The following is a 55,855-nucleotide window of genomic DNA, read 5'->3' as shown; positions in this document are numbered from 1 at the left end:
TTTATACCAGCGTTAATTTATATCAATATTTAGCAACTGTACCCGGAATAAATAAACCAGCTTATCCTGGCGGGATAGCTATTATCTAAATATATAAATTACTAAAAGCGAGATAATGATGAAAACTGTAAAAATACTGCCATTAACCATGGCGGTCGTCGCCGCGCTGTGCCCAGTTTCCGTATTTGCACAAGAGTTTACTCAGGAACAGATCGACGCCATTGTCGCCAAAGCCGTCGATAAAGCCCTGGCCGAACGCCAGGCGAAAATCGATGCCGCCGCCGATAAAAAAGTGGACGTCATTACCAACCCGCAGACCACCGCAGCCACGCCGGATATGGCGATCCCCTTCGGCCTGAAGTTCAGCGGCTACGCCCGCTACGGCGCGCAGTTCCAGACCGGCGATCAGAAGTTTGTCGGCGTGGATGGTTCCTATAACGGCGCCTCCGCGATCGGTCGTTTAGGCAACGAAGGCAACGGCGGCGAATTTCAGATAACCAAAGCCTTTAAGAGCAGTAAAGGCGCGATCTGGGATATCAACGTCATGTTTGACCACTGGAGCGACGAAGTTAACCTGAAAAAAGCCTACGTCGGCGTTACCAACGTGCTGGAGTCTAACCCCAACGCCTATATCTGGGCCGGCCGCGACTTCCATCAGCGCCCGCAACAGGGGATTAACGACTACTTCTGGATGAACCACGACGGCCAGGGCGCCGGGGTGAAAAACTTTGACATCGGCGGCGTACAGTTTGACGTGGCGGCGGTGTCGCAGGTGGAATCCTGTAGCCCGGAAGTGATGGCCGACGAAGCGAACCCGTCGCGCATCACCTGTACCGGCGGCTCCGGAACCGGCGATGATGGCCACTATGCGCTGACCACTAAAACCCACAATCTTAAAGCCGGGCCGATCGACGTTGAGGTTTACGCCAACTACGGTTTCGATTCGAAAGCGGTAGACAGCGACGAGCGTCTCGAAGCCTGGCAGGGCGGGCTGGTGCTGAGCCACACCAACGACAGCGGCGTCAATAAAGTGATTCTGCGCTACTCCGACAACTCGGATAACAGCGTCTATAACAAGACCGACGATCTCACCGCTATCTATGCCAGCTTTGAAGGGCTGCATAAATTCACCCAGCAGGCGCAGATCGAATATCTGCTGGCCTTCCACGACTATGACAACGGTACAGACAATACCGACAATCGTAAAAACTACGGTGCCATTGTCCGTCCAATGTACTTCTGGAACGATGTCCACTCCACCTGGCTGGAAGCGGGCTATCAGCGCGTCGATTACGACCAGGGCGGCGATAACCACGGCTGGAAGCTGACGCTGTCGCAGAATATCGCCATCGGTATGGGGCCGGAGTTCCGCCCGATGCTGCGCTTCTACGTAACCGGCGGTCAGGTAGATAACAAGCGCACCGCAAAGGTCAACGGCACCAAAGACGAACAGCTGGATTCGCTGAACGTTGGCGGCATGTTTGAAGCGTGGTTCTAAGCTTGTGAAGCCGTCCCGGATGGCGGCTGTCGCCTTATCCGGGCTACCGTACCGCAGACAACGGTGAACCTGTAGCCCGGCTAAGCGCAGCGCGAGCCGGGAAGAAGCCGTATCGATATATTTATCCCGGCGTATTCCCCGGGTGGCGGCGTAACGCCTTACCCGGGCTTCCCTACCGAGCAACGGTGAATCCGTCGCCCGATGTGATGATTACCTCTGGCTCATCCGGCGGGCAATGCGCTCAAGCTTAATCATCAGCAGCAGCGTGATGCCCACCAGCACGATGGTCAGCGCCGAACCATCGGCAATATTGCCGCGATCGGTGAGGCTGAAAATCGTCACCGGCAGCGTCGTCCAGCCCGGCGGATAGATCATCACCGTCGCGCCCAGCTCTCCCATCGACAGCGACAGGCTCAGCGCCAGCGCGGAGATCATCCACGGAGCCATGAGCGGCAGCGTGACAAGGCGCAAGCAATACCACGGCGATGCCCCGAGGCTGGAGGCGACGCTTTCAATATCGGCGGAAATCCGCGTCAGACCGGTGGAGACGTTGCTGAAGGTAAACGCAGAAATCAGCACGAAGTGCGCCGCCAGCACGATCCAGAAAGTACCGTTCATTTGTAGCGGCCCCTGGCTGAAAGCCACCAGAATGCCTAAACCCACCGATACCGAAGGAATGGCGCTCGGTAAATAGAACGCCAGCCCAAGATATTTTTGCAGCTTCGCACCGTGCTGGCGCAGAGCCAGCGCAGCCCACGTGCCGCACAGCAGAGCGAACAGGCTGGCGCAAAATCCAACCATCAGGCTGGAAAAGAGCGCATCCCACGCAGCCCCGCGAAAGGCGTTCACAAAGTGCCCAAGGGTAAAACCGGACGGCAGCAGGCCGTTCCACTGCTGGCTCAGGCTGGACATCAGAATCACCGCCAGCGGCAGGAAGAAGAATCCGGCAAACAGCGTTGCCGCCAGCGCGCCCGCCGCCGCGCGGCCTTTACGCGACCAAATCAACATCGTTAGCTCCTCACGCCGGTACGCGCGGCGGCCAGGCGATAGATTATAAACAGTCCCAGCGACAGCAGAATATTTATCAGGGCAATCATGCAGGCCTGGCTGTAATCCGATTCGAGAATAGCCTTGCTGTACACCATCATCGGCAGCGTATTCACGCCTTTGGCGCCGATAAACAGTACGATGCCGAACTCGTTAGTCGTCAGCAGCAGGCACAGGCTACCGCCCGCCATCAGCGCCGGCAGCGCCGCCGGGAAAATCACCTGGCCGATAACCCGCAGCGGATGCGCGCCGAGAATACTCGCCGCCTCTAGCTGGCTTTTATCAATCTGCCGCAACCCGGCCATCAGCGGACGCATCACCAGAGGCGTGAAAACGGTGATTTCCGCCAGAATCACGCCCTGAATGGAATAAAGAAAATCGATCGGCGGCAGTTCGAAAGACAATAGCGACATTAGCGCGCCGTTCAGCAAACCCGCAGAGCCGTAGATAAAAGTAAACGCCAGGGTAATGAGAAAGGTCGGCAGGGCAATAAAGGTATCAATCACCCGGCTGATCAACTGGCTGCCGGGAAAGGGAATAAACACCAGAATCAGCGCCAGGACGCTGCCGAGCAGCAGGCAGCCCAGGGTGGCGAAGACCGCGATTTGCATCGTATTGAGCAACGCGTTGATAAAGCGCCGGGATCCCACGACCTGCCAGAAGGTTTCAAGGCTCAGGTGACCGCTGGCATCACGTAGCGCCTGTTCGCCGATCAGCAGCAGCGGGTAGAAAAACAGGGTCGCCAGCACCATCAGCGGCGGCAGAAGCCACAGTAAGGGCCGCAGCTGAACAGAGCGACGCGGGAGCGTTAGGATCTGCGACATTATGACACCTCAATCAGGACCGCATCGTTGGGTTCAAAATAGAGCGCCAGCCTGTCGCCGGCCCGCGGCAGCGGATCCACGTGGGTCATCACAATGCGCACCGCCTCCCCGGCCACTTCGCATAGCAGGTGGGTCAAATCGCCCTGCCAGTGCACCGACTGCAGGGTAGCGTTAAGCCGGTTGCTGGTGGCCGTTCGCGGCGCGAGGCTCATATGCTGCGGACGAATACACAGCAGCTTATTATTGCCGTGCTGACCGCCGCGGCTGAAAGCGGTAATCAATCCACCGCCGCAGCTGACGCTGACCAGGCCAGGCCCTGCGGTATCTTTCAGCGCCGTCGCCTGCAGGATATTGGCGCGTCCGAGAAACTCGGCGGTGAAACGATTAGGCGGATAGTGGTAAAGCTGATGGGTTTCGCCATGGGCAATGAGCGAGCCGTCTTTCATGATGCCAATCTTGTCCGCCAGGGTCAGGGCTTCGGTCTGATCGTGGGTAACGTAGAGAATTGTGAGTTCCGGCAGTTCGCGATGCAGGCGGGCAATTTCCTCCACCATGTTGTGACGGATTTGCGCATCCAGCGCCGAGAGCGGCTCATCAAGCAGCAAGACCCGCGGACGTACGGCGATGGCGCGGGCAATCGCGACGCGCTGCTGCTGGCCGCCGGATAGCTGGTGCGGATAGCGGCTGGCGTAATCCGCCATGCCGACGATTTTCAGGGCGTCTTTGACGCGTGCAGCTATCTCCGTTTTCGGCTGCTTCTGCGCCCGCAGGCCGAAGGCGACGTTATCTTCTACCTTCATATGCGGAAACAGGGCGTAGTTTTGCACCACCATGCCAAGGCCGCGTTGATACGGCGGCAGGTGGGTGACATCCGTATCGCCCAGCAAAATCCGCCCGCCCGCCGGCTGTACAAATCCGGCTATCGCCCGCAGCACCGTGGTTTTTCCGGATCCGGATGGACCGATCAGCGCCAGCACTTCACCCGGTTCAATAGTTAAGGTCAGCGGCTTCAGCACCACGTTGCCGTGATAAGAAACGCGCAGCGAGTCGAGAGTGATCCCGGACGTTCCCGTCGACGACGGGGGATGAGCGACGGTTGTTTTCATTAACATCACGCTTACTCGCTGTCGGTGACTTGATGCCAGCGGGCAATATCCGCCGACAGTGAAGCCGCAACCTCGTCCCAGTTGGGTTCCCAGCTTTTCACGCCGTTAAGCGCCGCTTTCGCCGCTTTAAAGTTAGCGTCTTCCGGCGTCACGTCGCTGCGCGCCGGCAGCCCCCAGGAGAGCGCGCTAACGCTGGCCTGAGCGGGCTTATCGAGCAGGAAGTTAATCAGCTTTTTACCGTTTTCACCGTTCGGGCCGTTTTGCACCAGACCAATGGTATAGGGCAGCGCCAGCGCGCTGCGTTCGCCTTTAGCGTCTGCGGGCCAGAAGATTTGCACATGCGGATTACGCGCCATCTGCGACAGGTTCATTTGCAGATCGCCGTTAGCGACGTACAGCTCACCTTTATTGACCAGCGCGGTCAGCTTACCGGTAGAAGCCGATGGTCCGACGTTGTTGGTCTGGAGTTTACCCAGATAATCGAACCCCGCATCTTTGCTGCCCAGGCTGTGGAACGCCTGCAGCATGACCGCCGTACCGTCGCCCGCCTGTCCCGGCGTCGAGTACTGCAGCTTGTTCCTGAAACGGCTATCGAGCAGATCCTGCCAGCTGGCCGGCGCGGTTTTCAGCAGCCTGCTGTTATAGATAAAGGTCAGATAGTTGTTCACCAGCGGCGAGTAGCGGTCGTGGACGCCGGGGATCTGGTCGCTGCCCTGCGGCTTAAATTCGGCCAGTAATTGTTCTTTGGCGGCGCGCTGGATAAACGGCGGCACCGTCACCAGCACGTCCGCCTGCGGATTGGTGCGCTCTTTTGCCAGCCGTTCGACAATCGCTCCAGAGCCGCCTTCAACGTACTGCACTTTTATGCCCGTTGCCTTTGTAAAAGCGGCAAACTGGTTCTGATACCAGCTGTTGTCGCCGTCGTGCAGGCCGTCGGCGGAATAAACGGTGACAACGTCAGCGGACCACACCGGGGCGCTGGCGAGTACGGTAACGGTTAACAGAGCAAGTCGGGAGAGTTTCATCGTATCAGCCTCTTCGGATGGTGATCTTTATGGTCTATACCAGATTGACGTTCACGCTACCGGGGCTTTATGACAAAACGATGAATGAAGTGTGGCAAAAGGATTAAACGGAGGGAGATATACCGCTCCCGGAGGCGGCGCTTGACGCGCCTGTCCGGGCTACCCGTCCGCAGACGGCGGTGAACCCGTAGCCCGGTCAGCGCAGCGCCACCGGGACGCTCGGCTCTGAAACATTCAATACCGAGTCCTATCCCGGAGGCGGCGCTTGACGCGCCTGTCCGGGCCACCCGTCCGCAGACGGCGGTGAACCCGTAGCCCGGGTAAGGCGCCAGCCGCAACCCGGGGAAAATGCTCGGACAGGACCCATAAAATCAATGGGTATCGACTTCGATGCGCAGGCTGTCGTGACGCCAGTACTCGATATCGTAATCGAGAATTCGCCCGTGTTGATCGTAGTTGAGCCGGCGCAGCAGCAGCGCCGGACGCCCTTCCATCACCCCCAGAGCCTCGGCGGCCTGGGGCGGCATCGAGGTGGGCCAGAACGACAGATGCATACTGGTATATATCAGGTCATAGCGGGTCTGATAAATCTCGGTCAGGCTGCCGTTTAAATCGTGGCGCAGCAGCTCGGGAACCCTGGCGGGCAGACAGTGGTTTTCACAGTAGCAAATCGCCCGCCCGTCGGCATAACGCAGACGGGTGAGCAGGTAAACCTGATCGAATGGCTGCAGCGCCAGTGGCGCCATAACGTCCAGCGGAACGGCGGTTAAACGCCCGTCCAGCAGCACCGTTTTCGGCTCCCGCCCCTGCTCCAGGCACAGCTTATGGAAGTTAGTATTTTGCGTCGGATCCAGCCAAAGCCGCTCCGGCGTGACAAACCAGCCGCGGCGGTCGGCGCGATAAATCACGCCGCTGGCCTCAAGCTGCGCCAGGCTCTCGCGCACCGTAATACGCGTGGTATTGAACAGCGCGCACAGCTCGCGCTCGGAAGGCAGTTTATCGCCGCTCTTCAACGCGCCGTTTTGAATACGCGCCTGTAGCTGCGCCTTGATCAGCAGATACTGTGGCGTCTCGCCAGAGGGTGATTTCATGTTCGCTCGCTGCCAAATTTGATGCGCTCATTATACATAACCAGATGAATTTTTTGTTGCAGCGCCACTTTCCCTTTGACCTTTTCCGCAGACGATCGCCATTATAAAAAGTATCTGGTATAGACCAAATGGTGAAATAGATGAATTCACGCAATTATCTGCTGCTGACCCCCGGCCCACTGACCACTTCCCGTACGGTAAAAGAGGCGATGCTGTTCGACAGCTGTACCTGGGACGATGACTACAATCTCGGCGTGGTTCAGGCCATCCGCCAACGGCTGGTGGAACTGGCGACGCCCGCCGACGGCTACACTTCAGTACTGCTGCAAGGCAGCGGTAGCTACGCGGTTGAGGCAGTGCTCGGCAGCGCGATCGGCGTGCAGGACAAGATTTTGATTATCAGCAATGGCGCCTACGGCGCGCGCATAATCGAGATGGCGAAACTGTTGAACATTGCGCACCACCCTTACGACTGCGGTGAAGTCGCGCGACCGGACGCTGCAGCGATCGAACGGATCCTGCAAACCGACCCGGCGATCACCCATATCGCTATGGTCCATTGCGAAACGACAACCGGTATGCTCAACCCGATCGAAGCGGTGGCGGCGCTGGCAAAACGGTACGACAAACGCTACATCGTCGATGCCATGAGCAGCTTCGGCGGCATTCCCATGGACGTCGCCGCGCTGAACATTGACTATCTGATCAGCTCCGCCAACAAATGCATACAGGGGGTGCCGGGCTTCGCCTTCGTCATTGCCCGGGAAGCGGAACTGGCAAACTGCCAGGGCCGCTCGCGCTCGCTGTCGCTGGATCTCTACGCCCAGTGGCGCTGCATGGAGGATAACCACGGCAAGTGGCGCTTTACTTCACCGACCCATACCGTGCTGGCCTTTGCCCAGGCGTTAAAAGAACTGGCGGAGGAAGGCGGCGTGAGCGCGCGTCACCAGCGATACTGCGCTAACCAGCAGCGTCTGGTGGCCGGAATGCGCGCATTAGGCTTTCAGCCGCTGCTCAACGATAGCCTGCACTCGCCGATCATCACCGCGTTTTACTCTCCGGATGCGCCGCAGTATCGCTTTAAGGATTTCTATCAGCGGCTTAAAGAGCAGGGTTTCGTGATCTACCCGGGCAAGGTGTCGCAAAGCGACTGCTTCCGTATCGGCAACATTGGCGAAGTGTACGACGCCGACATCACCGCCCTGCTGGCGGCCATTAAAAACGCCATGTACTGGCAACGCTAAGGAACCATCATGAACCGTATTAACGCCGTTATTCTTGATTGGGCAGGCACCACCGTCGACTTTGGCTCCTTCGCGCCGACGCAGATTTTCGTTGAGGCCTTCCGTCAGGCTTTTGCCGTGGAGATTACACTCGAAGAAGCCAGGGTGCCGATGGGTCTCGGCAAATGGCAGCATATTGCAGCGCTGGGGAAACTGCCCGCCGTGGACGCCCGCTGGCAGGCGAAGTTTGGCCGCGCGATGAACGCTGCCGATATCGACGCGATCTATGCCGCGTTTATGCCGCTGCAGATTGCCAAAGTCGTCGATTTTTCTGCGCCAATCGCCGGGGTTGTCGACACCATTGCCGCGCTGCGCGCCGAAGGTATAAAAATTGGCTCCTGTTCCGGCTATCCGCGTCCGGTGATGGAAAAGCTGGCGCCGGCCGCCGCCGCGCAGGGCTATGCGCCTGACCACTGGGTAGCGACGGACGACCTCGCCGTCGGGGGACGGCCGGGACCATGGATGGCGTTGCAGAACGTCATTGTCCTCGGCATCGACTCGGTAGCCCACTGCGTCAAGGTTGATGATTCCGCTCCCGGCATTACCGAAGGATTAACCGCCGGGATGTGGAGCGTGGGTCTGGCGGTTTCCGGTAACGAATTCGGCGCCAGCTGGGAGGAATATCAGCAGATGAGCGCCGAAGAGATCGCCGCCCGCCGCGAGCACGCCGCCGGGAAGCTGTCCGCCGCCGGGGCGCATTACGTCGTGGATACGCTGGCGGATTTACCGGGCGTCATTGCCGACATCAACCGTCGCCTGGCGCAGGGCGAACGCCCGTAGATTTATTGACGGTTCGCCTGACTGCGGCCGATTACACCCGTACTTTCGTCGCCACCAGTACACCGGTGAGCAGCATTAATGTACCGGAGAGGACCAGCGGCGAGAGCAGACCAAGGTGGTCCAGCGCCACGCCGCCCACCGCTGCGCCGCAGGTATTGGCCAGTTGGATCACCGCCACCTGAATCGACCCGGCTTTTTCCGCCTGATCGGACAGGGAGCGGGTGATCCACGTTGACCAGCCAACCGGCACCAGCGCGAAGGCAAAACCCCAGATAACGGCCACCGCCGACGCCACGATTTTACTCTCCCCCCACAGCACCAGCACCGCCGCGCTGATGGCCAGCACCACCGGAGCGATCGCCAGCGCCGCTTTCACCGATCGTTTGAGCAGCATCGAAGAGAGCGAGGTGCCGACGAAGCTGGCGATGCCGAAGCTCAACAGCACCAGCGTCAGGCCGTCAACGTCAAAGCCCGCCAGCGTCATATACACCGGGCGAATATAGGTAAAGAAGGCGAACTGGCCGGCGAAGGCCATAAAGATGGCGCACATCCCGGCCATTACGCCGGGGCGCTTTAACAGGCCAAACATATTTTGCTGCGCCGAGGTCGACTCGCCAGGCAAAGAAGGCAGCGCCTTCAACACCCAAATCGTACAGACCACGCCCATCACCGCGGCGGCGTTAAAGACGTTACGCCAGCCGATAATCCCGCCGAGGAAGCTGCCGAGCGGCGCGGCGATCACCAGCGCTATCGATACCGCGCCGAAAATGACCGACAGCGCTTTGGGCACCACGCGCATCGGCACCAGTCGCATGGTGAGCGACGCCGACATCGCCCAAAAACCGCCCAGCGCCAGCCCAAGGCAGGCGCGCCCCACCAGAAGCAAGGAGAAACTGTTGGCAAAGGAGACCAGCAGACAAGAGACGGTCAGCAGGACGGAAAACAGAATCACCACGTAGCGACGATCGGTACTGCGGATGATCGAGGTGATAAACAGGCTGGCAAACATCGCCACAAACGCGGTGGTGGTGACCGACTGCCCGGCAACGCCTTCTGAGATGCCCAAATCCTGCGCCATCGGCGTAAGCAGGCTTACCGGCAGGAACTCAACGGTAATCAGGCAGGCAACGCAGAAGGCCACCGCAAAAACCGCCGACCAGTTGGGTCGCGCCGCCTGATTAGCCTGCGGCGCAGAAGCATTCGAAGGAGTCATAAGTTACCTGCATGGTTGAATACGGAGGAGCCGCGCAGTGTAACATTTAAAATGTGACGAATTTAACGTTTTGACAACTTTTCAGGCTTTGCAAAGTACCTGCGTAGCTGCTCGCATAACCGGAAAATCACGTTTTTAGGTATTCCGTAACAGTAAGAGGAAGAAATAACATAGCACTTGGTGCTATATTTATGGTTACAGGATGTCAGCCAATGCGTATTTTTAAAACAAAATGGTTTACCAGGGAAGCCCGGGCTCATGCGATTGATGACGACGAACTTTGCAAAGCGATTGAAGCCACTCTCCAGGGAAAAGTAGATAACCTTGGTGGCGGCGTTTACAAAAAACGCCTCAATAAAAATCGCGATCGCGCAATCATCCTGGCAAAGGGTGCTGAGCATTGGTTTTACACATTTTTATACGCCAAACAGGATATCGCCAATATCGATAACCGAGAACTCGCGGCGTTCCGTGAGTTAGCCAGGCATTATTCCCTTCTCAGCGAGGAGAAAATGGCGGCATTGGTTAAGAGAAAAGAATTGGTGGAGATTTGTCATGACTGCAAAAACTAAATTCAAAAGCCCCGCCTTTGAAGCTATCCATAGCGCTGCCGCAGGTTTATACAGTGTTGATGCGATCGCGCAGGAGACGATGCGCAGCTTTGATGAAACATGCATCAGCCGCGTAAGCGATTTCCAACCTGGTGAAATTAAAGCTCTACGTGACCAACTCAACGTCAGTCAGCCGGTTTTTGCCCGCTATCTGAACACCAGCGTGTCCACGGTCCAAAAATGGGAAAGCGGGGCAAAACGCCCCGGTGGGCTGGCATTGAAATTACTCAATATCGTGCAAAAACATGGGTTAGAAGTGCTGGCATGATGCCACTTTGAGGTGATGACTTTTGCATAGTTGGTCTCGTCAGGAGGAGTTTTAACGAAGCCAACAGTGCACAGGGAAGCGCTATCAGTGTAGCCAGTGGACCCCATCTTCGGGTAAAAACAGCGTGTTATAGCGCTCCTGTAAAGCGTGCAGCTCGCTCACTTCCGGCTCCAGCTCGCGAAGGAAACCTTGCGCGAGGCGAATTTGCGCTTCGGTAATTGGCGCCGCGAGGCGGGCCTTTTTCATCAACCGATACCAGTAATGCAGGTTCTGCTCGCTGCCGTCGACGATAGCAGTCTGCCAAATCAGCAGCACCTGAGCGGCATTTTGCAAATGCGCTTCATTCGGCCGTTCCAGGTAGCGCAGATACTCGTTACCGGCCGTTTTTCCCAGCTGATCGATCATCGATTCCAGCGGTACCGGCGTAATGCCTAACCGTTCGCTCAGACGGCGAATCGCACGGCGTGAATCAGAGGTAAGCACCCGAAATCCCACAACAAATACCACTATCAGCGTGGCCAGTCCTAACCAGATCATGCATCCTCTCATTCAATCGCAGCACCACTATCATAATGGGAAATTGCCCGCTGTCGACTGTCGGTGGTACCAGAATGTGACTTATCGCGACCTCGTCTCGCTATCATCAAACCGCCCGGCAAGAGGTATAAAAAAGCCCGGCGCAAAGGCCGGGCAACGTGACTCACACCCAATGACTCAGGCAGTCTGCAAAGTTTGTGTCTTTTTCTGACGGCGGATTTTACGTTCTTCAAACACCGCAACGATGGCCATCAGGCAGATGCAGCCAATTGCCGCCGCATCCAGCGCCGCAAAGGTCCCCGCCCAGCCGGTGAGGCCAAAAATCGGCGTTCCGTCGGCGATCATCCCGAGGCCGAGCTTGGCGAAGCTATCGCCGATCAGATAGGCAAAGGTGCCCTTGATCCCGTCGGCTGCGCCAATCGCTTTTTTCGGCACAAAGCCTACTGCGGCAACGCCGATCAGCAGCTGCGGGCCAAAAACCAGGAAACCCAGCGCAAACAGCGATGCGAGATAAACGTACTGGTTACTGGCGTGCTGATAAACCCCAAGGGTGGCGATAATCAGCGCCAGCGCAATGCAGGCTACCAGCGCCCGACGACCGTTTGCCAGATCCGACAGCCAGCCCCATAGCAGCGTGCCGACCAGCGCGCCTACTTCAAAAAGGGTAAAGCCCTGAATCGCCACTTCTTTGGAGAGCTTCAGCTCCTGGAAAGCGTAAACGGTGGACCACTGGTCAATGCCGATGCGCACCACGTACAGAAAGATGTTGGAGAAACACAGCAGCCAGATGACTTTATTCTTCAGCACGTACTCGACAAAGATCTGCCATTTGGTCATGGCGTTCTCTTCCGTCTCTTTATCCTCTTCGCTGATCTCTTCGCCAAACAGCTCTTCGGCGTTACCGAGACCGTAAGATTCCGGGGAGTCGCTGCCGAAGCGCAGGCCGATAAAACCGACGATTAGCGCAATAATCGACGGGAAGATAAACATCCCGATCACGTGGCCGTCGAACAGGTAGTTCGCGCCAAACAGCGCCACGCCCGCGGCGCCGGCGCCACCGAGGTTGTGAGAGATATTCCAGAAGCCGAGGAAGGTGCCGCGTTTACGGCGGGGCGTCCACTTGGTAATGGTCGAATAGCTGCACGACCCGCCGGTGCTCTGGAAAAAGCCGCTCAGGGCGTAGAAGGCGATCATCAGGAACAGGCTGGTCGACCCCGCGCCCATGCTGGCGCTGAAGCCGAGCATACAAATGGCCGAGAGGATCAGCATAAACGGCAGGAACTGCTTGGTGTTCTTACCGTCTGCGTAGTAAGAAACCAGCGTTTTACCCACGCCGTAGGTGATAGAGAACCCGAGGCCGATCATCCCCAGCTGCGTCATGCTCAACCCGTAGGTGGAGATCATGTCGTTCTGCGCGATATTAAAGTTTTTGCGGATCAGGTACATGGTCAGATAGCCGATGAAAACCACCAGATACGACTGCATGAACGGTTTGAACCACATTTTGCGCCGCGCTTCGAGCGGCAGGTCCAGGGTAGGCTTGCGCACCTGGTTTAAGAAGGCCAGCATGATTGGGTGACTCCTGAGCTGATTTACTACCTGCGAATAGCAGGCATTGTAAAAATCAGCCGGAAGACCCGCCTGAGACAGCGTCCAGGCGAAACCGGGAAAATTTCTTAGTTTTACGCCATTCGGCGGAGAAAGGTGAGGCAGATCACGCTTCTCTCGGCGCCTGGGCATTTAGAAACGGCAGCAGCAGCAGAGCGGAGATGCCGGCAGCAATGGCGATGACCACGAAAAAACCGCTCCAGTGCCAGATCTCCATGACCTGCGCCAGCGGCCAGCCGGAGAGCGACGCGCCAAGATAGGCAAACAGCCCGACAAAGCCGGTTGCCGCCCCCGCCGCCTCTTTGTGCGAGCACTCCGCCGCCGCCATGCCAATCAGCATCTGCGGGCCAAAAACGAAAAAGCCGGCGGTAAAGAAACAGGCCGCCTGCATCACGTAGCTGGCGAACGGCATCAGCCACAGGCCGCCGACCGACAGCAAAATCCCGGCGGCGAAAATCAGGTTCATCGGCCCGCGATTGCCGTTAAACAGCTTATCCGAGCCCCAGCCCGCCACCAGCGCGCCGATAAAACCGCCTACCTCGAACATGGTGACCGCAGAATTCGCCGTGACCAGATCGACGCCGAGCGTTTCCGACATATAGAGATTGCCCCAGTCGTTAATCGCTGCGCGCACTACATATACCAGCACGTAGCACAGCGAGAGCAGCCAGATATAGGGATTCAACAGCACGTATTTGGTGAGGATCTCTTTGCGGGTCAGCCCTACCCCTTCCTGCTGCTGGGCAATCTCCAGTTCATCGTGACGCCAGTCGCCTACTGCGGGCAGCCCTACCGCCTGCGGCCGGTCGCGCAGCCGCCAGCAGAGAAACAGCCCGGCGAGGATCGCCAGCATGCCGGCAATCATCATTCCCGTTCGCCAGCCGTAGTGCAGCGCCGCCGCGCCAACCACCATCGGGATCAGCGCCCCGCCGACGTTATGCGCCGTGTTCCACAACGCCCACCAGCCGCCGCGTTCGGTACGCGAATACCAGGCCGTCAGCAGACGCGCGCACACCGGCGACCCCCAGCCCTGGAAGAAGGCGTTCAGGGCCCACAGCAGCGCGAAGGCCCACAGCGAAGTGGAAAAGCCAAACAGGATATTCACTACGCCGGTGGCGACCAGACCAATCCCCATAAAATAGCGAGCATCAGAGCGGTCGCTGACGATACCGGAGAAAAACTTCGATAGCCCGTAGGTGATGTAGAACAGCGTTGCCAGCAGACCGATATCGCTACGCGTCAGTACGTTGCTGGCGAGGATTTCCGGCACGGCGGCATTAAAGCTTTTACGCGTAAAATAAAACAGCGCATAGCCCAGCCAGATGGTCAGCAAAATATGTCGACGCCAGTAGCGGTAGCGCTCGTCCAGCGCCTGTTTATCGGTAATCGGCGGAGCATCGGGCGGAGATTTCAAAAAGGCAAACATCGTCGTTCCTCAGGCGTAGCGCAGCGGCAGGCTGACGCAAACGCGGGTGCCGTGGGTGCAGGAGATGGTTAAGGTGCCGCCCAGCGCGCTGACGCGTTCGCGCATGCCGGTGAGGCCAAAGCCCTGCTGACCGGAGCCCGGCGGCAGGCCGCAGCCGTCATCCTCCAGCACCAGCATCAGCCGCTGCTCCTGCTGCCAGCCATGCAGCGTGACGGCGCTGGCGCTGGCGTGTTTGACAATATTATTCAGCCCCTCCTGACAAACGCGGAACAGGGTGACTCGCTGGTTTTCACTCAGCAGCGACTCATCAATACGCCACTCCAGATGACTGACCATACCGCGATCCTCCAGCTCCATTTCGCGCATCAGCGAGCGAACCGCCTGCTCAAGCGTCAGATCGTCCAGCTGGCGCGGGCGCAGGCGGCCCAGCAGGCGGCGCACCGAATCATAGACGCCGAGCGAAAGCTGTTCAATCAGCTGCCCGCTCTGCCTGACGCTGGCGCTGTTCGGCGCCAGACGCTGGACGATTCCCGCCTGGGTGCGGATGGCGGTAATGGTCTGGCCGATATCATCGTGCAGCTCGCGGGCGACCTCGCGACGTACGCTCTCTTCGGTTTCCAGCAGGCGTTCCGCCAGCCGCTGATTACGCACCAGCTCGTTTTGCAGCGACTGGTTCAGCTCGCGCAGCCGCTGAATGCCGGCGCCCAGCAACAGGCCCGTCAGGCTTTGCGCCAGCAGCGAAAGCAATAAATCCACCGGGTGTTCGTGCCAGGTCTGGCTGGCGATCAGCGCGATAGCGTTCATCAGGGTCGCGATCAGCGCGCCCTGCCAGCCGTAATGCCAGGCCAGAGCGATAATCGGCAGCGCCAGGCAGAAGGGCGTAAATCGTGAGAGCTCGGCGGGTAGCCCCAGCTGAAGCCAGAGGCTGACGCTGAACAGCAGCAGGTACCAGATAAGATGCCGCCCGCGCCAGTTCACCGGCTGCGAGACCAGCGATGGCCCCAGCGGCCGCCAGACGGTGCTGGTGAGATAGTGCCAAATCACCAGGCAAGTGGGGGCCAGCGTCAGGCCGCCGGTCAGGGTCAGCAGCAGCGCGTTCAGCCCCTCTTTACCCTCCAGCAGCCACGGCAGCGACTGAAGCAGCGCAGCGGCGATCAGCGCGCCCCCCTGGCGCAGCAGGGTGAGCCAGTCGCGCTGCTGACGATAGCGCGAGATCAGCGCCACCGGCAGCAGGGTTAACAGGCTTCCGGTCATCAATATTATCGGGTGCGCCAGCGCAACTTCCTGCGCCAGCCAGAGGATCAGCAGCCACTCCGCGCCCAGCAGAACCGGCCAGTAGCCGCGCGGGCACTGCAGCATCAGGCCAAGACGCAGCCCGAAGGGAAACAGCAGCACCGCAAGATCGGCACGCTCTACCAGGTGCAGGCTGATGCTCCACAGGCAAAACCACGCGGCGGAAAAGATAAAGCAACAGCCGATAACCGAGAGCAGCCGGGAGAGAAAGGCGTTCATTGCCAGCTATCGAACATGCGGCGCGCCAGCTCAACGTCGTTGCTGACGCCCAGCTTTTCCAGCAGATTGGCACGATGAACGTGCACGGTTTTTGGCGACAGGCCCAGCTCGGCGGCAATCTCCTTTACCGCCATCCCCTGCGCCAGCTTTTCCGCCACTTCGCGTTCGCGTTTGGTCAGCGGGTCCCGTCGTCCGGCCGCCAGCTTCATGGCGATATCCGGCGTCAGATAGCAGCCGCCGGCCGCCACGGTGCGGACGGCAGCGATCAGCTCATCCGGGCTGCAGCGCTTGGAGAGAAAACCGCGCGCGCCGGCGTTCAGCGCCTGCTCCACCAGCGCCGGACTGTCGTGCACCGACAGCATTACGATCGCCATTCCTTTCGGTAGCTGGCTTAACAGCTCAAGCCCGGAGATATCCGGCATCGAGATATCGCAGATGCAGACCTGCACGCCGCGGCCGGGCAGCCCCGCCAGCGCTTCGCGCCCTGAACCGAATTCTGCGACGACCTGAAAATCGGCTTCCAGCCCCAGCAGTTGGGCAAAGCCGGAGCGGACGATAAGATGATCGTCAATAAGGGCGATTGTGGTCATGGCGATTCCTGGGAGGATAAAAAACGCGCTTACCTTAACGGTATAAACGTCATCCTTCAAGCTGCCTCTGTCCCCCAGTCGCTTACCTGAGTAAGCGCCCGGGGATGCTCATACTTGCTGCCCTGATGCGGCTTGAGTGATTTTGTCTATCGCGCGCCGCGGTTCAAGCCGCGAGCGATTATTCGAAGAACACCGCAATTTTGCTGAACATGGAGGGATCGGACTGATTGCGTACCACTTTCTCAACGTCTTCCAGCTTTTCAATCTGACTAATCATCTGCCCGAGGCGCTGATCGTCGTTGACCAGTAGCCAGATGCGGCTCTGGTTGCTGTCCTGAATTGGCAGACAAAGAATGCCTTCCACGTTAAATGCGCGGCGGGCAAACAGGCCGCAAACGTGGGTCATCACGCCGGGATGGTTGCGCACGGTGAGCTGTAGAATAACGTTTTCATGAGTCGCTTGTTGCATGGCTTATTCCCCCACCATTTCAGTATTGGCCGCACCCGGCGGTACCATCGGATACACTTTTTCTTCAGCATCGATACGCACGTGGATCAGCGCCGGACCCGGGCGGTCGATAATCGCCTGCAGCGCCGCCTGCGGGTCGGCTTCGTTATTTAAATCACAGGTTTGCAGACCAAAACCGGCGGCAATCTGCATAAAGTTGACCATGCCAGGATAGGTTGCGGCGAATACGCCCTGCTTATAGAACAGGCTCTGCTGCTGATAAACCAGCCCCAGCGCTTCGTTATTCATGAGGATAATTTTCACGTCCAGCTGATTTTCCGCCGCGGTAGCCATTTCCTGAATGTTCATCATCAGGCTGCCGTCTCCGGAGAAGCAGATGACCTTGCGCTGCGGGTTAGCCAGCGCCGCGCCTACCGCGGCAGGCAGACCAAAGCCCATGGTGCCGAGGCCGCCGGAGGTCAGCCACTGGCGCGGACGGTTCAGCGGATACGCCTGCGCGACCCACATCTGGTGCTGGCCGACGTCGGTGGTCACGATTGCCTCATCGTCAACGCAGGCGGCAACGGCGTTAATCAGGCCATAGTGGGTAAGCGGGTCTTGCTCCTGCGGAATGGTGCAGGGGAACTCCCGCTGCAGATCGGCCACCAGCTGCAGCCATTCGCTGCGCGGCTGCGCCTCGACCTGCGGGATCAGCTGCGCCAGCACTTCGCCAACATCGCCCTGAATCGCCACGTGCGGCTGTTTGATTTTACCCAGCTCAGAGCGGTCGATATCAACGTGGATAATTTTCGCATTCGGGCAGAACTGCTCGGTTTTACCAATCGCCCGGTCATCAAAACGCGCCCCTAAAACAACCAATAAATCAGCCTCTTGCAAAATAAAATTGGTGCTGCGCGCGCCGTGCATCCCCAGCATGCCCAGCGACAGCGGATGCGCTTTCGGCAGCATCCCCAGCGCCATCAGGGTCTGGGTGGTCGGCAGGTTGGCTTTTTCCGCCAGTTGGCGAATGTGCTCAGGCGCGTTGATCACCCCACCGCCCAGATAGAGCACCGGACGCTGCGCGGCGTTAATCATCGCCGCCGCTTCACGCACGCTGGCGCTATCGAACATCGGAGCCGCCGTACGGGCGCCGGGTTCCGGCAGGGCATCGAGCTCAATGGTCGCGGCCTGAACATCCTTAGGAATATCTATCCACACCGGCCCTGGTCGCCCGGACTGCGCGATGCGAAACGCGTCGCTCATCACCTGCGGCAGTTCAGCGATGTTGCGTACCAGATAGTTATGTTTCGTGATGGGGATAGAGATACCGTAGGTGTCAACTTCCTGGAAGGCATCGGTGCCGATCATTGAAGCCGGAACCTGGCCGGTAATGCACACCAGCGGAATCGAATCCAGACGGGCATCGGCGATAGCGGTGATCAGGTTAGTGGCTCCCGGGCCGCTACAGGCCATACACACCGCCGGTTTGCCCTCGGTGCGCGCCATGCCCTGGGCGATAAATCCCGCGCCCTGCTCGTGACGCGCCAGAATATGGCGGATCTGAGTGCTTTGACTTAACGCATCGTAAATCGGAAGGATGGAGCCGCCCGGAATGCCGCTGACCGTAGTGATCCCCTGACGCTCCAGTAAATGAACGACTAACTGTGCGCCAGTGAAGCGCATTTTTTGTGATGTTGTGCCCGAACTTGCCATGCTCCAGTCCTTTTATTCTGGGCCGACTTACCGGGGGGCATGAAACGAAAAACCCCGCTCGGTTTGCGCCGGCGGGGTTTGGAATTCGTGTTGTTCCGGACCCTACGGCGCGTTGCCGACGACGACCACCACAGACACGACGACCACCGCGGCAGGCGCGGTTAGTAGTAGGGTCGAAGTCAGCGTGGTAGCGTTCATTAGGGACCTGTTGTCTCAAAAAAGGGAATGAATTTATACAAACACAGCTTTTGTCATTTCACAATGGATTTATTTTCAACCAGGAAAAACTGCGCGGAAGATCACATTAATTTGCGGCGGGATAAAAACAAAAAACCCCGCCGCGGCGAGGTTTTCTGCTCGGTGTTTTACGGTTGGTGGCCGCAAGCACACTGTATTACGTCAACGAAAAAAGTATACGCGATCGGGGAAGAAGGCGCAATTTTCACGACGGTTTTTGCTGATTTAGAGTATGGATCGCGTATGCAAATTTGTCCAAAAAATACTGTTCATACATACAGTATTCATTCTATACTGAGGGGGTACGCAGGGTGAATCTGGGGCCGCACTTTTACCGGCGCAAAAAAAGTCCTGGCTGAAACGGGTGGTGCCGTCAGCGCCTTAACCCCAGAAGAGCACACTGTGTTACGTCAACAAATACCCCGAATCATTTAGCCCGCAACCCACTGGTCGCGCCTGAATGATGACGGGTATACCCTGGCTGGCAACAGGCGGCGGAAAGGTACGCCAGCCGGTTGTGCTCCTGAACCAGAGGAGACGCGTATGGGCGGAGTGGATATCGTTGTTCTGATCCTGAAACTCATGGTTGCCGTGTTGCAACTACTTGATGCAGTCCTGAAACAGTTCCGCTGATTCAGGTTCAAGTCGCACCTGAGAGGGGCGGGAAACCGCCCCTCTACAGGCTAACCTGACGGAGAAAATTATGGCCCCCTTGTTGATTGCCGCCATCACCCCGGACGAACCCGGTTTTTCGGCACTACGCGCCGAAAGCCTGCCGCAAAACCTGACTATGCTGGGCCGCCTGGCGGAGAACTGGCAGAGCGAGATAAACCGCTTTAACGCGCCGGGAGAAAAGCTGCTGGGCGCTTTTGCATTTGGGCAGCTGGTCGGGGTTTGCGGGCTCAATGTCGACCCTTTTAGCCAGCAGCCGCGAGCCGGCCGCATCCGCCATTTATATATCGGCGAGCGCCACCGTCGGCAGGGGATCGGGCATCAGCTGCTGGTCTCGGTTATTACCCACTCCGGCGCCAGCTTTGATTTTCTCAACACCCATGCGCCGTCAACGGCCTGGTCGTTTTATGAAAATCTGGGATTTCGCCCGGTCTATGATGAACCGCGGGTCACCCATCGCCTGTTTTGTTCGCTCTAGCTGTCTCTGGTTGCCAAAGCGCGCCCATGTTACAGTCCAGTGACGATTTATCCCCCAGCGCCAGGCTGCAATGACCATTACCGTATTCTGTATATTGCTGTTCGCCGCCCTGCTTCACGCAAGCTGGAACGCTATCGTTAAAGCCAGCGGCGATAAAATGTACGCGGCGATTGGCGTTAGCGGCTCTGCCTCGCTCATCGCCCTCGTTTTGCTCCCTTTTGCCCCCCAGCCGACGCTGGCCAGCGTGCCGTTTCTTGCTGTCTCCTGCGCGCTACAGGTGGTGTATACGGTGCTGGTGGCGAAAACCTATCAGGTCTCGGATATGAGCCAGACCTATCCGCTGATGCGCGGAACCGCGCCGCTGCTGGTGGCGATAATCAGCGTTATCTTCCTTGGCGACCACCTCTCTCCGCTGGCGTGGCTGGGCATCGGCGTCATCTGCCTGGCGATACTGGCGATGGCGTTTAACGGCCGATCCCGTTCAAGCACCGGTATCCTATTAGCGCTGATCAACGCCTGCTTTATTGCCGGTTATACGCTGGTAGACGGAACCGGGGTGCGGCTTTCAGAAACCGCACTGGGCTATACGCTATGGACCTTTTTTATGAATGGCTTCTGTCTGCTGGGCTGGGCGATGATTGCCCGACGCCCGCAGGCCAGCCGCTATCTGCGCCAGCACTGGAAGAAAGGCCTGGTCGGCGGCGTTGGCACTATGGGTTCTTATGGCCTGGCGCTGTGGGCAATGACCCAGGCGCCGCTGGCGGTGGTCGCCGCCCTGCGCGAAACCTCAATTCTTTTTGGCGCGGTTATCGCGTTTATCCTGTTGAAAGAAAAGATGGTTCCATTACGCATCGTGGCTGCCTGCGGCATTGCCGCCGGGGCGATTCTGCTGCGGCTGTCGTAAACCACACATGGCAACATTAGTTGCCGATTGTTGTTTACAAAACCTGCCTGAACATCCCCGATAATCCCCCCTTACAGGGTTGTTCTGTCATTTTAATATGGTAGATTCCTCCATCGTTTTGCGGATGTGCCAGTCACATATTCTTTACCTTCAACTTTCTACAAAGTATTCATCGACATGAAACGGCATAAGAACTTCAATTTGTTGTTGATGCTGGTACTGCTGGTGGCCGTCGGCCAGATGGCGCAGACCATTTATATCCCGGCGATTGCCGATATGGCGGTATCGCTAAACGTGCGTGAAGGCGCGGTACAGAGCGTGATGGCCGCTTATCTGCTGACCTACGGCGTCTCGCAGCTTTTCTACGGCCCGCTCTCCGATCGCGTTGGCCGGCGTCCGGTGATCCTCGTTGGGATGTCTATTTTTATGCTGGCGACGCTGATTGCCATTACCACCCATAGTCTGCCGGTGTTGATCGCCGCCAGCGCACTGCAGGGAATGGGTACCGGCGTCGGCGGCGTGATGGCGCGTACCCTGCCGCGTGACCTGTATGAAGGCGCGCAGCTCAGGCACGCCAATAGCCTGCTGAATATGGGAATTCTGGTAAGCCCACTGCTGGCCCCGTTGATTGGCGGTATTCTTGATACCTTGTGGAACTGGCGGGCCTGCTTCGTATTCTTGCTGATTCTTTGCGCTGGCGTCACCTTCAGCATGGCGCGCTGGATGCCGGAAACCCGGCCCACCGGCGCACCGCGCACCCGTCTCATCACCAACTATAAAACGCTGTTCGGTACCGGCGCGTTCAACTGCTATCTGCTGATGCTGATCGGCGGCCTCGCGGGCATTGCCGTATTCGAAGCCTGTTCCGGGGTGCTGATGGGGGCGGTGCTGGGACTGAGCAGTATGTCGGTCAGCATTCTGTTTATTCTGCCGATTCCGGCGGCGTTCTTTGGCGCCTGGTTTGCCGGGCGGCCAAACAAACGCTTCCCGACGCTGATGTGGCAGTCGGTGATTTGCTGCCTGCTGGCGGGCGTGCTGATGTGGATACCGGGCCTGCTGGGCGTGATGACCGTCTGGACCCTGCTGGTTCCTGCTGCGCTGTTCTTCTTTGGCGCAGGAATGCTGTTTCCGCTGGCGACCAGCGGCGCGATGGAACCTTTCCCGTTCCTTGCAGGCACCGCCGGGGCGTTAGTGGGCGGATTACAAAACATCGGTTCCGGCGTGCTGGCGTGGCTGTCGGCGATGATGCCGCAAACCGGCCAGGGCAGCCTCGGCCTGCTGATGATGCTGATGGGATTGCTGATTCTGCTGTGCTGGCTGCCGCTGGCATCGCGGTTTCATCAACATCAGCAGCCGGTTTAAGGCTTCTTTGCGGGTTCCCCGGGTCGCGGCGCGGCGCGTCTTACCCGGGCGACAAAATGACGGACGCCGGTAAACCCGTAGCCCGGCGAAGCGCAGCGCAAGCCAGGAAGCGGTAGCGAATTATCAGCCCCGGCATATTTCCCGGAGGCGATGCTGCGCATCTGTCCGGGCTACCGGCCCCCAGACGGCGGTAAACCCGTAGCCCGGTCATACACACAGCGCCACCGGGATGAAACTAAGCCGGTCATCATAATTGTGCCTGGCTCTGCAGCCAGTGGATAAAAGCATCGATTTTCGGCCACTGACGGCCCGGCAGGGTCGTCACGTAGTAGTGCTGATGGCATTTCAGGGTCATCTCGCCGAACGGCGCGATCAGTTCTCCGCTCTCCAGGCGCTTTTGCACCAGCCGCTTACGCCCCATCGCCACGCCGACGTGATTCATCGCGGCAATCACCGCTAAATCCGAACGATCGAAGCCAATACCCGACGATTGCGGCAACTCGATGCCGAATGTCTGCGCCCAACTGAACCACTCATCGGTGCCGGAATCGTTACTCCAGGCCTGACGATCGTGCAACAGCGTACAGTGGCGAAGATTGCCGGGATTCTGCGGTAGCTGATGCTGGCGCGCGTAGTTCGCCGTGCAGACCGGCACGATGGCCTCATCCATCAGAAAATGGTGGCTCAACTGCGATGAAGGCGCATCATCGAAGTAGATCGCCAGATCGATGCCCGCACGCTGCATATTAACGTTATCGTTGCCGGTCAGCACGGTGAGCGATATCGACGGATAGCGGCGGGTAAAATCGCCGAGCGCAGGCACCAGCCAGCACTGGGCGATGGACGGGCGCGAATACACCGTTAAGGTTCCCGACAGCTCCTGATTTTTAATATCCAGAATCTCCTGGTTTAAGCTATCCAGCGAGGACTTCAGCGCCCAGTACACCCGCTTACCTTCATGCGTCAGCTCTACCTTGCGATGCGAGCGCACAAACAGCTGGATCCCCAGCTCTTCTTCCAGCTGGTTGATACGGTGGCTCACCGCGCTCGGCGTCAGCGACAGTTCCTCCGCCGCCAGCGCAAACGACTCATGCCGGGCGGCGACTTCAAAGGTATACAGCTTCGATAGCTGCCAGCCGTTAAGCAGGCGAGTGCCTAACTCTTTTAGCGTCTCCATCTCTTACTCCTTCACTATTCCCCGCCGAGTGTAAGAAATTTTTCGCGCCAGTTGCGCGTTAAAGATGAATAAAAGTGATTCATAGCACACATAACAGACAATTTTAGAGCAAAATCACCTTTTTGATTCAATCTGGTTCATCTTAAGGGCCGTTTATATCGTTTGTCAGCAGGCGCCGTTTTTCTGTTCAATAGCGATAGATTATTCACAGGCGAGGTGGGGTATGGAATCTCAGATCTGGGTTGTGAGCACGCTGCTGATCAGCATCGTGTTGATTGTGTTAACTATCGTCAAACTGAAGTTTCACCCGTTTCTGGCGCTGCTGCTGGCCAGCTTTTTCGTCGGCGCCATGATGGGCATGAGCCCGCTGGATATGGTTAACGCCATCGAGAGCGGGATTGGCGGCACGCTGGGCTTCCTGGCGGCGGTAATTGGGCTGGGGACGATTCTCGGCAAAATGATGGAGGTCTCCGGCGCGGCTGAGCGTATCGGCCTGACGCTTCAGCGCTGCCGCTGGCTGTCCGCTGACGTCATTATGGTGCTGGTGGGCCTGATTTGCGGGATCACGCTGTTCGTTGAAGTAGGCGTGGTGCTGCTGATCCCGCTGGCGTTTTCCATTGCCAAAAAGACCAACACGTCGCTGCTCAAGCTGGCCATCCCGCTGTGTACGGCGCTGATGGCGGTACACTGCGTGGTGCCGCCGCATCCGGCGGCGCTGTTTGTCGCGAATAAGCTGGGCGCGGATATCGGGACGGTGATCGTATACGGTCTGCTGGTGGGCCTGCTGGCTTCGCTGGTCGGTGGCCCGCTGTTCCTGCGGCTGCTCGGCAACCGCCTGCCGTTTAAAGCGGTTCCGGCTGAATTTGCCAATCTCGAAGTGCGCAAAGAAGAGACCCTGCCTTCGCTTGGCGCCACCCTGTTTACCGTCCTGCTGCCGATCGGCCTGATGCTGGTAAAAACCATCGCCGAACTGAATATGACCAAAGGCGGCACGCTGTATATGCTGCTGGAGTTTATCGGTAACCCCATCACCGCCATGTTCATCGCGGTCTTTGTGGCCTATTACGTGCTGGGCATCCGTCAGAATATGGGCATGAGCACCCTGCTGACGCATACGGAAAACTGCTTCGGCTCTATCGCCAATATCCTGCTGATTATCGGCGCAGGCGGGGCCTTCAACGCCATCCTGAAGACCAGCGGTCTGGCCGATACGCTGGCGGTAATTCTGTCGAACCTCGATATGCACCCGATTCTGCTGGCCTGGCTGGTGGCGCTGATTCTGCATGCCGCAGTCGGTTCCGCCACCGTGGCAATGATGGGCGCAACCGCTATCGTCGCACCGATGCTGCCGCTCTATCCTGGCGTGAGCCCGGAAATCATCGCTATCGCCATCGGCTCCGGCGCGATTGGCTGCACTATCGTGACGGACTCCCTGTTCTGGCTGGTTAAGCAGTACTGCGGGGCAAGCCTTAACGAAACGTTCAAATACTATACCACAGCGACCTTTATCGCTTCGCTGCTTGCACTGGCCGGTACATTCCTGCTTTCTTTCATCATCTGAGCGCAAAGAGACGTAATATGAAAAACGCTGACATGACCAATTTACTCGCGCAGTTTCCTCTGCTGGAGGAACTGATAGCCCTGAAAGAAACCACCTGGTTTAACCCGTCAACGACGTCGCTGGCGGAAGGGTTACCCTACGTTGGCCTGACGACAGAAGACGTTCAGGACGCCCACGCCCGGCTCGATCGTTTTGCGCCATACCTGGCGGAGGCCTTTCCGGAAACCGCAGCCACTGGCGGTATTATCGAATCAGAACTGGTAGCCATCCCGGCAATGAAGGCCCGGCTGGAAAAAACCTTTCATCAACCGATTGGCGGCGATCTGCTGCTGAAAAAAGACAGTCACCTGCCGATTTCCGGCTCGATTAAGGCCCGCGGCGGCATTTATGAAGTGCTGACGCATGCGGAAAAACTGGCGATCGACGCGGGATTATTAAACACAACCGATGATTATCGTAAACTGCTAACCCCCGAGTTCAGGGCCTTCTTCAGCCAGTACAGCATCGCCGTTGGCTCCACCGGTAACCTGGGAATGTCGATTGGCATTATGAGCGCACGCATCGGCTTCAAGGTGACGGTACATATGTCCGCCGACGCCAGAGCGTGGAAAAAGGCCAAACTGCGCAGCCACGGCGTAACGGTGGTGGAGTACGAAGAGGATTACGGCGTGGCGGTTGAGCAGGGACGGCAAGCCGCCGAGTCCGACCCGAACTGCTTCTTTATCGATGACGAGAACTCGCGCACCCTGTTCCTCGGCTACTCCGTGGCCGGCGAGCGGCTAAAAGCGCAGTTTGCCCGCGAAGGGCGCGTAGTGGACGCCAGTCATCCTCTGTTTGTTTACCTGCCGTGCGGCGTTGGCGGCGGCCCCGGCGGCGTGGCGTTTGGCCTGAAGCTGGCGTTTGGCGATAGCGTACACTGCTTCTTCGCCGAACCGACCCACTCCCCGTGCATGTTGCTGGGTGTCTATACCGGTCTGCATGATCAGATTTCAGTTCAGGATCTGGGGATTGATAATCTGACCGCCGCAGACGGCCTGGCGGTAGGCCGCGCCTCCGGTTTCGTGGGTCGGGCAATGGAGCGCCTGCTGGATGGGTTCTACTCTCTCGATGACCAGACCATGTACGATATGCTGGGTTGGCTAGCCGAAGAAGAAGGTATTCGCCTGGAGCCATCCGCTCTGGCCGGCATGGCCGGGCCGCAGCGGGTCTGCGCCAGCCAGGCGTATCAGCAGATGCACGGTTTCACCGCTGAGCAGATGCGCAATGCGACCCATCTGGTGTGGGCAACCGGCGGCGGCATGGTGCCGGAAGAGGAGATGGCGCAGTATCTGGCAAAAGGACGGTAAACCTGCAGCCAGGGCAATACGATGGCGACGAAGCCTCTTTCGTCGCCATTTTTTTAGCGCAGCAGATGCATAAGCTCAACCGGCGAACGGTGCTGATTGAGTAGATCGCGCAGAACGCGCATATAGGGAGCGCTCCAGCTATAAAACTGCCGGTATCCCTCACAAAGGGCATTGGAGCCATCCTCCAGACGCAGCTGCGGGCAGCCCCCACCGCATAATCTTAGCCAGGCGCAGCCAGCGCAGGCCGGCCCCGGCGGATTATTAGCATACTGCACCGACTCGCCGCGCCAGGCGCGCAGCGTGGCCTCAAACAGCGGCACGACGATACGATTAGCATCTTCTTTGACCCAAATCGCGAATACCGCGCAAAGAAAATCCCCCCACAGACGGGCGTCGACGGGCTGCAGATGGGGAATAAACTTGATAGCCACTGCCCCCTGGGCGCTCAACTGATGGTAGACGAGCTCGGGACGTTCACACTCCTGACGATGAATGATCACTTCATGCACGGGAATATCGCTCGCCAGAGACTGGCAGTTGCCGCAGTGCCGATCGTCACCGTAGTCAGCCTGACATCCTGTCATGTCACATCCTTAATAAACAAAATCACCTGTCGTATATGGGTTACAGCAAACAACAATGACAGGGAAAGTACTGCGAATGCGATCAAAAATTTGTCACGAACCGCCTGCGGCTGAGCAAAATCGCTTTGCTCGACGTTCATCAGATTACGGCTGCGGGTATAGCGCCAGAGGATAATGGCAACGAACGGCAATATGCCCAGCGAGATCCAGAATGGAAGCCCCGCCTGATGCCAGTGGTGCTTAATCGCCAGCGCCAGCAGCGCGCCATAGCCCAGCAGGGTTCGAAACCAGGCCAGCGACGTGCGCTCCGGCTGCAGCCCCGGATCGCTCTCACGACGCGCCCGACGATTATCCGGCATAGAGCACCAGCGCCATCACCACCACGATAACGATGGTCAACAGAATGCTGATCAGCAGCAACGTGCGGGTATAGGGCAAATCCTGCTTAAGGCGCATCGCTTTTTCGTTGCTCAGCCAGCGTAAATAGCCGTATATCGCCAGACCGCCGGCAAACAGGCACAGCAGCAGAGCGAGGATTTCGCGAATCAGCGGCGTGGCGAAATCCGGCGCCAGCTGGTCGAGGCCAACGCCACCGGCCAGAAAGCCGAGAGAAGTGCGGATCCACGCCAGAAAGGTACGTTCATTGGCCAGCGAGAAGCGGTAATCCGGTGCTTCGCCAAGGCGGGATATTTTCATCATAACTCCTTGATGGGTTCCCGATTGCGTAAAATACCGGCGATTCTACCTGAGAGCCAAAGCCGAAGGCATTAATAATCGCCCCATTTCAGAGAAAGTTCAGGCCTGACAGCCGCTTAAAGTCGGGCTATCAGGCCGATGATGGACGGCCATATCGTGCAAGTTATGGCCCAGCGGGTCCGCGTTTCTACCGGGCAATACCTGACGAGCGCTCTTTTCCCGCGCGTTGAACTCGTCAAAACTTCTGTTTTTTCTCCTCTACCTTCACGCCCCGCGTCGGCAGTCCAGTGTCATAGTCGCGCACGACCGGCGAGTAGCCGTCCTGCGGGCGCGGGCGGAAAGCGCCCATCCAGCGCGGCAGGGCATCCGGCCGCCACGGACGCAAGCTCCATTGATAAGTACGGAACGGGTCGCGGATTTTATCCATATAGTTAAGCAGCGCATCGTGCATTTGACAGCGAACGTCGGCGAAATCGGGGCGATTAATAAGATTATACAGCTCATCCGGGTCGTTTTTCCTGTCGTACAGTTCATCGCTGGTAAACAGGTTAAGCACCAGTTTGTACTCATCCGTCACCCAGCAGCGCACCGGGATAAACCCGCCAAAGCTGTCATGTTCAATCTCATAGCGATTGAATTCCACCATCACCCCACGCGACGTTTCGGCGCCAAGAATATTATCCCCCGGCAGAATATCGGGCTTAGGGATACCCGCCAGCGCCATCATCGTCGGTAGCAGGTCGATATGGCTGACCGGCGCGTCGATCTGCATGGGTACGCCCTGCGGCGGGCGCATGATCAGCGGAATACGAGTGATATCGTCATACATCGCCGCGCCTTTGCTAATGAGCCTATGGGCACCCATCATCTCGCCGTGATCGGATGTATAAATAACCCAGGTATTGTCCCGCTGCTGTGGCGTTAAGGCGTTAATCACCCGACCAATCTGATCGTCGACAAAGTCGTTGCAGGCAAAGTAGAGCGGATGATGATAGCGCCCATCTTCACCTACCGGGGAGGGCATCGCCTGCGACCACAGGCGATGGTGTTCCGGTTTATCGGCGAGCGAGTCATGAGCCTTTGGCCCAAGATCATAATAAAAGTCCTGGTACTTGCGCAGATACTCTACCGGGCAGGTAAACGGATGGTGCGGCTCATCGTAGGAAACCACCATCAGGAACGGCTCGTCAGCGCGGGCGGGCTGGCGCAGGAAGTCGACCGCCCGGTTGCTGATGCGGTGCGCCCAGGTGAAGGTTTCATCTATCCCATGCTGCAGTAAATCTTCTACGCTGTTCAGGCCGTTACGCCACAGGCCGATCTCTTCCTCAGTCAGCTCTGCGAGGTAATTCGCGCCGTCAAACCAGTAGTCAGCGTCCCACTCGGGCGGGCACTCGCCGGTACCAAAGTAGTCGTGACCATCCAGATGCCACTTGCCGATATAGCAGGTACGGTAACCCGCATCCTTAAAGTAGCGCCCCATGGTGGAGATGTTTTTCCCCGGCGCGACGTTATTGGTCCACGGGCCGGACTGGTTGGCATAGATTCCGGTAAACAGCCCGGCACGTGCCGGGGTGCATACCGGCGAGCAGGTATAGGCGGAATTGAAGCGGATGCCTTCGGCGGCCAGACAATCAATATTTTGGGTATTCAGCGGCTTACCGCTGTAACAACCCACCATATTGGTAGCCTGGGTATCGGTCATAATAAACAGGAAATTGGGGCGACTCATGATTTTTCCTTAACATCGATAGCATAGGAAGCTGGAGCGGAGCGGCGTTCCCGCCAGCTGCTGTAAATCAGATAGATAATGACCGCTGCGGTAATGGCGTAGCTCACCGCCGCCAGCCAGCGAGTGCCGTAGCCGCCAAACTCGGCGAGGCCCGCGTAAACGCCGATCATCGCGAACAGAATGCCCACCGAGGCAATTTTCACGTGCCGGTACGGCTGCATATCAACGGCAAACGCATCATGGAATGTAAACGGCGTCGCCCGCGGCTTAATGAAGCCGATAACCAGCATCACCACCACGTTGATGCAGAACGTGCAGGCGAGCACGTAGAGGAAATGGAAATCAAATTTCACCAGGTAATTAATCGTGATGTAGCTAACAATCCCCAGCCCCATCGCTACTTTGGCGGCGATCGCCGGGATACGCGGAAAGAAGAAGCCCATAATGATGATGGTTACCAGCGGCACGTTATAAATACCGTTGAGCTGCTTCATCCAGCTATACAGCCCCTGCGGCGCATTAGCGATCCACGGCGCGACAATCACCGAGATCACCGCAATAAAAAGGCCAAATTTCCGCCCAATGCGCACCAGCTGCTCCGGCTGGGCGTTTTCATTGATGATGCGCCGGTAAATTCCCATGCTGAACAGGGTACTGGCGCTGTTTAAAAAGCCGTTAAAGGTACTGATAACGGCGCCAAACAGAACGGCGCCAAAAAAACCGACCAGCGGAAGCGGCATGACCTTGTTGACCAACGTCGGATAGGCCATATCCGCGCTCGGCAGATCCTGGTAGAGATGAAAGGCAATTAAACCGGGAAGCACCAGAATCAACGGATCGAGCATCTTGAGAACCGCCGTCAGCAGCGCCCCTTTCTGCCCCTCCGCCAGGCTTTTTGACGCCAGGGTACGCTGCACTATCCCCTGATTAGTACACCAGTAGAAGGTGTTCACCAGAATCAGGCCGGTAAACGCCGCGCCAATCGGTAGGGGGTCGCTGCTGCCGCCAATAGAGTTCAGCTTCTCCGCGTGTACCGTCGTCAGCTGCTCGATACCCTGTAAAAAACTCCCCTTCCCCATCGCCATCAGGCCAAAAATCGGTACCATCAGGCCGCCAATCACCAGGCCGATTCCGTTAATGGAATCAGCGATTGCCATCGCGCGCATGCCGCCGATCACCGCGTATAAAATCCCGGCCAGACCGAGCAAAATCACCAGTAACCAGATGGCGGCGCCCTGGGTCAGACCCAGCGATTCACCAATATGAAAAAGGCTATTCAATGCCAGCGCGCCGGAGTAAAGCACGATGGGTAAAAAGCAGATACCGGTGGCGATAAGAAAGCAGAAGTCGATAATAATGCGGGTCGTTTTATCGTACCGCTCTTCCAGAAAGTCCGGGATGGTGGCGATACCGCGCTGCAGATAGCGGGGAAGAAAGATCAGCGCCAGGAAAATCAGCGTCACCGCCGATGTCACCTCCCAGCCCATAACCGACATGCCGCTTTTGTAAGCCTGGCCCGATAATCCCACCAGCTGTTCGGTCGATAAGTTGGTTAACATCAGCGAGGCGGCGATGACCGGCGCTTTCAGCGAACGGCCGGCAAGGAAATAGCCCTGCTGCGAGCCGGTATCCGCTTTTCTTACCTTAAACCAGGTAATGATAGCCACCAGCAATGTAAACCCGACAAAGCTCAAAATTTGTATGGCATTCATCTTAAAGCCCTTATTTGTCATTATATCCCGGCGCTATCCGGTACAGAGGAATAGCGTTTTATCCAGGTAAGGCGATGATTTATATAAAACGAGATGCAATGTATCCCTGCAAGGCTATTTCTTGCTAAATTCACCTCATCAGGTTGCAGGCATCATTGGCCGATGGGAAATTAAAATGAATGGAAAAATACAGATTTCGCATGTAAAAAACGAAACTACGTATAACATTCCGTTAGTTCTGGAAGAAAATGTGATCTCAAGCGGGATTTCACTGCTCTCGCTATGGCATACCCTGGCCGATGAAAGCTACCGGGTCAGCTGGCCGCGCGATAAAAAGAAACCGCTTATCGCCAACTCGTGGGTGGCGATATATACGCTCCAGGGATGTGGTAAAATATATCTCAGAGACCACACTGAAATAACCTTAAACGGTAACTGCGTCATATTCTTAAAACCCATCGAGATCAAATCCTATCACTGCGCCGGATTGGTCTGGGAACAATACTGGATGGAATTTATTCCTACTACGCTGATGCCTGTTCCGGTATTACAAATCGGCACTATTTATCACGCCGATATTTTTAATAAGGAACTCAATGAAGTGGCCTTATTGATTGCTGACCGCGATCCGCTAAAGAATAATCTGGCCGTCGCCTACCTCACGAAAATCATTTATCAATGGATTTGCCTGATCGCCGAAAATGGCAAAAAAGATCGTCAACTGCAAAAGCTGGAAAAACTGATTGCCGCTCTACACGCTAATCCGCAAAAGCGCTGGAGCGTAGCCGATATGGCTGATGCTATGCAGTGCAGCGAACCCTGGCTGCGGCGCCTCTTTTTGCGTCATACCGGCAAAACGCCAAAGGAGTATTACCTTAACGCCCAGCTTGAGCTGGCGCAGTCGCTATTAAAGCAGGAGGGGAATACGGTGGGTAAGGTGGCGGAGATGCTGAACTTCTTCGACTCCTTTCATTTTAGCAAGGCGTTTAAACGCCGCTTCGGCTATGCGCCCTCAGCGGTACTAAAAATGAATGACCGGCACCCTATGGATGCCGGTCAGCAGGATTAATGCAGTTCCGGCCAGTACTCTTTATTGGCCGCGATCAGGTCATCAAGAATCGCTTTGGCGACCGATGCGCTCGGCACGGTTTTCGACAGCGCAATCGCCTGCCATAGCTTATGGTAAGAACGCTGTTCCCAGGCATCCACCACCAGTTTTTCCACCGCGACCTGCTGGCTCATCATCCCTTTCTGGAAGTGCGGAATATCGCCAACCGTCAGCGGCTCCGGTCCGTTGTGGCCAACCAGGCACGGAATTTCCACCATCGCATCGGCATCGAAGTTATGAATCGCGCCGTTGTTCGGCACAATCAACAGCATGCGTTCCTGGGTATTAAAAGCAATTGCCGCCGCCAGATCGACGATATAGGAAGCATGTTCGTCAATTTCCAGATCCCCCGCGGATGAGTTACCGGCCTCAATAATGGCCCGGCAGGCGCTAAAGACGTTTTTCTCGCGATGATCCATCACCTCGTTGGCGCGGGTACGTTCCGGGTTAGAGTGCGCCACGACGTAGTCCGGGAACAAATAATACTTGAGGTAAGTATTGGGCATCGTATCCGGATCCAGCGCCTGCACGTCCTTCGCCTTGGCGAAGGTATCGTTCCAGCTGGCCTCGGTATGCGGGTCGTTTGACGGCGGCACATAGCCGAATTTCGCCACATGTTCGCGCAGTTTCGGCATCAGATCGTTGCCCTGTAAATCTTCAATCGAGGTCCACCAGCCGAAGTGATTCAGACCGTAGTAGCGCACGCGCATCTGTTTGCGGTCCTTAAGACCCACGATTTGCGCCATGCGCCCTTCGATACCGATCGGCATATCGCAGATGTTGAGAATTTTAGCGTTCGGACGCAGGCGACGGGTCGCTTCCGCCACAATGGCCGCCGGGTTGGAGTAGTTCAGCATCCAGGCGTTTGGCGAATATTTTTCCATATAGTCCACCAGTTCCAGAACGCCGCCGATGGAGCGCATACCGTAGGCGATACCGCCAGGACCGCAGGTTTCCTGCCCCAGCACACCGTGACGCAGCGGAATTTTTTCATCTTTTTCACGCATCGGATATTTGCCCACGCGGATATGCGCCATCACGAAATCAACGTCGGTAAAGGCCGCCTGCGGGTCAGTGGTGTAGCTGAACGCGATATCCGGCGCCTGCTCTTTGAGAATGACTTTGCACGCCTCGGCGATGGTCTCCTGACGCGCGCCGTCGTTGTCGTAAAATTTCAACGACCGCAGCGGGAAGCGATCCTGGTTCGCTAACAGCATCAGCACGATGCCCGGGGTGAAGGTACTGCCGCCGCCTGCGATAACAACTGAGAATTTTTTCATGATACTGCCTCCGTCATGGTGGTTTGTTCGGTCTGTAGAGAATCTTTTATCAGGGTTTCCAGCTGGTCGCGGACCTGAGGAACGTGCAGGCCGACGATGACCTGAATTGCGTTGCCGCGGCGGACTACGCCGTGGGCGCCCAGCGCTTTAAAGACGTCGTCGCTTTGGGTCTTCGCCATATCGACCAGCGCAATGCGCAGCCGGGTGGCGCAGTTATTGATGCTCTCGATGTTGCCCGCTCCGCCCAGCGCCTGCAGGAAGCCGGCGGCCTGGCCCAGTTTGGTATCTGTAGCCCCCGCAACGCTGGTTTTGCCGCGCGCGGCCTGGTAATCCGCTTTGCTGTAGAGCTTAATTTCACTCTCTTCACGGCCCGGCGTTTTCAGGTTCAGGCGCAGAATCAGAGTGCGGAAGATAACGAAGTAGATCGCGGTGAAGCATGCGCCAACGCCTATCTGGATAAACATCATCGACGCGTGGTTGTGGAACATCGGGATCCAGTTTTGCGGCAGGAACTGGTCGAGCAGGCCGCCGCCAAAGTTGCCGACCACGCCGCAGATATACATCACCGTCGCCATAGTGGCCGCCAGCACCGCATGGACGGCAAACAGCAGCGGCGAGATAAACAGGAAGGTGAACTCTAACGGCTCGGTTATTCCCACCAGTACGGCGGTCAAGGTGGCAGGAATCAGCAGACCGGCGACTTTCACGCGGTTTTCCGGTGCTGCGGTGTAGTAGAGCGCCAGCGCGATCCCCACGGAACCAAAGACCTTCGAGTTACCGTGCAGCGCGAATCCGCCTTCCGGGAACAGGGTTTTCAGCGCCACGGTACTCTGGCTGAATTCATGTAAATGCTGCGCCCAGTAAACCTGAATACCGCTTTCCACTACCGCCGGGCCGAAAATAAACGGTCCGTAGACGAAGTGGTGTAAACCGGTCGGGATCAGGATACGTTCAAGGAAGATATAGACCCAGACGCCCAGCGCCCCGGCCGAGCGTAAAAAGGCCTGCAGGGATTCGATACCCATCTGCACTTTTGGCCATCCCAACAGCGTCAGCCAGGCGCAGGGAATCATCGCCAGGAAGGCGACAATCACCACAAACGAGGAGCCCTGGAAAATCCCCAGAAACACCGGCAGCGGTTTATCGAAGTAGCGGTTATGCAGGGCGGTCACCAGCCCGGAGATAACGATCGCGCCAATAATGCTGGTATCGAGCGTTTTTATCCCGGCCATCATCGTCAGGCCGCTGCCTGCCGTTGGTTCAACGGAGAAGTCGACGCCGAAGAAGTGGCCCCAGGTCATCCCCATGGCGTTGATGAAATAATTCCAGGTCATGAAGCTGACCAGTACCGCCAGACAAGCCCGGCCCTGAGCTTGTTTCGCCAGGCCGATCGGCAAACCGACGGCAAAAATCAGCGGCATATTACGAAAGACGGTCCAGCCGCCCTCTTCAATGATGTAAACGATCTGAGCAAATAAACTATCGGGTGCTGTGAGCGCTTCGCCGACGAACATCGGGTTACGCAACATAATGGCGATACCCACCACGATCCCGGCGAAAGGAAAGAGTAAAACCGGGGTAAACATGGCGCCGCCAAAGCGTTGTATTTGACTGAGCATTTGAAAATCCTCATGTAACAACTTATAGGGTGAGTGGCCTTATTGATACCCGGCATGCTCCACGAACAATGGTGAATAATTCAGGGTAACTATTGGTACTGGCCTGGGACGAGAATAGAAATTTGCCCGAGCGGCAACATGCGGCGCCGTTGCGATTCGTGATCGCTTTCATGGTTTTAATTACATCAATGTTGTCTACTTTCTCATAAAAAATTAGACATGATGAATTATGGCGTTTACATCAGCCTGATTAATATTTTCTTTTTCTAAGTATTAATTTGTTTTTTATAGATAATTTTTTATCTGACATGAATGGTGACAACGTTAATAGAGGTCTACTGGTGATCTACAAATCTATCGCCGACAGATTACGTTTACGGCTTAATTCTTCCGATTTCGATATTGGCAGCCCGCTACCGAGCGAAAAAAAGCTGGCGGAAGAGTTCGGCGTTGCGCGCATGACCATCCGCAAAGCCATCGATCTGCTGGTCAGCTGGGGACTGGTGGTGCGTCGGCACGGCTCCGGCACCTATGTCGCCCGCAAAGACCTGCATCATGAAACCAGCAATCTAACCGGACTGGCCGAAGTGCTGCGCAAGCACGGCAAAGAGGTGGTCAGCCGGGTATTGGTTTTTGAGGTGATGCCCGCGCCCCCGGCTATCGCCAGCCTGCTGCGGATACAAATTGATGAACGGATCTACTTCTCGCGCCGGGTACGCTATGTCGATGGCAAGCCGCTAATGCTGGAGGACAGCTATATGCCGGTAAAGTTGTTTCGCAATCTGTCGCTGGTGCACCTGGAGGGATCGAAGTTCGATTACATTGAGAAGGAGTGCGGAATAACCATTAGCGGTAACTATGAAACGCTGTCGCCAGTGCTGGCGGACAGGCAGCTGGCGCAGTCGATGAACGTGCCGGAACAGACGCCGCTGCTGCGTATAACCTCCCTTTCCTACAGCGACAGCGGCGAATTTCTTAACTACTCGGTGATGTTCCGTAACGCCAGCGAATATCAGGTGGACTACCATCTGCGGCGCGTCCAGACGGAGCACCCGTTACCCTACCCCCCAGAACAGCACCGCCAGTAGCTGCGGGGTAATAATACGTAAGAACATAACCAGCGGATAAACGGTCGCGTAGGAGAGCGCCGCCGCGCCGCTGGTGGCATGCAGGTTATTGGCAAACGCCAGCGCCGGAGGGTCGGTCATTGAGCCGGCCAGCATCCCGCACAGGGTCAGGTAGTTCATCTTCGCCAGGATGCGCGCCAGAATACCCACCGTCAGCAGCGGTATCGCGGTGATAAAGATGCCGTAGACAATCCAGCTCATCCCGTCGCCTTCAATCAGCGTCGCGACAAAATCGCCGCCGGATTTCAGGCCAACCACCGCGAGGAACAGCACGATGCCCAGTTCGCGCAGCGCAAGGTTGGCGCTGGGCGGCATAAACCAGTACAGCTTACCGATGCTGCCGATACGTCCGAGGATCAGGGCCATAATCAGCGGCCCGCCTGCCAGACCCAGCTTCAGCGCCGCCGGGAATCCCGGAATAAACAGCGGAATGGAGCCCAGCAGCACGCCCAGGCCGATGCCGATAAATACCGGCAGCATCTGCACCTGCTGCAGTTTTTGCTGGGCGTTGCCCAGCTCGGCGGCTACCGCATCAATCGCCTCCGGGCGGCCGACGAGGTTAAGAATATCGCCGAACTGCAGGCTGGCATGGCTGCTGGCGACCAGTTCAACCCCGGCGCGATTGAGCCGCGAGATCACCACATCATAGCGCTGCTTAAAGTGCAGATCGCGAATGCGTTTACCCAATACTTTTTCGTTGGTCACCACCACGCGCTCGACTTTCAGATCGGTACCGCGAGTGGAGAGCGAAGTGGAAACTTCCTTGCCAATCACCAGCTGAGCGTTATGCAAATCCTCCGGTCGCCCGACCAGGTGCAGCAGGTCCCCAAGCTGAATCAGGGTATTCGGCGCGGGCACCATCAGCATCTCCTCGCGCTTGAGACGCGAGCAGATCAGCTTGTCGCTGTTAAGCATCGGCACATCCTGAATCGCCATATTGTTCAGGTTGGGGTTTTCAACCCGCACGTTGATGGTCTGGAGATGTGCATGGCCATTGCCGCTGTTTTCATCAAATTGCTGAGCCTCTTTCTCAACGTTGATGCGGAAGAACAGCCGGACCAGCCACATGGTCAGCAAAATGCCGCAAATACCGAATGGATAGGCCATGGCGTAGCTCATACCCATCTGGTCGACGGTATCAAGCGGCACGCCAAGGTCGCGCAGGATCTGCTGCCCGGCCCCCAGCGCAGGCGTGTTGGTTACCGCACCGGAAAAGATCCCGAGCACCACGGGGAGAGGAATATCGAACAGTTTATGCAGGACCGCGGTAACCAGACCGCCGAGAATCACAATCAGAATGGCGAACAGGTTAAGCCGCAGGCCAGAGACGCGCAGCGAAGCGAAGAAGCCCGGCCCCACCTGGATCCCGATGGTGTACACGAAGAGGATCAGGCCGAATTCCTGAATAAAGTGCAGCATGGGGCTACTGAGCGTAATGCCCGCCTGGTCTACAAAGTGGCCGACGATAATACCGCCAAACAGCACGCCTCCGATACCGAAGCCGACACCGCGCACTTTTACATTGCCGATCCACAATCCGACTACCGCCACCAGCGCCAATACGCTAACGGTCAATGCTATATCACTCATCGTCTCTTCCCTGTGTATAACATTACGCACAATGAGGATTATGACCGGTAGTCACCAGGCTGTATGCCGCCTGGCGCACAATAATCACGGGATCAGCCAACGACCATTTTGTTGAACACAACAAGAAAGGACAAAGTAATGTGTATCACGCACAAAAAAGCCCCGAAAATCGGGGCCTTATAAGTGATTCGCTTAATTAGCTCTGTAACGCAGGGCGCTCGCTGATGGCGATGCGCTGCGGGGCGATCTGTTCCGGCTCGTTGCGGGTCAAATCGATATGCAGCAGGCCGTTAGTAAAGGTTGCCCCGGAGACTTCCATATTTTCGGCGAGCGTGAAGCTCAGGCTAAATGCCTGGTTAACCAGCCCCTGGTGCAGCCATTTGGTCTCTTTTTCCGGCTGCTGCGGCGCGCCTTTTACCGTCAGGCGCGTGCCTTCAAGCTGGATATCCAAATCTTCCTGACGGAAACCGGCCAGCGCAAGGGTAATGCGATAGTGGTTATCGTCACTTTTTTCAATGTTATAAGGCGGGAAGCTCTGGCTTTCACCGGCGGTTTGCAGCGCGTTGGCCAGTTTGTCAAAACCGATCCATTGACGCAGAAGCGGGGATAAATCGTAGTTACGCATAGTCTTTCTCCTTCTAAGAAGCGAGTGGATGTTTGCAAATCCTGCGGATTCGCCTTTGCCCCCTGACGGCGGGCACTGTTTTCAGCAATACCGGGCCGCCTTCGCGGCCCATCAAATTAGTTGATTTCGATACGGCGCGGTTTATTCGCTTCAGGAATAACGCGCTCAAGGTCGATATACAGCAGACCGTTTACCAGGTTGGCGCCGCGAATATGAATATTTTCTGCGAGCTGGAATTTACGCTCAAAGTTGCGCTCAGCGATGCCCTGATACAGGTAGGTACGCTCTTTCTGCTCGCCGGCATGGGCGCCTTTTACAATAAGCAGATTATCCTGGGCGGTAATTTCCAGTTCGCTCTCGGCAAAACCGGCAACGGCAATCGCGATGCGGTAGTTGTTCTCGTCTACTAACTCAACGTTGTACGGAGGGTAGCCGCCATTGCTCTGGCTTTGATTATTTTCTAACAGATTGAAAAGGCGGTCGAAACCAATAGCAGAACGATACAGCGGGGAGAGATCGAAATTACGCATAATACATAGCTCCTGAAATCAGCGAGAATTATCTGACCTTCCATCATGGACAGGCCGTTATTACCCGGAATACCCATTCGGCGTATTCTCAGGGAGACACATTCCTAAAATGGGTATATCCATGGTCTTTTCAAGGGGAAAAAGGCAAAATTTTTTGCAGTTTGCAGTCTATTGCTTAGACTGGAGTGACAGCACAAAAGGCAAAGTGCGACGCCTGCCACAGTGCAGCGCAATGGCACTATGCATCCATGGAATGGCCCGATATAACCGATAGGTACGCCATTCTTCAGACTGCTTCCCTGCTGGCCGCATTCTGAATGAGGTTGTACTTCGAAGGTTCTATCAACGCCCGTAACGATGACGGAAGAATGATGAAAAACGGTCTTTTAAAGCTGGTCCTGTTCGGCGGGATAATAAGTTTGGGCGGTTGCTCCAGCGTGATGTCACATACTGGCGGCAAGGAAGGAACCTATCCTGGAACGCGCGCCAGCGCGCAGATGCTCGGGGATAGCGACGCAAACTGGGGCACGAAATCGCTGGTGGCGTTGGATATGCCGCTCACGGCGGTCATGGACACGCTGCTGCTGCCGTGGGATATGTTCCGTACCGACAGTTCGGTGAAATCGCGCGTGGAAAAGAGCGAGGAAGAGACGCTGGCGACCAATTCCGTGATCCCGCCAGCGCGGATGCCAACCCCCTGATTTAGCGCGCCGTTTCGGTTACCCAGAGCTGGCGGTAACCGTCCACCTCCTCCATCCAGGCAAGCTGTTTGCCGTCTGGCGAAAAGACGATCGCATCGGCCGATGGCGGATGGGCATGCTCATCGGTCAAAAAGTCGATTTCCCCGTTCTGCGCGTCACAGATCGCGATGCGGTTTTCCAGCACAAAGCCCAGCCATTTTCCTGAGGGATGCCAGTTAAACGCCGACTGGATATCGGAGCGGTTGTGGGTCAACTGCCGCAGCCCGTCCCCCCGCGTCGAAATGAGCCACATTTGCACCACGCCAGCCTCATCGCGCATCAGAAAAGCGATGTCCGTCGCCGACGGATTGGCGCGTACCCAATGACGGGGCGTAGTCACCAGCCCTGGATAACGGCGTTGGTGGGTAAACGTTAAGCGACGCTGAACAACGCCGGCAGGAGGCGCCGGCATCGTGGTTTGCGTTCCTGCCAGCGGCGCATCACCCGCTTGCTTCCAGCCCCGTTCGCTCTCCGGCAGTTCGACAATAAACAGCTCCGGCACTTTGTCGCCATTTATCGCCAGCGTATCGCCAATAAACGCCAGCGCCCCGTTGCCCACCCATCCCTCTTCATAGGCGCGATTAATCTCGTCGCTGCCCGGCGCCGGGGTTGGCGTTGTACGGCTGACCAGCACGCTCCAGTGGCTGCCGCCGTATTCACGTGGATGATCGCCACGCGGTACTACCGGGCCATAGGGAACCGCCACGCCAACGTTGCGCAAATCCAGCGCCGGATCGCGTTCATGCAGCACGTGGTCGTTATAGGTAAAGCTGACAAATTCACCGTTCGGACTGAAAACATGCACATGACTGCCGCCGCGCAGCGCGCCGGGAGTATAGGGAGCGGTAATATCCATCGCATCCAGGTTGTGGGTTTCTCCCTGGTACGTCACCACGCCGCGACGATGGTGGAAATCGTAATGCCAGCCCTCGTCAGGGTTTTCCGGGCCGTGGATGAAGACATATTTATCTACCGATGGATGAACGGTCACCACGCCAACGTATGCGCCTTGCCCGGCACGGTAGAGGATCTCAACGTCTCCCGTATCGACATTCACCCGCTCGATGGTTTCGCCGGTAAAGGAAGCGCCAGAAGGGCGAACGTCAAAGACCAGCCAGCGGCTGTCTGCCGTCCAGGTGCGAGTGTTGGTCAACTGATGATGACGGGGAGCAAAGGTGACTTGTTTCATAAACATACCCTGATGCGAGACTTTCGCATCAGGGTATCGTATCGGAAAGAATTAGCCTACGCGTTTGACATCCCCCACCAGCAGGATGTAAGAGAGCGCGCCAATCAGCGCAATAACGGAAATATAAACCAGCGCAGGCGCAAAACCATAGTCCTGGGCCAGATAACCCACCACCAGCGGAACGGTGATACCGCCCAGCCCGCCGACGAAATTAAACATACCGCCGGTCAGCCCGATAAGCCGCATCGGCGCAAGCGACGATACCAACGACCAGGTAATGGAAGCGAAGCCGTTGCCGAAGAAGGCCAGCGCCATCAGGATCATAATCCACACCGGATCGTTGGTGTAGTTCGCCCCCATGATGCAGGTCGAGATCAGCAGTCCGCAGATAATTGGCGTTTTACGCGCGGCGCCTAACGAGAAGCCTTTTCGGACCAGCCTGTCCGCCAGCCACCCGGAGAGCAGCACGCCAACAAAGGCGGCAAGGAACGGCACCGTTGTCATAAAGCCCGCTTTCAGCGCCGTAATCCCCTTTTCCTGGGTCAGATAGTTAGGGAACCAGGTCAGGAAGAACCACAGCGTGGAGGTTACGGCAAACTGCCCGAGGTAAACGCCGATTAGTTTGCGATGGAATACCAGCTTCCAGTCGGCTTTGGTCAGCGGCTGCCGCGCCTCTTTTTTAACAGGCGCATCGCCGTCTACCAGGCCACCGCCGTCGCGAATATAATCCAGTTCGGCTTTGCTGATACTTTTTGTCAGACGCGGCGGCTGATAAACCTTAAACCAAATTAAAGACCATATTATCCCGATAGCACCGGTAACGATAAATACCCAGTGCCAGCTCAGCATTTCCTGAATCCAGATTAATAGCGGGGTCAGGAATGCCAGCCCGACAAACTGTCCTGAAGTGTAAAAACCGACGGCTGATGCGCGCTCGTGCTCCGGAAACCAGCTGGTCACCATGCGATTATTAGTGGGAAAAGCCGGGGCTTCAAAGATCCCGGTAATCGCGCGCAGACCAATCAACGACATCAGTCCCGTGGCAAATCCCTGCAGTAGTGTCGCCACTGACCAGCCAAAAATAGCGATAAAGTAGGTTAGTCGCGATCCCACGCGGTCAAGGAACCAACCGCCGGGGATCTGGCAAAGCGTATACAGCCACGCGAAGGCGGAAAATACATATCCCATTTCCGCTTTGGTAATACCAAACTCTTCCTGAATATGCGCCGATGCCACGGCAAGGTTGGCGCGATCAACATAACAAATCACCACGGTAATAAAGATCATAATCAGCGTCAAATAACGACGACGCCCGGGTTTTGCAGCTGTAACTGAAATATCCATCGCAATCTGTCTCCAGATTTTGGGCATAGCGAAGCCGCTCACCATGCCCGGTAATTTACAGAGGGTGTGTTTAAAATTTATATTTTTGCTTACGAATGCTCTAAATAGTTCACGTTGCAGGAAGGCGGCAAGATTGCAAATCCCCGGGAGCTTACATTAGTAAGTGACCGGGGTGCGCAATCGCAGCCAACGCACCTGTGGCGTGAAATATGAAGAGCATTTACCATTCCGCGACGCTACCATCCTCATGCCGCCACAACGGATTACGCCAGTCCGGCGCATTTTGACTTAATTCAATTACCCGCGCTTCATCGATCTCTACGCCAAGCCCTGGCTTCATTAATGGTTTAAAGAAGCCGCCTTCCATATTGAAGTCTTCTTTATTTTTTACAAAGTCGAGTAATTCCGCGCCCTTGTTATAGTGAATGCCCATACTTTGTTCCTGGAAGACGGCGTTATAGGAGACAAAATCGACATGCAGACAGGCGGCAAGCGCAATGGGTCCCAGCGGGCAGTGCGGCGCCAACGCCACGTCATAGGCCTCAGCCATTCCAGCGATTTTATAGCACTCGGTAATACCGCCGGCGTGCGACAGGTCGGGTTGCAGAATAGCCAGCCCACCGGCTTCCAGCACGCGTTTAAACTCGAAGCGCGAGAACATGCGTTCGCCCGCCGCAATAGGAATCGAGGTTTGCGCCGCCAGCCGCGGATAGTATTCTGCCTGCTCGGCAAGAACCGGCTCTTCAATAAATAGCGGGCGATATTGCTCCAGCTCTTTGATAAGTACCTTCGCCATCGGCGCGCTCACGCGACCGTGGAAATCGAGGCCAAATTCAATTTCATTGCCGAACGCTTCGCGAATTTGCGCCACGGTATTCACCGCAGCGTCCACCGCACGAGAATTATCGATCAGCCCCAGCTCCTCGCAGCCATTTAATTTAAAGGTATCAAAACCAATTCCGCGCAACTTTTTGATACCGTCAATCACTTCTGCCGGCCGATCGCCGCCAACCCAGCTGTAGGCTTTGATTTTGTCACGTACCAGGCCCCCCATCAGCTGCCAGACCGGGGCATTCAGCACTTTGCCTTTAATATCCCACAGGGCCTGGTCGATACCGGCGATGGCGCTCATTAAAATCGGGCCGCCGCGATAAAAGCCCGCGCGGTACATCACCTGCCACAGGTCGTTAATCTGCGCCGGATCCTGGCCTATCAGATAATCGCCGAGCTCATGCACCGCAGCCTCCACGGTGCGCGCGCGCCCTTCAATCACGGGCTCGCCCCAGCCAATCACGCCTTCGTCGGTTTCAATTTTTAAAAACATCCAGCGCGGGGGTAAACGATACGTGGTGAGTTTGGTTATTTTCATTGCACTGCCTCTCGATACGCTTTAACAAATGCTGCCGCCTGCCGTGCGGTACGCTCTACGGATTGCCCGGCGCGATAGAGATCGCTGCCCAGCCCGGCACCGGTACAACCGGCTTTTAGCCACTGCGCCAGGTTCTCCGGCGTCACGCCGCCCACGGCGAAAACGGGCACCTCCGGCGGCAAAACGGCTTTTAGCGCTTTGATGTAGTCAGGGCCAAAAGCCGAGGAAGGGAATACTTTTAAAGCCTGTGCGCCAGCATCCAGCGCGGTAAAAGCTTCCGTCGCCGTCGCGCATCCGGGACAAACGGTCATGCCGAAGCTCACCGCGCGGCGAATCACCTCTGGCTGAATATTGGGCGTAACGATAAGCCTGCAGCCCATTTCGGCAAGCCTGTCCACACGTTCAGGCTTAAGTACGGTGCCCGCGCCTATCAGCGCTCTGTCGCCATAAGCCTCAACAACGGCGGAAATGCTTTTTTCCCACTGCGGAGAATTGAGCGGGATTTCAACGGCGTCGAAGCCAGCATCAATGACGGCGCCGACATGTTCCAGCGCCTCTTCCGGCGTAATGCCGCGCAGAATAGCGATAAGCGGTAGTTTAGTTTGCCACTGCATGGGCGATGCTCCTTATTCCGGTCTGAAATGCGGTGTCGCCTGACACCACGGTTGCCTGACGGCCAATAGCGCCAAGCGCCTGCTGATAGCGGTCTGCCAGCGCCTCTCCGGCAACGAGGGTGACCTGGCGATCGTGGAAATGTGCGCTCATGGTGGCGACTTCCGCGCCAATCAGCAGGCCGGAGAGAAATTCGCTCACCTGTTCGCGCGGCAGTGAGCCCAGCACGTGCGCAGCGCGTACCTCAAAAAGCTGCGGCAGGATGTCTGGCGAATGCAGGCCGCGCTCAAGCCCGGCGTTAAACGCGTCAGGAGCTGAGACCTGCTCCGGTAACCCGGCGCCGACCAGCGAGTGGCGCAGCAGCAGGTGGTGGAGTTCGCCGGTCATCACCGTGCGAAAGTCGCTAATTTGTTGGCGGTCAGCCTGCACCCATTTGCAGTGGGTGCCGGGCATAACGTAGACGGAGGAAGGAGCTATTGCCCGCGCGCCGAGGAGCTGAGTCTCTTCGCCGCGCATCACATTATGGTTATCGTCGCGAGAGACGCTGAGTCCGGGAATAATCCAGATCTGGTCGCTAACGGCGGTTAATTGTTCGCCAATGGCGGAAAAATGGACGGGAACCGGCAGGTAGGGCGCCGCCTTCCAGCCGACATTACTGCCGACCATTCCCGCCATCACTACCGGGGTAGCGCTGTCGCGCCAGCCCGCGGTTATTTCGCTAAACACCGCTGCGGGGGAGTGTCCGTTCAGGCGCGTAACGCCTGCTTCAGATTGCCTGCTCTCCAGACACTGCTCGCCCTGATAAAGCCAGGCGCGCAGGTTTGTCGATCCCCAGTCAATTGCGATGTAGCGAGATGTCATGTGATTTCCTTTAACCTTCGTGTCGAGCTGGCGATCATGGTGAGCGCCGCCTGCTCCGCCGCTTCGCTGTCCTGATGCCGGATGGCGTCAAACAGCGCCTTATGTTCCTGGAGCGTTTTCGGCATGTTGGCCTCATCGCCCATCCAGGTCCTTTCAAATACCGCCCGCTGTAGCGAGCTGATCGCCACGTTGAGCTGTTGCAGTACCGGGTTATGTACCGACTGCAGCACCGCCTCGTGGTAGCGAATATCCGCTTCGTTAAACGCTTCCCTGTCCTGGTTGTTGGCGATCATGTCGTTGAGCGCTTCTTCTATTTGCGCCAGGTCGCTCGATGTTGCGCGCTCTGCCGCCCAGCGGGCTATCGCCGGTTCAACCAGATTACGTACCTCGCTCATCGCGCTAATCAGCCGCGGGTCGTAATCGCTCTCCAGCACCCACTGTAAAACGTCGGTGTCGAGATAATTCCACTGGTTGCGCGAGGCAACGAATGCGCCGCGATAGCGCTTCATTTCAATCAGTCGCCTGGCCATCAATGACCGGAACACTTCGCGAATGATATTGCGCGAGGTAGCAAACTCCTCACACAGCTCGGCTTCCGCGGGCAGCGCAGAGCCGGGAACGTATTTACCGCTGACAATCTGCTTGCCCAGCGTGATGACGATGCGATCGGTTTTATTGAGAGTCATGGAGAGTCCTTGTGCTCTGGATGTACCTCTCTACTTTACCGCGACAGGCGGATTTGACCGCAACTTTGTAGTACTAACGTGATACCACTCGTCATCGCCATGGGCACAATGTAGTACAATACAAATATGTTGTACTACAATTTAGATCACAAAAACGACAATCAGGCATGAAGATTTTCTGGCGGGGTAAACTCAGGGTATAAAAAAACCCGCGTTAAACGCGGGTTTTTCAGAAAACGATTTTTAGTTTAAGACATATTTTTCAATAGCATATGCCACACCGTCTTCCAGATTGGATTTGGTGATAAAGTTTGCCGCTTCTTTGACGGCAGGGATCGCGTTGTCCATCGCCACGCCGACGCCTGCATATTCGATCATTGCAATGTCATTTTCCTGATCGCCAATCGCCATCACCTCTTCCGGCTTGATACCCAGCGTATCGGCCAGCGATTTCACGCCGGTGCCTTTAGTGACGCGTTTATCAAGGATTTCCAGGAAGTAGGGCGCGCTTTTCAGCACGGTGTATTTCTCTTTCACTTCAGCCGGGATGCGGGCGATAGCCTGGTCCAGAATGGCCGGTTCATCGATCATCATCACTTTCAACAGCTGGATGTTGGGATCCATATTTTCGGCTTCGCAGAAGACCAGCGGGATTGTCGCCACGTAGGATTCATGCACCGTGTAATAGCTTACATCGCGGTTAGCGGTATACAGGGTGTTACGATCCAGCGCGTGGAAGTGGGAGCCGACATCACGGGCCAGCTGTTCCAGATAGCGATAGTCGTCGTAGCCCAGCGCGGTTTGCGCAACGGTACTGCCGTCGCTTGCCTTCTGTACTAAAGCGCCGTTGTAGGTGATGCAGTAATCTCCCGGCTGCTCCATATGCAGTTCTTTCAGGTAGCTGTGCACGCCTGCGTAAGGTCGTCCGGTGGTTAACACCACGTTGACGCCGCGTTCGCGGGCTGCGGCAATCGCGGTTTTCACCGCAGGAGAGATGGTATGGTCAGGCAGCAGCAGCGTGCCGTCCATATCGATTGCGATTAGTTTAATAGCCATGAAATCCCCGGGTAAGATGAGTCCTTACTCATGCTAACGCGATTAAGCCTACAAAAACAGAGCTACATTACGCAGCGGAACACCCTCTTTTAGGCAGAACCCGGGGACCGGGATCTTACTCGCGGGTCAGAACGATTTTACCAAACGCCCCGCGATCGAGATGTGCAAGCGCCTGTTCAAGCTGGTTAAAACGGTAACGGTGTTCAATCACCGGTTTTAACCCGGTCACGTCAACGGCGCGGACGAAATCTTCCAGCGCACGACGGTGCCCGACACCAATACCCTGAATCACCGGGGATTTCAGCAACAGTTCGCCAGCCGGTAGCGAGATTTCACTCCCGGCCAGCACGCCAATGACCGATATGCGACCATGAACCGCAACGGCGCGCAGGGAATGTCGCAGATTCTCCCCGCCAACGGTTTCAATAATATGATCGATGCCGCGATCGGCGGTCAGTTCGTAAATTCCTTCCGTCCAATCACTTTTGAGCCGGTTTATCCCATGATCGGCGCCAAGTTGTTTAGCCCGCGCCAGTTTTTCATCACTTCCTGATGTGACAAAAACCTTTGCCCCCTGTGCTTTTGCAATTTGCAAAGCGAATATCGCCACACCGCCCGTCCCCTGTACCAGCACCGATTGCCCGGCGTGTAAATGACCGCGTTCCACCAGCGCGAACCATGCGGTAAGCCCTGCACAAGGGAGCGTGCTGGCTTCTGCATCATCAAGGGTTTCCGGTGCAGCCACCAGCCAGTTTTCATTCACAACCACGTACTCAGCCAGCATGCCCTGGAAGTACCCGCCGGTGGTTTTATAAGGCAAAGTGCGGGCATCTGACGCTGGTCTACCGTCGATCCACTCCGGGAAAAAGGTGGAGATCACCCGAGCGCCGGGTTTGAAACGCGTGACGCCCTCACCCGTGCTCTCCACCACGCCCGCCATATCAGACGCCGGCGTAAAAGGGAAGGAAAGCGCAATAGGCATGGTGCCTTCAATGACCATCTTATCGCGATAGTTGAGCGCAACGGCATTCACCCGCACGCGGACTTCACCCGGGCCCGGCTGCGGAACAGGCGCCTGAATAAGATTGAGGTTCTCACGCCCGAGGGCGTCCATAGACCAGCGTTGCATTGTCTGCGTCATTTTTCACTCCTGCCATCAAATAAGCTTGAAGTGACAGTTTACCGTTGACCATTGGTAACCAGTGGCGATAAGTTTTCCCTCTATTGGTGACTGAAAAGATACAATCCATGACCGATACGCTGAAGGATATTCCGGTTTTTGTGGCCGCCGTTGAGGCGGGAAGTTTTGCTCAGGCCGCAATTCGTTTGCATTTGTCGCGCTCGGCGGTAGGAAAGAGTATCGCTCGGCTTGAAGAGCGGTTGGGGGTACGTCTGTTTCAACGTACGACCCGCAGCCAAAGCCTGACCGACAACGGCGCCCTTTTTTATGAACGTTGTCAGCGCGCGCTGGAGGAAATTCGTGGAGCAGAGTCGCTGCTGGAAACAGGGAAACAGCAGGTTAGTGGCCGCCTGCGCGTGGCCATGCCGGTGCTGTTTGGTCGCCAGTGCGTGGCCCCCCTGCTGATCGAGCTTGCGCAGGAACACCCAGGTCTCGAGCTGGAGATGTCATTCAGCGATCGCGTGGTGGATCTCGTCGAGGAAGGGTTTGATATGGCGGTGCGTAACGGCCCCCTTCAGGACAGCAGCGTTCTGGTCGCCAGAAAGCTGGGAGAACACCGCATGGTGCTGTGCGCCGCGCCGGATTACCTGCTGAAGAAGGGTCTGCCACAAAGCGTTGATGATTTACCCCACCATGCGGCCATTAACTATCTGCAAGCAGGCAGAGTGCTATCCTGGCAGCTGATGGATAAAGAAGGAGTCTCGCACACCTTTACTCCCCGTTCATCGCTCAATATGGATGATTTGCAGGCAATCTGCGACGCTGCGCTGGCCGGCCACGGCATTGCATGGCTGCCCTGCTGGATGGCCAGCAAAGAAATTCATCAGGGAAAACTCGTCCCGCTTTTAAAGCAGGCGCCGGATGTGCGCTTCGACGTTCATGCGGTCTGGCAACAGACGCCGCATCTACCGCTGAGGGTGAGAATTGCCGTCGATATGCTCGCCAGCCGTTTACCGTCCGTGATATCGCTGGATATGCCTGCGCCCACAAAAAAGCCGCGCTAAACGCGCGGCCTGAGTAGGGCTGTAGACGACGATTAAATATCGATGTTCGCCGCTTTGAGGGCGTTCTCTTCGATAAAGGCACGACGCGGTTCAACGGCGTCACCCATCAGGGTGGTGAACAGCTGGTCAGCGGCAATCGCATCCTTCACGGTCACGCGCAGCATGCGGCGGCTATCCGGGTCCATAGTGGTTTCCCACAGCTGATCCGGGTTCATCTCGCCAAGACCTTTATAGCGCTGGATAGAGAGGCCGCGGCGCGACTCTTTCACCAGCCAGTCCAGCGCCTGTTCAAAGCTGGCAACCGGCTGACGGCGTTCGCCGCGCTCAATAAAGGCATCCTCTTCAATCAGACCGCGCAGCGTTTCGCCCAGCGCGCAGATACGGTGGTATTCCGGCCCGGTGACAAACTCATGATCCAGCGGATAATCGGTATCCACGCCGTGGGTACGCACGCGAACGATCGGCTCAAACTGCTGCAGCTCGGCGTTCTCGCGGACATCAAATTTCCACTGGCTGCCGTGCTGCTCTTTCTCATTCAGCTCGCTCACCAGGGCGTTGATCCAGCGCGTCACGGTCTGCTCATTCGCCAGGTCGGCCTCTGCGAGCGTCGGCTGATAGATAAGCTCTTTGAGCAGCGCTTTAGGATAACGACGTTCCATACGCGTAATCATTTTCTGCGTGGCGTTATACTCGGCAACCAGTCTCTCCAGCGGCTCTCCGGCCAGGGCCGGCGCGTTGGCGTTGGTGTGCAGCGTTGCGCCATCCAGCGCGATGGAGATTTGGTACTGATCCATCGCCTCATCGTCTTTAATATACTGTTCTTGCTTGCCTTTCTTCACTTTGTACAGCGGCGGCTGGGCAATATAGACGTGGCCGCGCTCAACGATTTCCGGCATCTGACGGTAGAAGAAGGTCAACAGCAGCGTACGAATGTGCGAGCCGTCGACGTCCGCATCGGTCATGATGATGATGCTATGGTAGCGCAGTTTGTCCGGGTTGTACTCGTCGCGACCAATGCCGCAGCCCAGCGCGGTAATCAGCGTCGCCACTTCCTGCGAAGCGAGCATTTTGTCAAAGCGCGCTTTCTCAACGTTGAGGATTTTCCCCTTCAGCGGCAAAATCGCCTGGTTCTTACGGTTACGCCCCTGCTTAGCAGAGCCGCCCGCAGAGTCCCCTTCCACTAAGTACAGTTCAGAGTGTGCCGGGTCGCGTTCCTGGCAATCCGCCAGTTTGCCCGGCAGGCCAGCCAGGTCCAGCGCGCCTTTACGGCGGGTCATTTCACGCGCGCGGCGCGCGGCTTCACGCGCACGGGCGGCATCGATGATTTTGCCCACTACGATTTTGGCGTCAGACGGGTTTTCCAGCAGGTACTCGTTCAGCAGTTCGTTCATCTGCTGTTCGACCGCCGATTTCACCTCAGAGGAGACCAGCTTGTCTTTGGTCTGCGAGGAGAATTTCGGATCCGGCACCTTCACGGAAACCACGGCAATCAGGCCTTCACGGGCGTCGTCGCCGGTAGCGCTGACTTTCGCTTTTTTGCTGTAGCCTTCTTTATCCATATAGGCGTTCAGGGTACGCGTCATCGCCGCACGGAAGCCCGCCAGGTGAGTACCGCCGTCGCGCTGCGGGATATTGTTGGTAAAGCAGTAGATATTTTCCTGGAACCCGTCGTTCCACTGCAGCGCAACTTCAACGCCGATACCGTCTTTTTCAGTGGAGAAATAGAAAATATTCGGGTGGATCGGCGTTTTGTTTTTGTTCAGATATTCCACAAAGGCTTTGATACCGCCTTCGTAGTGGAAATGATCTTCTTTGCCGTCGCGCTTGTCGCGCAGGCGAATCGACACTCCGGAGTTCAGGAACGACAGCTCGCGCAGGCGTTTTGCCAGAATCTCGTATTCGAATTCGACAACGTTGGTAAAGGTTTCGTAGCTCGGCCAGAAGCGCACCATGGTACCGGTTTTTTCGGTTTCGCCGGTAACCGCCAGCGGAGCCTGCGGCACGCCGTGGGCATAAACCTGACGGTGAATTTTGTTATCGCGCTGAATAACCAGCTCCAGCTTCTGCGACAGGGCGTTAACAACGGAAACGCCTACGCCGTGCAGACCGCCGGAAACTTTATAGGAGTTATCATCGAATTTACCGCCTGCGTGCAGAACGGTCATGATCACTTCCGCCGCCGACACGCCCTCTTCCGGGTGAATACCGGTTGGAATACCGCGGCCGTCATCCTGTACGGAGACGGAGTTATCGCTGTGGATCGTAACAACGATGTCTTTACAGTAACCTGCGAGCGCTTCGTCGATAGCGTTATCCACAACCTCGAATACCATGTGGTGCAGACCGGTGCCGTCATCCGTGTCGCCGATATACATACCCGGGCGCTTACGCACCGCATCCAGCCCTTTCAGGACTTTGATACTGGAGGAGTCATAAGAATTCGACATCAACGTTTCTCGCTCATTTAATCTTAGGTTAATCCGCTATTTTACCCTTTTCCACGGTAAACATCTTCGAATTTTCGTCCGACATGTCTATAACGTGTTCAGCGCTAATGGCGCTGACGAAAACCTGCGACTGCGTGGCTTTTAAACGGCTGGCCAGCAGCCCGCGCCGCGCGTCGTCGAGTTCCGAGGCAAAATCATCTATCAGGTACAGGCAGCGTCGCCCGCTCTCGCGGGTCAAAAACTCACCTTGCGCCAGCCGCAGGGCGCACATCAGCAGCTTAAGCTGCCCGCGCGACAATGTATCCTCTACCGGCGCGCCGTCGGCACGAATGCGGAAATCCGCTTTGTGCGGACCGTGCGCGGTATAGGTTAACATGCGATCGCGTTCGAAATTTCGTTCCAGCACCTCGGCATAATCCGTTTCTTTCTCCCAGCCGCGCTGGAAAGAAAAGGTGAGGGCGAACTCAGGTAAAAACTGCCGACAGGTATCCGCCATATCTTCGACAATAGCGGCGCTATATTCGGCGCGCCAGCGGCTGATTTGCTCCGCCAGCGGGATCAGCTCCAGATCCCATGGCCGCAGCTGGGCATAGCGACTCACCTGACGCAGCGCGGCGTTGCGCTGCTTCACCAGGCGCTTCAGGTTGCTCCAGGCGGTAAAGAATCCGGCTTCGTTGTGGAAGCATCCCCAATCAAGGAACGCTCTTCTGTATTTGGGGCCGCCGTTGAGTAAAGTAAACCCCTCTGGCGTAATCAGCTGCATCGGCATCAGAAGCGCCAGCTCCGCCACTTTATGGCCGTCAGTGCCGTCGATACGAACCTTGCTGTCGCCCTGCTTATCTTTCGTCAGACCGATGGCGACTTCTCGCTCTTCGCCCTGCAGGCGACCGTGCAGAACAAATGACTCCTGCTCGTGACGAATCACGCGGCCAATCTGCAAGCTACGAAACGCCCGACCGTGGCCGAGCGTATAGATAGCTTCAAGCACGCTGGTTTTGCCGCTGCCGTTGGCGCCAACCAGGAAGTTAAAGCCGGGGGATAAGGCGAGATCCGCATTTTCAATATTGCGGAAGTCTTTGATTAGAAGTCGGGATAGCGACATATCAGCTCGTCATCATTCAAGGGGCGTGGGTGTCGCAGCCAGTTCGTCTACCGCCAGCGCGCAGAAAGCGGAGCGTACACGAAGTACGTGAGCATTTCGAGCACTGCCGGAAGGCGAAATGGCAAGTAAACCAGCCCCTTTGCAGATTCTACAATCGCATCGGCATGACAACATAGGCTGCGGATTGGGAAGCCGCATCCTCAATCTGCACGCTCGAAACGGAATCCGTCAGGAGAATACGTACGTTCTCACACTTCAGCGCGTTCAGCACATCCAGTACATAGCTGACGTTAAAACCGATTTCCATTTCCGTACCGGCATAGGTAACGTCCAGAATTTCTTCCGCTTCTTCCTGCTCCGGGTTATTGGCGGTGATTTTCAGCTGATTTTCACTGACATACAGACGCACGCCGCGGAATTTTTCGTTAGAAAGAATCGCCGCCCGGGCAAAGGCCTGCTTGAGAATATCGCAGCCGGCGTCCAGATGCTTGTCCGGGTTCTTCGGCAGTACGCGGCGATAGTCAGGGAAGCGACCATCGACCAGCTTCGAAGTAAAGATAAAGTCGCCAACGTGAGCCCGGATGTTGTTGCTGCCGATCTGTACGCGCAGCGGCGTATCGCCGCCATCAAGCATACGCATCAGCTCAATCACGCCTTTACGCGGCACGATCACCGAATGATTGGGCAGGGACTCTTCCAGCGGCATAGAGCAAACCGCCAGGCGGTGGCCGTCGGTCGCCACGGTGCGCAGTTCGCTGCCTTCGGTTTCAAACAACATGCCGTTTAAGTAATAGCGAACGTCCTGGTGAGCCATCGAAAACTGCGTCGCCTCGATCAGGCGCTTCATGGTCGCCTGCGGCAGGGTAAACTCAACTTCGCTCTGCCAGTCGTCAAGGTTAGGGAAATCCGCCGCCGGTAGCGTCGAGAGCGAGAAACGGCTGCGCCCGGAACGCACCAGCATACGCTCGCCTTCCAGCTGTACCGCGATCTCCGCGCCTTCAGGCAGGCCGCGGCAGATATCAAAAAATTTACGCGCCGGAACGGTTGTTGCTCCCGCTTCGTGCGGCTGAATCAGCGCAACGCGCGCGACCATTTCCATTTCCAGATCGGTACCGGTCAGCGACAGCGCGCCATCGGTAACCTGAAGGAGCAGGTTGCCAAGAATCGGTAGCGTCGGACGACCACCTAAAGGACCACTTACCTGTTGCAGCGGTTTTAATAAATGTTCACGTTCTACGGTAAATTTCATAGCGTCACGAGGATAATGTTCTGATTAAATTGGAAAAATCTTCTTTGATATCGTGGCTTTCTTCACGCAACTGCTCAATCTTGCGGCAAGCGTGCAGGACGGTGGTATGGTCGCGACCGCCAAACGCATCGCCGATTTCCGGCAGACTGTGGTTGGTCAGCTCTTTTGCCAGCGCCATCGCCATCTGGCGTGGGCGCGCCACCGAACGGGAGCGGCGTTTAGACAGCAGGTCCGCTACCTTAATTTTGTAATACTCCGCCACCGTCTTTTGAATATTGTCGATGGTGACCAGTTTTTCCTGTAAAGCCAACAGATCGCGCAGCGCTTCGCGGACGAAGTCGATAGTGATCGCCCGGCCGGTAAAGTTGGCATTGGCGATAACGCGGTTCAGCGCCCCTTCGAGCTCACGTACGTTAGAGCGCAGACGCTTGGCGATAAAGAACGCCACTTCGCCCGGCAGGCGGATGTCGTTTTCATCCGCTTTTTTCATCAGGATCGCCACGCGAGTTTCCAGCTCTGGCGGTTCGATCGCAACCGTCAGACCCCAGCCGAAGCGTGATTTCAGACGATCTTCAACCCCGTTGATCTCCTTCGGATAGCGATCCGAGGTCAGGATGATCTGCTGATTGCCTTCCAGCAGGGCGTTAAAGGTATGGAAAAACTCTTCCTGCGAGCGCTCTTTATTAGCAAAAAACTGGATATCATCGATCAGCAGGGCGTCAACGGAGCGGTAGTAGCGCTTAAATTCTTCAATGGCGTTGTTTTGCAGAGCTTTTACCATGTCCTGCACAAAGCGCTCGGAGTGCATGTAAACCACTTTTGCGTTGGGTTTACGCGCCACAATCCCGTTACCAACCGCGTGTAAAAGGTGAGTTTTACCCAGGCCGGTGCCGCCATAAAGAAACAGCGGGTTATACGCGCCGCCGGGGTTATCCGCTACCTGACGCGCCGCCGCGCGAGCCAGCTGGTTAGATTTACCCTCGACGAAGTTATCAAACGTATGTTTCACATTGACGTTGGAGCGATAGGTCGGTTCTGCCGGCGCCGGCACGTTATCCCAGCCTGGACGCACGATAGTCGGGGCAACGCGCGCCGTCTGAACCTGCTGCGCAGGGGCGACCGCGGCAACGCTTACCGCGCCTCTCTGCATCTGAACGGCAGGCTTCGCGCCGACTTCAAAGCGCAGCTGTGGGGCATCCGCACCGCAAAAATCATTGAGGAGTCCATTGATATTATTGAGGTATTTATCCCTTACCCAATCGAGCACAAAACGGTTTGGCGCATACAGTGCCAGCGTGTTATCGCTCAACTCCGCCTGCAAAGGGCGTATCCACATGCTGAATTCTGTGGCTGGTAACTCATCCTGCAATCGGGCAAGACACTGCTGCCAAAGCGAAAGTGACACGGCGGACTCCACTCGAACAAAAATCGATATATAAAGAGAAACTGAAACAATCGTGATTGTTGGCACACGTCGACAAGACCCTGCATAGCCGAAAAGCCCCTGCACAAAAGGGGTGACGTGCGAACCGCTATCTGCGGTTATTACCCGATGCGGATCTCTGGATCCCGATCGGGACCGGGGATCATAGCCTAAACTGAGAAAGAGATCTTGTGTTTCTCAACAGATTCTTCCCGATTTATCCACAGGAAGGATCGAAGCTGGATAAGTGTAATCGATCCTGGCTGGAGTGAAGCACGATTTCAGCCGCATATTGGAAAAATTAATGAGCTACGCGGGTTTTGAGCCTAATCGATCTAACAAAGATCCTTTACGATCCTTGCGCTTTATCCACCAGGTCGTATAATCCCCCACCCGGCGCGTAATGCCCGTTTTCCGCAGCGCGCCATCGCCTGTTTTTTGTGCGGCAAGGTGCGAGAAATAAGGAAAGAGAATTGACTCCGGAGTGTACAATTATTACAATCCGGCCTCTTTAATCACCCACGCTGAGGCGTAGGCCGTTCGAAATTCGTTCGGATTTACGCGAAAGTCAGTGAAATTATTCAAGTTTAGGTAGAAATCGCCATGAAACGCACTTTTCAACCGTCTGTACTGAAGCGCAACCGTTCTCACGGCTTCCGTGCTCGTATGGCTACTA

The 55,855-nt window shown here is 56.6% G+C and carries 55 protein-coding genes and 1 other annotated feature (2 of these 56 only partly in view); of the genes, 18 read left to right on the top strand and 37 right to left on the bottom strand.

Going from position 1 to position 55,855, the window contains the following annotated elements; genetic code table 11:
• Together KO1_RS06400 and KO1_RS06395 are read left to right on the top strand one after the other, a co-directional pair.
• Nucleotides 1-16, top strand: partial view of a PTS lactose/cellobiose transporter subunit IIA gene (locus KO1_RS06400; RefSeq protein ID WP_024274838.1) — the 3' end only. Its footprint begins 287 nt before the window's first position; the window shows 16 of its 303 coding nt (coding positions 288-303); the start codon falls outside the window, past its left edge; it ends in the stop codon at nucleotides 14-16.
• Nucleotides 17-118: 102 nt separating this feature from the next.
• Nucleotides 119-1,498 (top strand): carbohydrate porin, encoded by a 1,380-nt coding sequence (locus tag KO1_RS06395; RefSeq protein WP_004107068.1) that lies wholly within the window; start codon nucleotides 119-121, stop codon nucleotides 1,496-1,498.
• Nucleotides 1,499-1,708: 210 nt separating this feature from the next.
• On the opposite strand, the gene phnV is transcribed toward KO1_RS06395, so the two are convergent.
• The 5 genes from phnV to phnR all read right to left on the bottom strand — a co-directional run bounded on the left by phnV (nucleotide 1,709) and on the right by phnR (nucleotide 6,591).
• On the bottom strand, nucleotides 1,709-2,506 hold the full coding sequence (gene phnV, locus KO1_RS06390; protein WP_024274839.1) for a 2-aminoethylphosphonate ABC transport system, membrane component PhnV: 798 nt from the start codon (nucleotides 2,504-2,506) through the stop codon (nucleotides 1,709-1,711).
• Between the two features lie 2 nt (nucleotides 2,507-2,508).
• Entirely contained in the window at nucleotides 2,509-3,369 is an 861-nt protein-coding gene (gene phnU / locus KO1_RS06385; protein ID WP_024274840.1) for a 2-aminoethylphosphonate ABC transporter permease subunit, read from the bottom strand.
• Nucleotides 3,369-4,481, bottom strand: a complete 1,113-nt coding sequence (gene phnT, locus KO1_RS06380; protein WP_024274841.1) for a 2-aminoethylphosphonate ABC transport system ATP-binding subunit PhnT — start codon at nucleotides 4,479-4,481, stop codon at nucleotides 3,369-3,371. Before phnT ends, phnU begins: the two co-directional genes overlap by 1 nt.
• Before the next feature lie 5 nt (nucleotides 4,482-4,486).
• Complete coding sequence (gene phnS, locus KO1_RS06375; RefSeq protein WP_004107080.1) at nucleotides 4,487-5,500, bottom strand: 2-aminoethylphosphonate ABC transporter substrate-binding protein; 1,014 nt, start codon at nucleotides 5,498-5,500, stop codon at nucleotides 4,487-4,489.
• A gap of 371 nt (nucleotides 5,501-5,871) precedes the next feature.
• Entirely contained in the window at nucleotides 5,872-6,591 is a 720-nt protein-coding gene (gene phnR / locus KO1_RS06370; RefSeq protein ID WP_004107085.1) for a phosphonate utilization transcriptional regulator PhnR, read from the bottom strand.
• A 140-nt stretch (nucleotides 6,592-6,731) separates the two neighbouring features.
• Between phnR and phnW the strand changes: the two genes are divergently transcribed.
• Both phnW and phnX read left to right on the top strand, forming a co-directional pair.
• On the top strand, nucleotides 6,732-7,835 hold the full coding sequence (gene phnW, locus KO1_RS06365; RefSeq protein ID WP_017145206.1) for a 2-aminoethylphosphonate--pyruvate transaminase: 1,104 nt from the start codon (nucleotides 6,732-6,734) through the stop codon (nucleotides 7,833-7,835).
• 9 nt (nucleotides 7,836-7,844) lie between these two features.
• On the top strand, nucleotides 7,845-8,654 hold the full coding sequence (gene phnX / locus KO1_RS06360; RefSeq protein ID WP_017145205.1) for a phosphonoacetaldehyde hydrolase: 810 nt from the start codon (nucleotides 7,845-7,847) through the stop codon (nucleotides 8,652-8,654).
• A 31-nt stretch (nucleotides 8,655-8,685) separates the two neighbouring features.
• On the opposite strand, the gene nepI is transcribed toward phnX, so the two are convergent.
• Nucleotides 8,686-9,867, bottom strand: coding sequence for a purine ribonucleoside efflux pump NepI (nepI, locus tag KO1_RS06355; RefSeq protein ID WP_017145204.1), 1,182 nt, complete (start codon nucleotides 9,865-9,867; stop codon nucleotides 8,686-8,688).
• Between the two features lie 212 nt (nucleotides 9,868-10,079).
• Between nepI and KO1_RS06350 the strand changes: the two genes are divergently transcribed.
• Nucleotides 10,080-10,439 (top strand): type II toxin-antitoxin system RelE/ParE family toxin, encoded by a 360-nt coding sequence (locus tag KO1_RS06350; RefSeq protein WP_004107091.1) that lies wholly within the window; start codon nucleotides 10,080-10,082, stop codon nucleotides 10,437-10,439.
• On the top strand, nucleotides 10,423-10,746 hold the full coding sequence (locus tag KO1_RS06345) for a helix-turn-helix domain-containing protein (RefSeq protein WP_004116613.1): 324 nt from the start codon (nucleotides 10,423-10,425) through the stop codon (nucleotides 10,744-10,746). The genes KO1_RS06350 and KO1_RS06345 overlap by 17 nt, the downstream gene beginning before the upstream one ends.
• Before the next feature lie 84 nt (nucleotides 10,747-10,830).
• On the opposite strand, the gene KO1_RS06340 is transcribed toward KO1_RS06345, so the two are convergent.
• The 8 genes from KO1_RS06340 to ivbL all read right to left on the bottom strand — a co-directional run bounded on the left by KO1_RS06340 (nucleotide 10,831) and on the right by ivbL (nucleotide 18,778).
• A complete protein-coding gene (locus tag KO1_RS06340; RefSeq protein WP_004116616.1) occupies nucleotides 10,831-11,283 on the bottom strand; it encodes a DUF1198 domain-containing protein in 453 nt (150 codons plus the stop codon).
• 177 nt (nucleotides 11,284-11,460) lie between these two features.
• Nucleotides 11,461-12,852, bottom strand: coding sequence for a hexose-6-phosphate:phosphate antiporter UhpT (uhpT, locus tag KO1_RS06335; RefSeq protein ID WP_004107098.1), 1,392 nt, complete (start codon nucleotides 12,850-12,852; stop codon nucleotides 11,461-11,463).
• Nucleotides 12,853-12,997: 145 nt separating this feature from the next.
• Nucleotides 12,998-14,317 (bottom strand): MFS transporter, encoded by a 1,320-nt coding sequence (locus KO1_RS06330; protein ID WP_004107101.1) that lies wholly within the window; start codon nucleotides 14,315-14,317, stop codon nucleotides 12,998-13,000.
• A 9-nt stretch (nucleotides 14,318-14,326) separates the two neighbouring features.
• A complete protein-coding gene (gene uhpB, locus KO1_RS06325) occupies nucleotides 14,327-15,808 on the bottom strand; it encodes a signal transduction histidine-protein kinase/phosphatase UhpB (protein ID WP_024274842.1) in 1,482 nt (493 codons plus the stop codon).
• 17 nt (nucleotides 15,809-15,825) lie between these two features.
• On the bottom strand, nucleotides 15,826-16,419 hold the full coding sequence (gene uhpA, locus KO1_RS06320; protein ID WP_004107112.1) for a response regulator transcription factor UhpA: 594 nt from the start codon (nucleotides 16,417-16,419) through the stop codon (nucleotides 15,826-15,828).
• A 178-nt stretch (nucleotides 16,420-16,597) separates the two neighbouring features.
• Entirely contained in the window at nucleotides 16,598-16,888 is a 291-nt protein-coding gene (gene ilvN, locus KO1_RS06315; protein WP_004107116.1) for an acetolactate synthase small subunit, read from the bottom strand.
• Nucleotides 16,889-16,891: 3 nt separating this feature from the next.
• Nucleotides 16,892-18,580, bottom strand: a complete 1,689-nt coding sequence (ilvB, locus tag KO1_RS06310) for an acetolactate synthase large subunit (RefSeq protein WP_024274843.1) — start codon at nucleotides 18,578-18,580, stop codon at nucleotides 16,892-16,894.
• Nucleotides 18,581-18,682: 102 nt separating this feature from the next.
• A complete protein-coding gene (gene ivbL / locus KO1_RS26920; protein WP_004107123.1) occupies nucleotides 18,683-18,778 on the bottom strand; it encodes an ilvB operon leader peptide IvbL in 96 nt (31 codons plus the stop codon).
• Between the two features lie 582 nt (nucleotides 18,779-19,360).
• On the opposite strand from ivbL, the gene tisB reads away from it, so the two are divergent.
• The 4 genes from tisB (at nucleotide 19,361) to emrD (ending at nucleotide 22,233) form a co-directional block, all read left to right on the top strand.
• Nucleotides 19,361-19,450: a type I toxin-antitoxin system toxin TisB gene (gene tisB, locus KO1_RS06305; protein ID WP_004107126.1), complete on the top strand. Its 90-nt coding sequence runs from the start codon at nucleotides 19,361-19,363 to the stop codon at nucleotides 19,448-19,450.
• A gap of 70 nt (nucleotides 19,451-19,520) precedes the next feature.
• A complete protein-coding gene (locus KO1_RS06300) occupies nucleotides 19,521-19,967 on the top strand; it encodes a GNAT family N-acetyltransferase (RefSeq protein WP_024274844.1) in 447 nt (148 codons plus the stop codon).
• Nucleotides 19,968-20,037: 70 nt separating this feature from the next.
• The gene (locus KO1_RS06295; protein WP_004107130.1) at nucleotides 20,038-20,871 is read left to right on the top strand and encodes an EamA family transporter; all 834 of its coding nucleotides are present in this window, start codon (nucleotides 20,038-20,040) and stop codon (nucleotides 20,869-20,871) included.
• Nucleotides 20,872-21,048: 177 nt separating this feature from the next.
• Entirely contained in the window at nucleotides 21,049-22,233 is a 1,185-nt protein-coding gene (gene emrD, locus KO1_RS06290; protein ID WP_004107131.1) for a multidrug efflux MFS transporter EmrD, read from the top strand.
• A 247-nt stretch (nucleotides 22,234-22,480) separates the two neighbouring features.
• Here emrD and dsdC read toward each other — a convergent pair whose 3' ends face one another.
• A complete protein-coding gene (gene dsdC / locus KO1_RS06285) occupies nucleotides 22,481-23,410 on the bottom strand; it encodes a DNA-binding transcriptional regulator DsdC (RefSeq protein ID WP_004107132.1) in 930 nt (309 codons plus the stop codon).
• Nucleotides 23,411-23,633: 223 nt separating this feature from the next.
• Between dsdC and dsdX the strand changes: the two genes are divergently transcribed.
• A complete protein-coding gene (gene dsdX / locus KO1_RS06280) occupies nucleotides 23,634-24,971 on the top strand; it encodes a D-serine transporter DsdX (protein WP_004116631.1) in 1,338 nt (445 codons plus the stop codon).
• 17 nt (nucleotides 24,972-24,988) lie between these two features.
• The gene (gene dsdA / locus KO1_RS06275) at nucleotides 24,989-26,317 is read left to right on the top strand and encodes a D-serine ammonia-lyase (protein ID WP_004107134.1); all 1,329 of its coding nucleotides are present in this window, start codon (nucleotides 24,989-24,991) and stop codon (nucleotides 26,315-26,317) included.
• A 53-nt stretch (nucleotides 26,318-26,370) separates the two neighbouring features.
• Here dsdA and KO1_RS06270 read toward each other — a convergent pair whose 3' ends face one another.
• The 5 genes from KO1_RS06270 to KO1_RS06250 all read right to left on the bottom strand — a co-directional run bounded on the left by KO1_RS06270 (nucleotide 26,371) and on the right by KO1_RS06250 (nucleotide 31,038).
• The gene (locus KO1_RS06270) at nucleotides 26,371-26,901 is read right to left on the bottom strand and encodes a radical SAM protein (RefSeq protein ID WP_004116638.1); all 531 of its coding nucleotides are present in this window, start codon (nucleotides 26,899-26,901) and stop codon (nucleotides 26,371-26,373) included.
• Nucleotides 26,898-27,260: a DUF202 domain-containing protein gene (locus tag KO1_RS06265; RefSeq protein WP_004107142.1), complete on the bottom strand. Its 363-nt coding sequence runs from the start codon at nucleotides 27,258-27,260 to the stop codon at nucleotides 26,898-26,900. The genes KO1_RS06270 and KO1_RS06265 overlap by 4 nt, the downstream gene beginning before the upstream one ends.
• The gene (locus tag KO1_RS06260) at nucleotides 27,250-27,597 is read right to left on the bottom strand and encodes a YidH family protein (protein WP_004107145.1); all 348 of its coding nucleotides are present in this window, start codon (nucleotides 27,595-27,597) and stop codon (nucleotides 27,250-27,252) included. Before KO1_RS06260 ends, KO1_RS06265 begins: the two co-directional genes overlap by 11 nt.
• 235 nt (nucleotides 27,598-27,832) lie before the next feature.
• Nucleotides 27,833-29,326 (bottom strand): sulfatase-like hydrolase/transferase, encoded by a 1,494-nt coding sequence (locus KO1_RS06255; protein ID WP_024274846.1) that lies wholly within the window; start codon nucleotides 29,324-29,326, stop codon nucleotides 27,833-27,835.
• Entirely contained in the window at nucleotides 29,323-31,038 is a 1,716-nt protein-coding gene (locus KO1_RS06250) for a solute:sodium symporter family transporter (protein ID WP_004107149.1), read from the bottom strand. Before KO1_RS06250 ends, KO1_RS06255 begins: the two co-directional genes overlap by 4 nt.
• A gap of 175 nt (nucleotides 31,039-31,213) precedes the next feature.
• On the opposite strand from KO1_RS06250, the gene KO1_RS06245 reads away from it, so the two are divergent.
• Nucleotides 31,214-32,107, top strand: coding sequence for a helix-turn-helix transcriptional regulator (locus KO1_RS06245; protein ID WP_023321809.1), 894 nt, complete (start codon nucleotides 31,214-31,216; stop codon nucleotides 32,105-32,107).
• On the opposite strand, the gene KO1_RS06240 is transcribed toward KO1_RS06245, so the two are convergent.
• On the bottom strand, nucleotides 32,104-33,426 hold the full coding sequence (locus tag KO1_RS06240) for a 6-phospho-alpha-glucosidase (RefSeq protein ID WP_004107159.1): 1,323 nt from the start codon (nucleotides 33,424-33,426) through the stop codon (nucleotides 32,104-32,106). The genes KO1_RS06245 and KO1_RS06240 overlap by 4 nt on opposite strands.
• The gene (locus tag KO1_RS06235) at nucleotides 33,423-35,045 is read right to left on the bottom strand and encodes an alpha-glucoside-specific PTS transporter subunit IIBC (RefSeq protein WP_023321810.1); all 1,623 of its coding nucleotides are present in this window, start codon (nucleotides 35,043-35,045) and stop codon (nucleotides 33,423-33,425) included. Before KO1_RS06235 ends, KO1_RS06240 begins: the two co-directional genes overlap by 4 nt.
• A 341-nt stretch (nucleotides 35,046-35,386) precedes the next feature.
• On the opposite strand from KO1_RS06235, the gene KO1_RS06230 reads away from it, so the two are divergent.
• Nucleotides 35,387-36,133, top strand: a complete 747-nt coding sequence (locus tag KO1_RS06230; RefSeq protein ID WP_023321811.1) for a GntR family transcriptional regulator — start codon at nucleotides 35,387-35,389, stop codon at nucleotides 36,131-36,133.
• On the opposite strand, the gene KO1_RS06225 is transcribed toward KO1_RS06230, so the two are convergent.
• The 3 genes from KO1_RS06225 to ibpA form a co-directional block, all read right to left on the bottom strand.
• Nucleotides 36,101-37,762: a putative transporter gene (locus KO1_RS06225; RefSeq protein WP_023321812.1), complete on the bottom strand. Its 1,662-nt coding sequence runs from the start codon at nucleotides 37,760-37,762 to the stop codon at nucleotides 36,101-36,103. The genes KO1_RS06230 and KO1_RS06225 overlap by 33 nt on opposite strands.
• A gap of 196 nt (nucleotides 37,763-37,958) precedes the next feature.
• Nucleotides 37,959-38,387, bottom strand: a complete 429-nt coding sequence (gene ibpB / locus KO1_RS06220) for a small heat shock chaperone IbpB (RefSeq protein WP_004107167.1) — start codon at nucleotides 38,385-38,387, stop codon at nucleotides 37,959-37,961.
• Nucleotides 38,388-38,503: 116 nt separating this feature from the next.
• Entirely contained in the window at nucleotides 38,504-38,917 is a 414-nt protein-coding gene (gene ibpA / locus KO1_RS06215) for a small heat shock chaperone IbpA (protein WP_004107169.1), read from the bottom strand.
• Nucleotides 38,911-38,985: a sequence feature (ROSE (Repression Of Heat Shock gene Expression) occurs in the 5'-region of heat shock genes and acts as an RNA thermometer to modulate expression.), on the bottom strand. Its footprint overlaps the gene before it by 7 nt.
• Nucleotides 38,986-39,285: 300 nt before the next feature.
• On the opposite strand from ibpA, the gene KO1_RS06210 reads away from it, so the two are divergent.
• Nucleotides 39,286-39,618 (top strand): YceK/YidQ family lipoprotein, encoded by a 333-nt coding sequence (locus tag KO1_RS06210; protein ID WP_024274847.1) that lies wholly within the window; start codon nucleotides 39,286-39,288, stop codon nucleotides 39,616-39,618.
• A gap of 1 nt (nucleotide 39,619) precedes the next feature.
• On the opposite strand, the gene KO1_RS06205 is transcribed toward KO1_RS06210, so the two are convergent.
• From KO1_RS06205 to KO1_RS06170, 8 genes are all read right to left on the bottom strand, one after another.
• On the bottom strand, nucleotides 39,620-40,846 hold the full coding sequence (locus tag KO1_RS06205) for a YidR family protein (protein WP_024274848.1): 1,227 nt from the start codon (nucleotides 40,844-40,846) through the stop codon (nucleotides 39,620-39,622).
• A gap of 51 nt (nucleotides 40,847-40,897) precedes the next feature.
• Entirely contained in the window at nucleotides 40,898-42,235 is a 1,338-nt protein-coding gene (locus tag KO1_RS06200; RefSeq protein WP_071845034.1) for an MFS transporter, read from the bottom strand.
• Between the two features lie 175 nt (nucleotides 42,236-42,410).
• On the bottom strand, nucleotides 42,411-43,559 hold the full coding sequence (gene dgoD, locus KO1_RS06195) for a galactonate dehydratase (protein WP_004107175.1): 1,149 nt from the start codon (nucleotides 43,557-43,559) through the stop codon (nucleotides 42,411-42,413).
• Nucleotides 43,556-44,173, bottom strand: coding sequence for a 2-dehydro-3-deoxy-6-phosphogalactonate aldolase (locus KO1_RS06190; RefSeq protein WP_004107180.1), 618 nt, complete (start codon nucleotides 44,171-44,173; stop codon nucleotides 43,556-43,558). The genes dgoD and KO1_RS06190 overlap by 4 nt, the downstream gene beginning before the upstream one ends.
• On the bottom strand, nucleotides 44,157-45,032 hold the full coding sequence (locus KO1_RS06185) for a 2-dehydro-3-deoxygalactonokinase (RefSeq protein ID WP_023321813.1): 876 nt from the start codon (nucleotides 45,030-45,032) through the stop codon (nucleotides 44,157-44,159). Before KO1_RS06185 ends, KO1_RS06190 begins: the two co-directional genes overlap by 17 nt.
• The gene (gene dgoR, locus KO1_RS06180) at nucleotides 45,029-45,718 is read right to left on the bottom strand and encodes a D-galactonate utilization transcriptional regulator DgoR (RefSeq protein ID WP_004107184.1); all 690 of its coding nucleotides are present in this window, start codon (nucleotides 45,716-45,718) and stop codon (nucleotides 45,029-45,031) included. Before dgoR ends, KO1_RS06185 begins: the two co-directional genes overlap by 4 nt.
• Nucleotides 45,719-45,961: 243 nt before the next feature.
• Complete coding sequence (yidA, locus tag KO1_RS06175) at nucleotides 45,962-46,774, bottom strand: sugar-phosphatase (protein WP_004107186.1); 813 nt, start codon at nucleotides 46,772-46,774, stop codon at nucleotides 45,962-45,964.
• A 115-nt stretch (nucleotides 46,775-46,889) separates the two neighbouring features.
• Nucleotides 46,890-47,915 carry a zinc-dependent alcohol dehydrogenase family protein gene (locus tag KO1_RS06170; RefSeq protein ID WP_023321814.1) on the bottom strand — a complete coding sequence of 342 codons (1,026 nt, stop codon included), beginning with the start codon at nucleotides 47,913-47,915 and terminating at the stop codon, nucleotides 46,890-46,892.
• Nucleotides 47,916-48,022: 107 nt separating this feature from the next.
• Here KO1_RS06170 and KO1_RS06165 point away from each other — a divergent pair, with 107 nt between their 5' ends.
• A complete protein-coding gene (locus tag KO1_RS06165) occupies nucleotides 48,023-48,958 on the top strand; it encodes a LysR family transcriptional regulator (protein ID WP_023321815.1) in 936 nt (311 codons plus the stop codon).
• Between the two features lie 32 nt (nucleotides 48,959-48,990).
• On the opposite strand, the gene gyrB is transcribed toward KO1_RS06165, so the two are convergent.
• From gyrB to dnaA, 4 genes are all read right to left on the bottom strand, one after another.
• A complete protein-coding gene (gene gyrB / locus KO1_RS06160) occupies nucleotides 48,991-51,405 on the bottom strand; it encodes a DNA topoisomerase (ATP-hydrolyzing) subunit B (protein WP_004107195.1) in 2,415 nt (804 codons plus the stop codon).
• 28 nt (nucleotides 51,406-51,433) lie between these two features.
• Entirely contained in the window at nucleotides 51,434-52,507 is a 1,074-nt protein-coding gene (recF, locus tag KO1_RS06155) for a DNA replication/repair protein RecF (RefSeq protein ID WP_004107198.1), read from the bottom strand.
• Between the two features lie 148 nt (nucleotides 52,508-52,655).
• A complete protein-coding gene (gene dnaN, locus KO1_RS06150; RefSeq protein ID WP_004107206.1) occupies nucleotides 52,656-53,756 on the bottom strand; it encodes a DNA polymerase III subunit beta in 1,101 nt (366 codons plus the stop codon).
• A gap of 4 nt (nucleotides 53,757-53,760) precedes the next feature.
• Entirely contained in the window at nucleotides 53,761-55,161 is a 1,401-nt protein-coding gene (gene dnaA / locus KO1_RS06145; RefSeq protein WP_004107208.1) for a chromosomal replication initiator protein DnaA, read from the bottom strand.
• Nucleotides 55,162-55,483: 322 nt separating this feature from the next.
• Between dnaA and KO1_RS28970 the strand changes: the two genes are divergently transcribed.
• The gene (locus KO1_RS28970) at nucleotides 55,484-55,564 is read left to right on the top strand and encodes a hypothetical protein (RefSeq protein ID WP_418268749.1); all 81 of its coding nucleotides are present in this window, start codon (nucleotides 55,484-55,486) and stop codon (nucleotides 55,562-55,564) included.
• 218 nt (nucleotides 55,565-55,782) lie between these two features.
• Nucleotides 55,783-55,855, top strand: the 5' portion of a protein-coding gene (gene rpmH, locus KO1_RS26915; protein ID WP_004871828.1) for a 50S ribosomal protein L34. It continues 68 nt past the right edge of the window; only the first 73 of its 141 coding nucleotides appear in the window; the start codon lies at nucleotides 55,783-55,785; the stop codon falls past the right edge of the window.

This window comes from Klebsiella oxytoca NBRC 105695 (genome assembly GCF_001598695.1).
Taxonomy (GTDB): domain Bacteria; phylum Pseudomonadota; class Gammaproteobacteria; order Enterobacterales; family Enterobacteriaceae; genus Klebsiella; species Klebsiella oxytoca.
This window is presented reverse-complemented; position numbering and strand designations above follow the sequence as displayed.

What these genes read in the sequence shown, in the direction of transcription:
- nepI (WP_017145204.1), bottom strand. Translation starts at nt 9,867, where the DNA reads ATGACTCCTTCGAATGCTTCTGCGCCGCAGGCTAATCAGGCGGCGCGA.
- KO1_RS06350 (WP_004107091.1), top strand. Translation starts at nt 10,080, where the DNA reads ATGCGTATTTTTAAAACAAAATGGTTTACCAGGGAAGCCCGGGCTCAT.
- KO1_RS06240 (WP_004107159.1), bottom strand. Translation starts at nt 33,426, where the DNA reads ATGAAAAAATTCTCAGTTGTTATCGCAGGCGGCGGCAGTACCTTCACC.
- uhpT (WP_004107098.1), bottom strand. Translation starts at nt 12,852, where the DNA reads ATGCTGGCCTTCTTAAACCAGGTGCGCAAGCCTACCCTGGACCTGCCG.
- phnR (WP_004107085.1), bottom strand. Translation starts at nt 6,591, where the DNA reads ATGAAATCACCCTCTGGCGAGACGCCACAGTATCTGCTGATCAAGGCG.
- KO1_RS06270 (WP_004116638.1), bottom strand. Translation starts at nt 26,901, where the DNA reads ATGACAGGATGTCAGGCTGACTACGGTGACGATCGGCACTGCGGCAAC.
- dgoR (WP_004107184.1), bottom strand. Translation starts at nt 45,718, where the DNA reads ATGACTCTCAATAAAACCGATCGCATCGTCATCACGCTGGGCAAGCAG.
- KO1_RS06165 (WP_023321815.1), top strand. Translation starts at nt 48,023, where the DNA reads ATGACCGATACGCTGAAGGATATTCCGGTTTTTGTGGCCGCCGTTGAG.
- dgoD (WP_004107175.1), bottom strand. Translation starts at nt 43,559, where the DNA reads ATGAAAATAACCAAACTCACCACGTATCGTTTACCCCCGCGCTGGATG.
- ibpA (WP_004107169.1), bottom strand. Translation starts at nt 38,917, where the DNA reads ATGCGTAATTTCGATCTCTCCCCGCTGTATCGTTCTGCTATTGGTTTC.
- KO1_RS06225 (WP_023321812.1), bottom strand. Translation starts at nt 37,762, where the DNA reads ATGAGTGATATAGCATTGACCGTTAGCGTATTGGCGCTGGTGGCGGTA.
- ibpB (WP_004107167.1), bottom strand. Translation starts at nt 38,387, where the DNA reads ATGCGTAACTACGATTTATCCCCGCTTCTGCGTCAATGGATCGGTTTT.
- KO1_RS06260 (WP_004107145.1), bottom strand. Translation starts at nt 27,597, where the DNA reads ATGAAAATATCCCGCCTTGGCGAAGCACCGGATTACCGCTTCTCGCTG.
- KO1_RS06245 (WP_023321809.1), top strand. Translation starts at nt 31,214, where the DNA reads ATGAATGGAAAAATACAGATTTCGCATGTAAAAAACGAAACTACGTAT.
- KO1_RS06205 (WP_024274848.1), bottom strand. Translation starts at nt 40,846, where the DNA reads ATGAAACAAGTCACCTTTGCTCCCCGTCATCATCAGTTGACCAACACT.
- phnX (WP_017145205.1), top strand. Translation starts at nt 7,845, where the DNA reads ATGAACCGTATTAACGCCGTTATTCTTGATTGGGCAGGCACCACCGTC.
- phnT (WP_024274841.1), bottom strand. Translation starts at nt 4,481, where the DNA reads ATGTTAATGAAAACAACCGTCGCTCATCCCCCGTCGTCGACGGGAACG.
- KO1_RS06300 (WP_024274844.1), top strand. Translation starts at nt 19,521, where the DNA reads ATGGCCCCCTTGTTGATTGCCGCCATCACCCCGGACGAACCCGGTTTT.
- KO1_RS28970 (WP_418268749.1), top strand. Translation starts at nt 55,484, where the DNA reads ATGAGCTACGCGGGTTTTGAGCCTAATCGATCTAACAAAGATCCTTTA.
- KO1_RS06345 (WP_004116613.1), top strand. Translation starts at nt 10,423, where the DNA reads ATGACTGCAAAAACTAAATTCAAAAGCCCCGCCTTTGAAGCTATCCAT.
- tisB (WP_004107126.1), top strand. Translation starts at nt 19,361, where the DNA reads ATGGGCGGAGTGGATATCGTTGTTCTGATCCTGAAACTCATGGTTGCC.
- uhpA (WP_004107112.1), bottom strand. Translation starts at nt 16,419, where the DNA reads ATGACCACAATCGCCCTTATTGACGATCATCTTATCGTCCGCTCCGGC.
- phnV (WP_024274839.1), bottom strand. Translation starts at nt 2,506, where the DNA reads ATGTTGATTTGGTCGCGTAAAGGCCGCGCGGCGGCGGGCGCGCTGGCG.
- gyrB (WP_004107195.1), bottom strand. Translation starts at nt 51,405, where the DNA reads ATGTCGAATTCTTATGACTCCTCCAGTATCAAAGTCCTGAAAGGGCTG.
- KO1_RS06265 (WP_004107142.1), bottom strand. Translation starts at nt 27,260, where the DNA reads ATGCCGGATAATCGTCGGGCGCGTCGTGAGAGCGATCCGGGGCTGCAG.
- ilvN (WP_004107116.1), bottom strand. Translation starts at nt 16,888, where the DNA reads ATGCAACAAGCGACTCATGAAAACGTTATTCTACAGCTCACCGTGCGC.
- KO1_RS06295 (WP_004107130.1), top strand. Translation starts at nt 20,038, where the DNA reads ATGACCATTACCGTATTCTGTATATTGCTGTTCGCCGCCCTGCTTCAC.
- KO1_RS06200 (WP_071845034.1), bottom strand. Translation starts at nt 42,235, where the DNA reads ATGGTGAGCGGCTTCGCTATGCCCAAAATCTGGAGACAGATTGCGATG.
- dsdA (WP_004107134.1), top strand. Translation starts at nt 24,989, where the DNA reads ATGAAAAACGCTGACATGACCAATTTACTCGCGCAGTTTCCTCTGCTG.
- KO1_RS06185 (WP_023321813.1), bottom strand. Translation starts at nt 45,032, where the DNA reads ATGACATCTCGCTACATCGCAATTGACTGGGGATCGACAAACCTGCGC.
- KO1_RS06395 (WP_004107068.1), top strand. Translation starts at nt 119, where the DNA reads ATGAAAACTGTAAAAATACTGCCATTAACCATGGCGGTCGTCGCCGCG.
- dsdC (WP_004107132.1), bottom strand. Translation starts at nt 23,410, where the DNA reads ATGGAGACGCTAAAAGAGTTAGGCACTCGCCTGCTTAACGGCTGGCAG.
- dsdX (WP_004116631.1), top strand. Translation starts at nt 23,634, where the DNA reads ATGGAATCTCAGATCTGGGTTGTGAGCACGCTGCTGATCAGCATCGTG.
- dnaN (WP_004107206.1), bottom strand. Translation starts at nt 53,756, where the DNA reads ATGAAATTTACCGTAGAACGTGAACATTTATTAAAACCGCTGCAACAG.
- KO1_RS06190 (WP_004107180.1), bottom strand. Translation starts at nt 44,173, where the DNA reads ATGCAGTGGCAAACTAAACTACCGCTTATCGCTATTCTGCGCGGCATT.
- KO1_RS06330 (WP_004107101.1), bottom strand. Translation starts at nt 14,317, where the DNA reads ATGTTTGCCTTTTTGAAATCTCCGCCCGATGCTCCGCCGATTACCGAT.
- KO1_RS06235 (WP_023321810.1), bottom strand. Translation starts at nt 35,045, where the DNA reads ATGCTCAGTCAAATACAACGCTTTGGCGGCGCCATGTTTACCCCGGTT.
- KO1_RS06250 (WP_004107149.1), bottom strand. Translation starts at nt 31,038, where the DNA reads ATGAATGCCATACAAATTTTGAGCTTTGTCGGGTTTACATTGCTGGTG.
- KO1_RS06210 (WP_024274847.1), top strand. Translation starts at nt 39,286, where the DNA reads ATGATGAAAAACGGTCTTTTAAAGCTGGTCCTGTTCGGCGGGATAATA.
- phnW (WP_017145206.1), top strand. Translation starts at nt 6,732, where the DNA reads ATGAATTCACGCAATTATCTGCTGCTGACCCCCGGCCCACTGACCACT.
- yidA (WP_004107186.1), bottom strand. Translation starts at nt 46,774, where the DNA reads ATGGCTATTAAACTAATCGCAATCGATATGGACGGCACGCTGCTGCTG.
- ivbL (WP_004107123.1), bottom strand. Translation starts at nt 18,778, where the DNA reads ATGAACGCTACCACGCTGACTTCGACCCTACTACTAACCGCGCCTGCC.
- phnS (WP_004107080.1), bottom strand. Translation starts at nt 5,500, where the DNA reads ATGAAACTCTCCCGACTTGCTCTGTTAACCGTTACCGTACTCGCCAGC.
- ilvB (WP_024274843.1), bottom strand. Translation starts at nt 18,580, where the DNA reads ATGGCAAGTTCGGGCACAACATCACAAAAAATGCGCTTCACTGGCGCA.
- KO1_RS06340 (WP_004116616.1), bottom strand. Translation starts at nt 11,283, where the DNA reads ATGATCTGGTTAGGACTGGCCACGCTGATAGTGGTATTTGTTGTGGGA.
- KO1_RS06170 (WP_023321814.1), bottom strand. Translation starts at nt 47,915, where the DNA reads ATGACGCAGACAATGCAACGCTGGTCTATGGACGCCCTCGGGCGTGAG.
- phnU (WP_024274840.1), bottom strand. Translation starts at nt 3,369, where the DNA reads ATGTCGCAGATCCTAACGCTCCCGCGTCGCTCTGTTCAGCTGCGGCCC.
- emrD (WP_004107131.1), top strand. Translation starts at nt 21,049, where the DNA reads ATGAAACGGCATAAGAACTTCAATTTGTTGTTGATGCTGGTACTGCTG.
- recF (WP_004107198.1), bottom strand. Translation starts at nt 52,507, where the DNA reads ATGTCGCTATCCCGACTTCTAATCAAAGACTTCCGCAATATTGAAAAT.
- KO1_RS06255 (WP_024274846.1), bottom strand. Translation starts at nt 29,326, where the DNA reads ATGAGTCGCCCCAATTTCCTGTTTATTATGACCGATACCCAGGCTACC.